44 protein-coding genes and 4 tRNA genes are annotated in these 49,811 nt (G+C 43.2%); 28 read left to right on the top strand and 20 right to left on the bottom strand.

The window, feature by feature from the left end; all coding sequences use genetic code 11:
* Positions 1–146 precede the first annotated feature (146 nt).
* Positions 147–1,109: an RluA family pseudouridine synthase gene (locus FTT87_RS01550; protein WP_180080072.1), complete on the bottom strand. Its 963-nt coding sequence runs from the start codon at positions 1,107–1,109 to the stop codon at positions 147–149.
* Positions 1,110–1,870: 761 nt separating this feature from the next.
* On the opposite strand from FTT87_RS01550, the gene FTT87_RS01545 reads away from it, so the two are divergent.
* The 6 genes from FTT87_RS01545 (at position 1,871) to FTT87_RS01520 (ending at position 8,073) form a co-directional block, all read left to right on the top strand.
* The gene (locus FTT87_RS01545) at positions 1,871–5,233 is read left to right on the top strand and encodes an Rne/Rng family ribonuclease (RefSeq protein WP_180174206.1); all 3,363 of its coding nucleotides are present in this window, start codon (positions 1,871–1,873) and stop codon (positions 5,231–5,233) included.
* Between the two features lie 196 nt (positions 5,234–5,429).
* Positions 5,430–7,271: a long-chain-acyl-CoA synthetase gene (locus FTT87_RS01540; protein WP_180174205.1), complete on the top strand. Its 1,842-nt coding sequence runs from the start codon at positions 5,430–5,432 to the stop codon at positions 7,269–7,271.
* Positions 7,272–7,465: 194 nt separating this feature from the next.
* Positions 7,466–7,541: transfer RNA gene (locus FTT87_RS01535), tRNA-Lys, on the top strand.
* Between the two features lie 23 nt (positions 7,542–7,564).
* Positions 7,565–7,640: transfer RNA gene (locus FTT87_RS01530), tRNA-Lys, on the top strand.
* A 58-nt stretch (positions 7,641–7,698) separates the two neighbouring features.
* Positions 7,699–7,774 (top strand) — tRNA-Lys (locus tag FTT87_RS01525).
* A 223-nt stretch (positions 7,775–7,997) separates the two neighbouring features.
* Positions 7,998–8,073 (top strand) — tRNA-Lys (locus FTT87_RS01520).
* A gap of 122 nt (positions 8,074–8,195) precedes the next feature.
* On the opposite strand, the gene FTT87_RS01515 is transcribed toward FTT87_RS01520, so the two are convergent.
* Entirely contained in the window at positions 8,196–8,801 is a 606-nt protein-coding gene (locus tag FTT87_RS01515) for a hypothetical protein (protein ID WP_180174204.1), read from the bottom strand.
* Positions 8,802–9,114: 313 nt separating this feature from the next.
* Here FTT87_RS01515 and FTT87_RS01510 point away from each other — a divergent pair, with 313 nt between their 5' ends.
* Complete coding sequence (locus FTT87_RS01510; RefSeq protein ID WP_180174203.1) at positions 9,115–9,378, top strand: PspC domain-containing protein; 264 nt, start codon at positions 9,115–9,117, stop codon at positions 9,376–9,378.
* Positions 9,379–9,467: 89 nt separating this feature from the next.
* Here FTT87_RS01510 and FTT87_RS01505 read toward each other — a convergent pair whose 3' ends face one another.
* A complete protein-coding gene (locus FTT87_RS01505) occupies positions 9,468–10,568 on the bottom strand; it encodes an HPP family protein (RefSeq protein WP_180174202.1) in 1,101 nt (366 codons plus the stop codon).
* Positions 10,569–10,772: 204 nt separating this feature from the next.
* Here FTT87_RS01505 and glyQ point away from each other — a divergent pair, with 204 nt between their 5' ends.
* The 6 genes from glyQ (at position 10,773) to FTT87_RS01475 (ending at position 16,489) form a co-directional block, all read left to right on the top strand.
* A complete protein-coding gene (gene glyQ, locus FTT87_RS01500) occupies positions 10,773–11,762 on the top strand; it encodes a glycine--tRNA ligase subunit alpha (RefSeq protein WP_086195269.1) in 990 nt (329 codons plus the stop codon).
* Entirely contained in the window at positions 11,762–13,831 is a 2,070-nt protein-coding gene (gene glyS / locus FTT87_RS01495) for a glycine--tRNA ligase subunit beta (RefSeq protein WP_086195268.1), read from the top strand. Before glyQ ends, glyS begins: the two co-directional genes overlap by 1 nt.
* Positions 13,832–13,899: 68 nt before the next feature.
* Positions 13,900–14,736: an OST-HTH/LOTUS domain-containing protein gene (locus tag FTT87_RS01490; protein WP_086195267.1), complete on the top strand. Its 837-nt coding sequence runs from the start codon at positions 13,900–13,902 to the stop codon at positions 14,734–14,736.
* A gap of 67 nt (positions 14,737–14,803) precedes the next feature.
* Positions 14,804–15,193, top strand: a complete 390-nt coding sequence (locus FTT87_RS01485) for a hypothetical protein (RefSeq protein ID WP_180174201.1) — start codon at positions 14,804–14,806, stop codon at positions 15,191–15,193.
* Between the two features lie 309 nt (positions 15,194–15,502).
* A complete protein-coding gene (locus tag FTT87_RS01480; protein ID WP_180174200.1) occupies positions 15,503–15,850 on the top strand; it encodes a hypothetical protein in 348 nt (115 codons plus the stop codon).
* 207 nt (positions 15,851–16,057) lie between these two features.
* The gene (locus FTT87_RS01475) at positions 16,058–16,489 is read left to right on the top strand and encodes a hypothetical protein (RefSeq protein ID WP_180174199.1); all 432 of its coding nucleotides are present in this window, start codon (positions 16,058–16,060) and stop codon (positions 16,487–16,489) included.
* Between the two features lie 122 nt (positions 16,490–16,611).
* Here the strand turns inward: FTT87_RS01475 and FTT87_RS01470 are convergent, their stop codons facing one another.
* Together FTT87_RS01470 and FTT87_RS01465 are read right to left on the bottom strand one after the other, a co-directional pair.
* Positions 16,612–17,565, bottom strand: coding sequence for a 2-hydroxyacid dehydrogenase (locus FTT87_RS01470; protein ID WP_180174198.1), 954 nt, complete (start codon positions 17,563–17,565; stop codon positions 16,612–16,614).
* A 450-nt stretch (positions 17,566–18,015) separates the two neighbouring features.
* Positions 18,016–19,296 carry a hypothetical protein gene (locus FTT87_RS01465; RefSeq protein ID WP_180174197.1) on the bottom strand — a complete coding sequence of 427 codons (1,281 nt, stop codon included), beginning with the start codon at positions 19,294–19,296 and terminating at the stop codon, positions 18,016–18,018.
* 120 nt (positions 19,297–19,416) lie between these two features.
* On the opposite strand from FTT87_RS01465, the gene FTT87_RS01460 reads away from it, so the two are divergent.
* Positions 19,417–20,199, top strand: coding sequence for a class I SAM-dependent methyltransferase (locus FTT87_RS01460; RefSeq protein WP_180174196.1), 783 nt, complete (start codon positions 19,417–19,419; stop codon positions 20,197–20,199).
* 10 nt (positions 20,200–20,209) lie between these two features.
* Positions 20,210–20,824: a hypothetical protein gene (locus FTT87_RS01455; RefSeq protein WP_257230554.1), complete on the top strand. Its 615-nt coding sequence runs from the start codon at positions 20,210–20,212 to the stop codon at positions 20,822–20,824.
* Between the two features lie 64 nt (positions 20,825–20,888).
* On the opposite strand, the gene FTT87_RS01450 is transcribed toward FTT87_RS01455, so the two are convergent.
* The 3 genes from FTT87_RS01450 to FTT87_RS01440 form a co-directional block, all read right to left on the bottom strand.
* The gene (locus FTT87_RS01450; protein WP_180174195.1) at positions 20,889–21,299 is read right to left on the bottom strand and encodes a GFA family protein; all 411 of its coding nucleotides are present in this window, start codon (positions 21,297–21,299) and stop codon (positions 20,889–20,891) included.
* 83 nt (positions 21,300–21,382) lie between these two features.
* The gene (locus tag FTT87_RS01445) at positions 21,383–22,585 is read right to left on the bottom strand and encodes a TIGR03862 family flavoprotein (RefSeq protein ID WP_180174194.1); all 1,203 of its coding nucleotides are present in this window, start codon (positions 22,583–22,585) and stop codon (positions 21,383–21,385) included.
* Positions 22,586–22,592: 7 nt separating this feature from the next.
* A complete protein-coding gene (locus FTT87_RS01440; RefSeq protein ID WP_180174211.1) occupies positions 22,593–23,267 on the bottom strand; it encodes an rRNA adenine N-6-methyltransferase family protein in 675 nt (224 codons plus the stop codon).
* Between the two features lie 84 nt (positions 23,268–23,351).
* Here FTT87_RS01440 and FTT87_RS01435 point away from each other — a divergent pair, with 84 nt between their 5' ends.
* Positions 23,352–23,537: a DNA gyrase inhibitor YacG gene (locus FTT87_RS01435; protein ID WP_086195257.1), complete on the top strand. Its 186-nt coding sequence runs from the start codon at positions 23,352–23,354 to the stop codon at positions 23,535–23,537.
* Positions 23,538–24,135: 598 nt separating this feature from the next.
* The gene (locus FTT87_RS01430) at positions 24,136–24,321 is read left to right on the top strand and encodes a hypothetical protein (protein ID WP_180174193.1); all 186 of its coding nucleotides are present in this window, start codon (positions 24,136–24,138) and stop codon (positions 24,319–24,321) included.
* Between the two features lie 43 nt (positions 24,322–24,364).
* Here FTT87_RS01430 and FTT87_RS01425 read toward each other — a convergent pair whose 3' ends face one another.
* The 5 genes from FTT87_RS01425 to FTT87_RS01405 form a co-directional block, all read right to left on the bottom strand.
* Positions 24,365–25,009 carry an MBL fold metallo-hydrolase gene (locus tag FTT87_RS01425; RefSeq protein ID WP_180174192.1) on the bottom strand — a complete coding sequence of 215 codons (645 nt, stop codon included), beginning with the start codon at positions 25,007–25,009 and terminating at the stop codon, positions 24,365–24,367.
* A 21-nt stretch (positions 25,010–25,030) separates the two neighbouring features.
* Entirely contained in the window at positions 25,031–26,044 is a 1,014-nt protein-coding gene (gene hemH, locus FTT87_RS01420) for a ferrochelatase (protein WP_180174191.1), read from the bottom strand.
* 66 nt (positions 26,045–26,110) lie between these two features.
* Positions 26,111–27,139 carry a DUF4062 domain-containing protein gene (locus FTT87_RS01415; protein WP_180174190.1) on the bottom strand — a complete coding sequence of 343 codons (1,029 nt, stop codon included), beginning with the start codon at positions 27,137–27,139 and terminating at the stop codon, positions 26,111–26,113.
* A gap of 127 nt (positions 27,140–27,266) precedes the next feature.
* Complete coding sequence (gene murI, locus FTT87_RS01410) at positions 27,267–28,139, bottom strand: glutamate racemase (protein ID WP_180174189.1); 873 nt, start codon at positions 28,137–28,139, stop codon at positions 27,267–27,269.
* Positions 28,140–28,187: 48 nt separating this feature from the next.
* The gene (locus FTT87_RS01405) at positions 28,188–28,799 is read right to left on the bottom strand and encodes a DUF1285 domain-containing protein (protein ID WP_180174188.1); all 612 of its coding nucleotides are present in this window, start codon (positions 28,797–28,799) and stop codon (positions 28,188–28,190) included.
* 184 nt (positions 28,800–28,983) lie between these two features.
* On the opposite strand from FTT87_RS01405, the gene FTT87_RS01400 reads away from it, so the two are divergent.
* Positions 28,984–30,696: an electron transfer flavoprotein-ubiquinone oxidoreductase gene (locus FTT87_RS01400; RefSeq protein ID WP_180043064.1), complete on the top strand. Its 1,713-nt coding sequence runs from the start codon at positions 28,984–28,986 to the stop codon at positions 30,694–30,696.
* A gap of 140 nt (positions 30,697–30,836) precedes the next feature.
* Here the strand turns inward: FTT87_RS01400 and tusA are convergent, their stop codons facing one another.
* Positions 30,837–31,094, bottom strand: coding sequence for a sulfurtransferase TusA (gene tusA, locus FTT87_RS01395; RefSeq protein ID WP_086195249.1), 258 nt, complete (start codon positions 31,092–31,094; stop codon positions 30,837–30,839).
* Positions 31,095–31,294: 200 nt separating this feature from the next.
* On the opposite strand from tusA, the gene FTT87_RS01390 reads away from it, so the two are divergent.
* Together FTT87_RS01390 and lnt are read left to right on the top strand one after the other, a co-directional pair.
* Entirely contained in the window at positions 31,295–32,134 is an 840-nt protein-coding gene (locus FTT87_RS01390; RefSeq protein ID WP_086195248.1) for an HlyC/CorC family transporter, read from the top strand.
* Complete coding sequence (gene lnt, locus FTT87_RS01385) at positions 32,131–33,690, top strand: apolipoprotein N-acyltransferase (protein ID WP_180174187.1); 1,560 nt, start codon at positions 32,131–32,133, stop codon at positions 33,688–33,690. The genes FTT87_RS01390 and lnt overlap by 4 nt, the downstream gene beginning before the upstream one ends.
* Positions 33,691–33,854: 164 nt before the next feature.
* Here lnt and FTT87_RS01380 read toward each other — a convergent pair whose 3' ends face one another.
* From FTT87_RS01380 to gspF, 3 genes are all read right to left on the bottom strand, one after another.
* Positions 33,855–34,190 (bottom strand): hypothetical protein, encoded by a 336-nt coding sequence (locus FTT87_RS01380; protein WP_180174186.1) that lies wholly within the window; start codon positions 34,188–34,190, stop codon positions 33,855–33,857.
* Positions 34,191–34,470: 280 nt separating this feature from the next.
* On the bottom strand, positions 34,471–34,908 hold the full coding sequence (gene gspG, locus FTT87_RS01375) for a type II secretion system major pseudopilin GspG (RefSeq protein WP_180174185.1): 438 nt from the start codon (positions 34,906–34,908) through the stop codon (positions 34,471–34,473).
* 45 nt (positions 34,909–34,953) lie between these two features.
* Positions 34,954–36,159, bottom strand: a complete 1,206-nt coding sequence (gene gspF, locus FTT87_RS01370; protein WP_180043259.1) for a type II secretion system inner membrane protein GspF — start codon at positions 36,157–36,159, stop codon at positions 34,954–34,956.
* Positions 36,160–36,311: 152 nt separating this feature from the next.
* Between gspF and FTT87_RS01365 the strand changes: the two genes are divergently transcribed.
* The 8 genes from FTT87_RS01365 (at position 36,312) to FTT87_RS01330 (ending at position 44,744) form a co-directional block, all read left to right on the top strand.
* Positions 36,312–38,534 (top strand): primosomal protein N', encoded by a 2,223-nt coding sequence (locus FTT87_RS01365; protein ID WP_180174184.1) that lies wholly within the window; start codon positions 36,312–36,314, stop codon positions 38,532–38,534.
* Between the two features lie 59 nt (positions 38,535–38,593).
* Positions 38,594–40,435, top strand: coding sequence for a monovalent cation:proton antiporter-2 (CPA2) family protein (locus FTT87_RS01360; RefSeq protein ID WP_180080143.1), 1,842 nt, complete (start codon positions 38,594–38,596; stop codon positions 40,433–40,435).
* Between the two features lie 50 nt (positions 40,436–40,485).
* Positions 40,486–41,361, top strand: coding sequence for an Hsp33 family molecular chaperone HslO (locus tag FTT87_RS01355; RefSeq protein ID WP_086195241.1), 876 nt, complete (start codon positions 40,486–40,488; stop codon positions 41,359–41,361).
* Between the two features lie 225 nt (positions 41,362–41,586).
* Positions 41,587–42,042, top strand: coding sequence for a DUF2147 domain-containing protein (locus FTT87_RS01350; RefSeq protein WP_086195240.1), 456 nt, complete (start codon positions 41,587–41,589; stop codon positions 42,040–42,042).
* A gap of 429 nt (positions 42,043–42,471) precedes the next feature.
* A complete protein-coding gene (locus FTT87_RS01345) occupies positions 42,472–42,933 on the top strand; it encodes a DUF2147 domain-containing protein (protein WP_180043262.1) in 462 nt (153 codons plus the stop codon).
* Positions 42,934–43,075: 142 nt separating this feature from the next.
* A complete protein-coding gene (locus tag FTT87_RS01340) occupies positions 43,076–44,041 on the top strand; it encodes a DnaJ C-terminal domain-containing protein (RefSeq protein ID WP_180174183.1) in 966 nt (321 codons plus the stop codon).
* Between the two features lie 10 nt (positions 44,042–44,051).
* The gene (locus FTT87_RS01335; protein WP_086195237.1) at positions 44,052–44,390 is read left to right on the top strand and encodes a chaperone modulator CbpM; all 339 of its coding nucleotides are present in this window, start codon (positions 44,052–44,054) and stop codon (positions 44,388–44,390) included.
* A 96-nt stretch (positions 44,391–44,486) separates the two neighbouring features.
* On the top strand, positions 44,487–44,744 hold the full coding sequence (locus tag FTT87_RS01330; RefSeq protein WP_086195236.1) for a YdcH family protein: 258 nt from the start codon (positions 44,487–44,489) through the stop codon (positions 44,742–44,744).
* A 110-nt stretch (positions 44,745–44,854) separates the two neighbouring features.
* On the opposite strand, the gene FTT87_RS01325 is transcribed toward FTT87_RS01330, so the two are convergent.
* The 3 genes from FTT87_RS01325 to rpsO all read right to left on the bottom strand — a co-directional run bounded on the left by FTT87_RS01325 (position 44,855) and on the right by rpsO (position 48,975).
* Positions 44,855–46,090: a magnesium transporter CorA family protein gene (locus tag FTT87_RS01325; RefSeq protein ID WP_180174182.1), complete on the bottom strand. Its 1,236-nt coding sequence runs from the start codon at positions 46,088–46,090 to the stop codon at positions 44,855–44,857.
* A 259-nt stretch (positions 46,091–46,349) separates the two neighbouring features.
* The gene (pnp, locus tag FTT87_RS01320; RefSeq protein ID WP_180174210.1) at positions 46,350–48,437 is read right to left on the bottom strand and encodes a polyribonucleotide nucleotidyltransferase; all 2,088 of its coding nucleotides are present in this window, start codon (positions 48,435–48,437) and stop codon (positions 46,350–46,352) included.
* 268 nt (positions 48,438–48,705) lie between these two features.
* On the bottom strand, positions 48,706–48,975 hold the full coding sequence (gene rpsO, locus FTT87_RS01315; protein ID WP_005007057.1) for a 30S ribosomal protein S15: 270 nt from the start codon (positions 48,973–48,975) through the stop codon (positions 48,706–48,708).
* Positions 48,976–49,811: the final 836 nt, after the last annotated feature.

Raw genomic sequence — 49,811 nt, 5'->3', positions numbered from 1 at the left:
AGGTGCTGCAATGCGCAAGCTTATACATCTGTGTTATGGCGTTTTAAAACATCAGACTGCCTATCAAAGAGATTATTTATTGGTCGAATAATCTCAAAACCTGATTGACTACTAAGACGGTATCTCAGGGAGAGGATTAAAACTTACTAGTCATCAAAAGTAACGACCGGCTTATCCTTCTTCTGCGCTCTGAGCTGCGCCACCAGACTCTGCATATCTTCAGGCAAAGGTGCTTCAATGATCGGATAACCCGGAATTTCCAGACGCATGGCATGTAAACATAAACGACGCGGCTTTGGCCCCTTATATTCAGTCTCATGACCGTATTTATCATCACCAATTAAAGGATGACCAATACTCAAACCATGTACACGAATCTGATGGGTACGGCCAGACAGTGGTGAAGCGTAAACCAGTGTGCCATGCATGAAACGCTCTGCTACCTTCCACTGGGTTTTACTGTCTTTACCTTCTTTAGAGACACGAACCCGGCGCTCACCATTGGCCAGCTCATAACGGTGCAAAGGGGCATCAATCAGCTGTTGATCCAGGCTCACCTGCCCTTTGACAATCGCGGCATAGGTTTTTTTGATTTTGTGTTCACGCAATAAATCTTGCAGCGTTTTTAAAGTACTGCGTTTTTTACTGATCATCACCAGTCCCGAAGTATCGCGGTCAATACGGTGAATCAGTTCCAGATATTTCTTGCCGGTGGCTGCACGCAGTCCTTCAATCAGCCCATACGCCACACCACTACCGCCATGCACGGCAATCCCTGAAGGTTTGTTTATTACCATCAGGCCTTCATCTTCATACACCACTCGACTAAGCAGGCTTTGCGCCACTTTATCCGATACTGGTGCCGCCGTTTCATCTTTAGGCTCAAAACGAATTGGTGCAACGCGAATCTGGTCACCAATATTCAGTTTGGTTTCCGCCTTAACGCGCTTTTTATTGACCCGAACCTGTCCTTCACGGATTAAACGATAAATCCGACTTTTTGGTACACCTTTAAGTCTGGAAAATAAAAAATTGTCGATGCGTTGACCCAATTGATGCTCGTCCACTTCAAACCAGGTGACACTTTGCCATTCTTGCGTAGAATTCATACAGTTACGATGACCCAAAAAATACTAAAATTGATTAAAAACTGATCACTTGGGCTATGCTTTACACAAGAAAGATAAGCTTAGCCCATAGGCAGATGATGCAAGGTTTGATATAGTCAGCGCACGGATACCACCGTTAGTGTGAAAAAATTTAATCACTTCAATCTTTTTTGAAGCTCAATATTAAATTTCACCATTCACATTAAATACGGAAAGGTCCCTAAAGAATATGCCGACGCCGAAGGCTTATTATATCGGCAAAAAAGCAAACTGTTGCGTTTAATTGTACTTCGTACATAAATCAGTTTGCCCTAAAAAATATGTCGCCAACCTAGTTGGTTTTTAAACGTAAACTGATACACATCAGATTAATCGCACCCTGAAGTCGCATTCAGGCTACAACGTTGATGCATTGGATCTGCACATAAAGCAAAGATACGATGATAATTCCGTATCAAGACGCCCGATCATGAATTAATGAAGGGACGATCTTCAAGCTACGTGACAGTGAAAGTTACTCACATCTAATGCACCGTTTGTCCGCCAGTGAATCGTTCAGGTGACTTTAATCGTTTATAAGATTGAAGCCGTATTGCCATCTTCAATACGTGAATCAAAAAACCGCAGCCCAAAAAAAGGCCGGTAAAAAAGCTCAGACCACAATTGCGTCATTTTGAGATCTGGGTGTTGATCCGTAATGTGTGATGTTCGCTACGTGTATAGCGATGTCCTGCTGTGTATCACTATTAGGTGTTACACCCATGAAACGTATGTTGATTAATGCAACACATGCCGAAGAGATTCGCGTTGCACTTGTCACTGGTCAGCGTCTTTACGATTTCGATCTAGAAAATCGTACCCGTGAACAAAAAAAATCCAATATCTATAAAGGTCACGTCACTCGCGTTGAACCTTCTTTAGAAGCTGTTTTTGTAGAGTATGGTGCAGGCCGTCAAGGCTTCCTGTCCATGCGTGAAATCGCAAACTCGTATTACAAGGCAGATCCTCGCCAAACTTCAAATATCCGCGAATTGATCACTGAAGGTACCGAACTTTTAGTCCAGGTGGAAAAAGAAGAACGTGGCAATAAAGGTGCTGCCCTTTCTACCTTCATTTCGCTTGCTGGCCGTTATTTGGTGCTTATGCCAAACAACCCGAAAGGTGGCGGTATCAGCCGTCAAATTTCCGGTTCAGTGCGTGAAGAACTGAAAGAAATGTTGGCCTCACTGAATATTCCGCGTGGCATGAGCGTGATTGTGCGTACTGCAGGTATTGGCCGCTCGCAAGAAGAATTGCAACTTGACTTGCAACACTTGATGGATCTTTGGGCCCAAATCCAAAACACCGCAAGTTCTGGTCCATCACCAATGCTGGTCCATCAAGAAGCCGGTGTGGTAACACGCGCAATTCGTGACTATTTACGTGATGATGTTGCAGAAATCCTGATTGACTCGGAACAAGCCTATAACGAAGCCTATAACTTCGTGAAAGCAGTAATGCCACGTCAAATCGACAAGCTCAAAACCTATACTTTAAATGAGCCTTTATTTGCCCATTTCGGTATTGAAAGCCAGATTCAGACGGCTTATGAACGTGAAGTAAAACTTCCTTCTGGCGGTTCAATCGTGATTGACCAGACCGAAGCTTTGGTATCGATAGATATTAACTCGGCTAAATCGACTCGTGGTCACGACGTTGAAGACACTGCTTTAAACACTAACTTAGAAGCAGCAGAAGAAATTGCGCGTCAACTGCGTTTACGCGATATCGGTGGCTTGGTGGTGATCGATTTCATCGACATGACCAAAGACCGCAACCAGCGCATGGTTGAAGCGAAACTGCGTGAAGCGACCCAAAGCGACCGTGCCCGCATCCAGTTCGGTCAATTGTCGCGTTTTGGCTTAATGGAAATGAGCCGTCAACGCTTGCGTCCATCGCTGGAAGAAGCAACCGGTTACGTTTGCCCACGCTGTCATGGTACAGGCATGGTACGTGACTTACGCTCTTTATCATTGTCGATTATGCGTAAAGTGGAAGAAATTGCACTGCGTGAACGCCACGGTGAAGTTCAGGTTGAAGTTCCGGTTGAAATTGCCGCATTCTTATTGAATGAAAAGCGTCACAGCCTGGTTTACCTGGAACAAACATCGAACGTCCGTGTAACCGTATTGCCTCACCCGCACCTGGAAACACCACATTACGAAATTTCCTATAATCCTGAAGGTTTTGCCCCAACCAGCTATGAACGTACCGAAGCAACCCGTTCAAGTGAAAAAGAGTTGGGTTATGAAGCATCTGAATGGCATTTAGGTGAAGAGCAACAAGTCCAGCAAGCTGCTCAACAAGCCTCAAGCCAGCCAGAGCGCAACAACAAGAAAAAACAGCAGCAACCTGCTATTCAACAACAAACTCAAGCCGCTGCCCCTGCTGCACCGTCTACAAGTCCATGTGCCTGGTTAGAAAACCTGTTTGTACAAAAACAGGCAACCACTGTAGATCAAGCACGCACTGCTAACAACGCCGCTGCTGCCATCGAGCAAATGGTCAATGCTGGTGCCGTGAGCCGCGGTCAATTCGGTCAGATGGCAACAGCTGTCGAGACCGCACCTGTTGCGGCAACAAGCAGCAATGCTTACTTAACGCCAAATGTTCCTGCCAGTAACAAACAGGAACAGCGTGAAGTTGCAGATAAATATTCTGACAAGGAAGAAAAATCGCAACGTCACAATAAAAAGCGTAACAAGCCTAAAGAGCAACGTGAACAAGTTCAGTACGACAATCAGCAAAATCAAGTGCATGAAGAAATTGTTCAGGTTTCCCGTCATGAGCAACGTCAAGAACAACGTCCGGAACAGCGCCAGGATTCACGTGAAAACAAGCGCCCTTCTCGTCGTCAACACGCTGAACAACAACATGCTGATCAGCAAACCGAGCAAAATGCTGTGCCACGCCGTGACCGTCGTAACCAGCAACGTCCGGAACGCCCAAATCGCCACCGCGATCAGAGCGTATTAAACGAACAGCCAGCGCAACAAACTGCAGCTGCTGTAGTCGTAAATGAACGGGAACCTAAGGTCGAAGTGATTGATACACCTCGTCAGGAAGTTCTGCCAACTGCATTGTTGGTCAATGTTGATCAGGCAAAAACCGAAATTGTTGCATTAAATTCGGCACCTGCTGCAGTTGAAGCACCAATTATTCAGGCTGCTCCTGTAACAGTTGAAGCACAAGTGCCGGTCATCGAGAAACCAGTGGTCGCGCAGGAAGAAAAACCTGCTGCAGCTGAAACTCATGAACCACACAAGCCACGTCCTGCAGAAAAACGTGCCAGCAACGATCCGCGTATGCGTCGTCGCCAAAAGCGTGAAGCTCAGGCAAGACAGGCTCAGGCGCCGAAGTTAAGCCCTTCTCAGGTTCCAACTTTGGGTCAATACACCGTGATCAGTCTCATTCGCCATGTCTATGGTGAAGATTGTTCAGTGCTGATTGAACAGTTTGGTTTAATTCCAACATTCAACCGTGCCCTGGTGAAATTTACCGAGCAATATGCTGCAACACTCGCGACTCAGACAACTGAAGCACCAGCACAGCCGGTAACACGCGATGTAGCAGTCACCAAAGCCGCACCTGAAGCAGAACCTGCACCAGTGCTGGACTTGACACCACCAAAACCGGTGTCTGACAAACGTGTAGCAAATGATCCACGTGAACGTCGCCGTCTGGCAAAACAGGCTGCTGAACAAGCTTTAGAGCAAGCAAAGCAGGCGCATAGTCAACCTGAAACTGCTCCGGCTGAAGCAATGCCGGCCGGAACTGTTGCTGTAACAGAAGCAGAAACAGCGCCAGCCGAAGTGGCCGAGCCTGTTGTGACTGAAGTAGTTGCTGAACCTGTTGCAGAAACTGTTGTTGCTGCTGAAACGGTAATTGCTACCGAGGAAACCGAACAGGCTGCTGAACCAGTACAGGCTGAATTGGCGGTAGAAGCTGCTCAGGACGTACAAACTCAGGTCGAGCCAACCGCAGAAGCTGAAAAAACCGAAGGGGAAGATGGAGACAAACCTGTCCGTCCTCGTCGTCCTCGCGGTCGTCCACCAAAGAAAGCAACACCTGCAAATGAGTCGTAATTTGTTTTAAATTAGCTCTCATGCAGTGAAATAAAAAAACCTAGTCATTCCGGTGACTAGGTTTTTTTTGATACTTTTGTCAGATTAGGTTGATTGCACTAGATTGAAACGATTAAAAGACAAGTGTACAAATCACAGCAAGCGTATTGCGAACAAATAGACTGTATTGGATTATGAAAAAATAAATAGGATTCATATGAACCACACTACACCGAGCGATCTTATTGATATTGCGGATGTTGCAGCAAAAATACCTAAATTCATCAGCAAAGTCCCTCATTTATTGAGTGGTCTCAGACAAGCCTATTTGCGCACATCCAATACTCCAGCAGGCTTGGGTATTGCCTTTGAAAAAGCGGTAAAACATAATCCGCACGGCATGGCTTTATTATTTGAAGATCAGAAATTCAGTTATCAGGAACTGAATGAATGGGCCAATCAGATTGGACACTTCTATTTATCGCTCGGTGCACAAAAAGGCGATGTGATTGCGGTGATGGTAGAAAACCGTCCGGAACTGATTGCTACAGTTATCGCCATGGCAAAAATTGGCGTCACCTCTGCTTTGGTCAACACCTCACAAAGCGGTAAAGCACTGACCCACAGCATCAATCTGGTCAAGCCGATTGCCGTAATTGCCGGTGAAGAATGCCGTGCAGCTGTAGAAGATATTCGTCAGGACCTAGAACTGGCAGCAGACCGTTTTCACTGGTTTGCCGATCAAGCTACACAGGTGGATGCCGGTAAAGCCCCTCAGGGCTGGACCAACCTTGCGGAAAAAGCCGACCAATTTCCAAAATTTAATACTCCGACCACGCACACCATTCAAGGTAAAGATGGCTTATTTTACATCTATACCTCAGGCACGACCGGCCTGCCTAAAGCGGTCATTTTCACACATAGCCGCTGGACTTTGGCTTATGGCACCTATGGTCACGTGCTGGATTTAAAACCTGATGATGTCATGTACTGTACCCTGCCGCTGTATCATGCCACCGGTATTGTAGTGTGCTGGTGTGGCGTGATTGCAAGCAGTGCAACATTTGCATTACGCCGTAAATACTCAACCTCTGCTTTCTGGAAGGATGTCAAAAAATTTGATGCTTCAGCCATTGGTTATGTCGGTGAACTCTGCCGTTATTTAATGGATGCTCCCCCATCTGAACTGGAAAAAGGTCACCGTGTCACCAAAATGATCGGTAATGGCATGCGCCCGAATATCTGGGATAAATTCAAGGAACGCTTCGGGATTGAAGAGGTACTTGAGCTGTATGCATCCAGTGAAGGTAATGTAGGCTTTAGTAACGTGTTTAACTTTGACAACACAGTCGGCTTCTCTCCAACACCTTATGCGATTATTGAATTTGATAAGGAAACTAATCAGCCGGTGAGAGATGCCAAAGGCTGGTGTAAAAAAGTGAAAAAAGGCGAGGTCGGCTTACTGGTGGGAAAAATTACCCGCCGCTCACCTTTTGACGGCTATACCGATCCGGAAAAAAATAAATCAGTGATTATAAAAGATGTGTTTAAACATGGAGATGCTTTCTTTAATACCGGTGATCTGGTACGCGATATCGGTTTCCGTCATGCCCAGTTTGTAGACCGCCTCGGGGATACTTTCCGCTGGAAAGGAGAAAATGTGTCTACCACTGAAGTTGAAAATGTAGTCAGTGAATATGAAAAAATTGCTGAGGCAGTGGTTTACGGCGTTGAAATTCCCCATACCAATGGTCGTGCCGGCATGGCAGCCATTACCTTGAATGAGGGTGCAGAATTAACTGCACAAGACTTAAAGCAAATGGCAAGCGAGTTCAAAAAATGTTTGCCGGCTTATGCTGTTCCGGTATTTTTACGTGTTCAGTCTCAAGTAGAAACGACAGGCACATTTAAATATCAAAAGAATACCCTCAAAGAACAGGCTTTCGCCCCCAACAAGACCGATGAGCGTTTACTGGTCCTTCTGCCAAATGCGACAGAATATTGTGATTTAACTGCGGAGATATTCAACAATATTCAAGCCTATCAATACCGTTTCTAATTGCAGAACCGCTATTTTTTTATAAGATTAGGCAAATTTGTTGTATTTATAATCAAACATCAACAAGTTTGCTAATTTTTACTTGCGCTCGTTTGATAACTTGCTACAATACGCTCCATCAAAACGAAGTGGTGTTGAGAAAACTCTTTCTTTTCTTGCACTGCACATTCGGACAAGTTCTGAATGTTGGTTCAGGGTCGTTAGCTCAGCTGGTAGAGCAGCGGACTTTTAATCCGTTGGTCCCGCGTTCGAATCGCGGACGACCCACCACTTATTTTGATTGATCTAGAGATGGGTCGTTAGCTCAGCTGGTAGAGCAGCGGACTTTTAATCCGTTGGTCCCGCGTTCGAATCGCGGACGACCCACCATCTTCTCAAAGGCTTCTGACATGAAGCTTTTTTAGCTTTTAAAGCACCTTTTCTGAATGGGTCGTTAGCTCAGCTGGTAGAGCAGCGGACTTTTAATCCGTTGGTCCCGCGTTCGAATCGCGGACGACCCACCATTCTTTCTTAGGGCTTCTTTCTGTACTACAATAGAAACGAAACCTGCAATATTCCGACCAAGACAAACCACACCGTTTCGGTTGATTCGCCATTCTCGAAATTTTGCTAGACCGATGTTGCAAAACACAATGCTTCAATGCATCTGTAAAAAATCTTCGATTTTTTTTCTTGCACTCGGGTGAACCCTTAAAGCGATGCTTTAAGTTCACTAATCCTTGCTCAGGGTTGTTAGCTCAGTTGGTAGAGCAGTAGACTCTTAATCTATTGGTCGAGGGTTCGAGCCCCTCACAACCCACCAGATTTTTTATTATTCATCTTATATCCACACGCCCATATAATAAAAAGTGCTCCACATTTACAGCATTTCTCCCCCTCTTGAATTGCAAGTCTGGTTAAATGAAAACACCATCCAATTTTTCTTTAACTGACTTTCTCTTTAACCAAACGATATGCCTGTTGTGGAAAGGGATTGCCTTCGGCAAAATATTGCTCGTTTAAGACAGAAGCATGCGCAATCTTGTCCAAATCCATGACCAGATTTTGATCTTTATCAATATCATAGAAAAATTCCACCCCATTTGAGCGATGCAAAATCACCTGATGATTTTGCCTATCATAAGACCAGCGATCTTGCCGGTGATACAGATTTGAAGCGAAGCTGATTTGCCCCGAATGGATCAGGGTGCGATGGGCAATTCCATCCTCCTGTAAATTAATAATATAATCTGCTGTACCATCTTTACATCTGACAAAAGGATCATCACAACTGATCGTGGCTTGATAACGGCCAATATAAGGCTCAGCACAGTCTGGAATGGCTTTTTTGATTCTAGATTCTGCCTGTTCCACCGGAACAGTCGCCCGCCCTGCAACATCAGTCAGGCTTCTAGCCTGCTCATCGCTATTCGTTGGAGTTTCTTTTTTTATTTGTTGCGCGACAGAGTCTTCTAAAGGCTTATTGCAACCCAGCAAAGCTGCACAAATCACCCCCAAGAAAAAACCACCATAATTCGCTTTTCGAAACACCGCTCTCCCTCCTGAGAGTTAAATTTTGTTTGGCTTTCCATAGCCATATTTGCCGATGTACACAATAAAGACTAAAGCACGGATCATCATTTTACCCTCACACATATGGGAATATTTTGTTGATTTTTATTCATATAAATCAACTTATTCAACAAAACATATCTTAAATGACGACCTCGCAATTAAGCCCTTAGCTTTACATAAATTAACTATTTTTTATGGCATGCCCCTTTAAAAAGAAGGGTTCATCTCCATTTTTTTATTACAGGCATGTTGTTTTAACTGCTTTGTTATTTTTATTAAGGAGACCTAGATGGCCAATGTTGGTTTATATCGCTCTAAGCGTCAGAACATGATTGCAGGTGTAATGGGCGGTATTGCTGAACGTTTTGGTTGGAATGCGACTTTACTGCGCATTATTTTCGTTCTGGTTTCTGGCATGAGCGCAGCATTCCCGGGAATCTTGGTGTATTTAATTTTGTGGCTGGTGATCCCTAAACAGCCCAATACCATGTTTGGTCAGGCATCAGCCTATAACAACCCGATCCGCACGGTAAATCCGGATCAAAATCGCTAACATCCCGTTGAACCCCATGAGTTGAGTTCGTTTTATGCTACGACTTTTCCCCCAATCAGTCGTAGCTTTTTTTTTGCTTCATTTCTGCTTTATGCCGCTACATTCAACTGCTGGTTCAATGCCGCAATTATATCGGCACGGCTAATAATGCCGACCATTTTCTGTTTTTCCACCACAGGAATATAGTTAAATGAACGCTCGACAAAATAAGGCACCAGGTCCTGAATCGGTTGCTCCGGCTTTACCGTCACCACCTGGCGCACCATAATATCCTTGACCTGACGCTGCCAGGTGGTTCGTAAATCGGTTGCACGCTTAAACCATTCCACTACTTCATATAAAGCCAGCGTACCAACCAGTTGCTGCTGGGCATTGATCACAGGCAGACTCATTAAATTCATGTGTTTGAATTTATCCAGTGCAGAATGGATATCATCATTTTCATTCAAGCTAATCACATCTTTGGTCATGATGTCCTGACACTTAAACTGGCTCATGCCCCGAGCATTGGCTTTTTCTTGGGCTGCTAAAATAATTTTTTGCAGGTCATATTCACTAATATCCAGCAGCTCGGTCTGCTGATCCAATGTGGCCTGAATATCTTGCGGTTGAATGGTGACTTTTTGCGTGGGTGTCGGGTCTTGAGAACGCTGGTTGATCTGGGCGACTTGCGGATACTGTTTTCCTAAAAGACGGTTAAAGATAATCGCTACAAACATCAACAGGACCGAATTTAATAAAACCGGATAAAAAATAAAATAATATCCCAGCTGATGTACCGCTTCGCCACCCAAAACGGCAGTAATCGCCACCGCCCCACTCGGTGGATGTAAGGAATCCGTGGTCATCATCAGAAAAATAGACAATGCCACCGCCACACTAAAGGCTTCGGTCAGGTTCGGAATATAGGCCGCGCAAGTCACCCCAATGACTCCTGCAATGATATTTCCAATCACCATATTCCACGGCTGTGCCAAAGGACTGGCAGGCACGGCAAACAGTAATACTGAAGATGCACCCATCGGCGCGATATACCATGCGTTGATATCTCCCAGCACCCACCAGCTTATGAAAGATGAAAGTGTCAGTCCAAGTAATGCACCCAAACCGCACAGCAGGCGGTCTTTCAGAGGAAGAATCTTGAAATTGGGTTTTAGGGTATTTAGCCATTCGAGTCGGGAATGAAACACAGCACGCCTTTTATTGTTTTGGGGAAGAAGTTGCAAATTATAGAATGCTAACGATTAAAGATGTATTTATTTTATATCTTATATTTATCAATAAATCTGTGAATCATTTTTAAACAGCTGATTTCTTGTCCTGAAACCTTTGCCACACCTTTGCAAAATCCTTATACTTAGAGCCAATTTTTCTCTAATTTTAATGGATGCTACATGAGTCGCGCCATATCGCATATTGATACATTTCAAGGCTTAATTCTTGCCTTACAAAACTACTGGGCTGAACAAGGTTGTGTAGTGTTACAACCTTACGATATGGAAATGGGTGCAGGGACATTCCACACTGCAACTTTCCTTCGTGCGTTAGGACCAGAAACATGGAACGCGGCTTACGTACAACCTTCACGCCGTCCGAAAGATGGCCGTTATGGTGAAAACCCGAACCGTTTACAACATTATTATCAGTTCCAGGTGGTGCTTAAGCCCAACCCGGACAATATCCAGCAGCTTTATCTCGATTCGTTAAAAGCCATTGGTATTGATACCCTGACCCACGACATCCGTTTTGTGGAAGATAACTGGGAATCACCAACTCTCGGTGCTTGGGGCTTGGGCTGGGAAGTTTGGCTGAACGGTATGGAAGTGACCCAGTTCACTTACTTCCAGCAAGTCGGTGGTGTTGAATGTTACCCGGTGACAGGCGAAATCACTTACGGTCTGGAACGTCTGGCGATGTACCTGCAAGGTGTAGACTCGGTTTACGATCTGGTCTGGACCAAAGGCCAGTTCGGTACGGTAACTTACGGTGATGTATTCCATCAAAATGAAGTGGAACAATCCACTTACAACTTTGAATATGCACCAGTCGACAAAATGTTCGAGCTGTTCGACTTCTACGAAGCTGAAGCAACGCGCTTAATGGAAGCTGAACTGCCATTGCCTGCATATGAACAGGTGATTAAAGCATCACACAGCTTTAATCTGCTGGATGCTCGCGGTGCGATTTCGGTGACTGAACGTCAGCGTTATATTTTACGTGTCCGTACATTGGCGCGTGCCATTGCGCAAAGTTACGTGGCAGCACGTGCGAAACTGGGTTTCCCAATGGCAGAACCACATTTACGTGACGAAGTATTGGCGCAGTTAAAAGCACAAGTTGAAGCAGAAGCAGCTCAAGCAGAAAAAGCAGCGGAGAACAAATAATGTCTAAACATACTGTTTTATTTGAACTTGGCTGTGAAGAACTCCCACCAAAAAGCTTAAAAAAATTACGTGATGCCCTTCAGGCCGAAACCGAAAAAGGCTTAAAAGATGCTGGTCTGGCTTTCGACTCAATTGAAGCTTATGCAGCACCACGCCGCCTGGCATTGAAAATTGTCAATGTAGAAGGCGCACAAGCAGATACACAAAAACGTTTTGACGGCCCTGCTAAACAAGCAGCGTTTGATGCTGAAGGCAAACCAACCAAAGCACTTGAAGGCTTTATGCGTGGTCAAGGCATTACGGTTGATCAAGTATCGACTTTCCAGGCCGGTAAAGTTGAAAAAGTGTGCTATTTAAAAGACGTGAAAGGTCAAAGCCTTGACGTTTTACTGCCACAAATTTTACAAACTGCTTTAGACAACCTACCAATTGCTAAACGCATGCGTTCTGCGGCTAGCCGTACCGAATTCGTACGTCCAGTTAAATGGGTAGTGTTACTTAAAGACAACGACGTGATTGATGCAACTATTCAGGATCACAAAGCAGGCAACGTGACTTATGGTCACCGTTTCCATGCGCCTGAAGCCATTAGCTTAGCCAATGCAGATGAATATCTACCTAAATTAAAAGCAGCGCACGTTGTAGCGTCGTTTGAAGAACGCCAAGCCATCATTGATCAGCAAGTCAAAGCATTGGCTGATGAAGTGAATGCTATTGCCATTGTTCCAGCTGACCTTCGTGATGAAGTGACTGCATTGGTTGAATGGCCTGTTGCGTTACGTGCAAGCTTCGAAGAACGTTTCCTTGCTGTTCCGCAAGAAGCATTAATCACGACGATGCAGGACAACCAGAAGTACTTCTGTTTGGTAAATGCTGACAACAAACTGCAACCTTACTTCATTACTGTGTCAAACATTGAGTCGAAAGATCCGACACAAATTATTGAAGGTAACGAGAAAGTGGTTCGTCCACGTTTGTCAGATGCTGAGTTCTTCTTCCTGCAAGATCAAAAGCAACCGCTGGCATCGCGTAAAGAAAAACTGGCCAACATGGTGTTCCAAGCTGAATTGGGTACACTTTGGGATAAATCGACTCGTATTGCAAAATTGGCTGTAGCGTTAGCGCCGATCACAGGTGCGAACCCTGCTGACGCTGAAAAAGCCGCCCTGCTTGCGAAATGTGACTTAACTTCTGAGCTTGTTGGGGAATTCCCGGAACTTCAAGGGATTGCGGGTACTTACTACGCACGTCTTGAAGGTGAAAATGCTGAAGTTGCTGAATCTTTGGGTGAGCAATACTTGCCTAAATTCGCAGGTGACGTGTTACCGAAAACCAAGACTGGTACAACCATTGCCCTTGCCGACCGTTTGGATACCTTGACCGGTATTTTCGGTATTGGTCAAGCGCCTACAGGTTCTAAAGACCCGTTTGCACTGCGTCGTTCTGCAATTGGTATCTTACGTCTTGTGACTGAAAATGAGCTGGATGTGTCGATTGAAGACCTAATCAAACTTGCTTTAGCTTCATATGGCGATGTATTGAAAGACCATGACAAGACTTTGGCAGATGCTGTTGCATTCCTGGAAGGTCGTTACCGTGCGAAATACGAAGACCAGGGCGTGGCTGTTGATGTGATTCAAGCTGTTCAAGCATTGTCGCCAAAATCTCCACTTGATTTTGACAAACGCGTAACTGCGGTAAATCACTTCCGTGCATTGCCTGAAGCGGCTGCGCTTGCTGCTGCCAACAAGCGTGTTGCCAACATTTTGGCTAAAGAAGCAACACCTGAGGGTGCTGTGGTTGAAGCGAATCTGGTTGAAGATGCTGAGAAAGCATTATTCGCTGAACTTGCGAAAATCACGCCTGTGGTTGAGCCGTTATTTGCTGCCAAGGACTACACTGCTGCATTGTCAGCTTTAGCTGCGCTTCGTGCACCAGTGGATGCATTTTTTGATGGCGTAATGGTGATGGCTGATGATGCTGACCTGAAAGCTAACCGTTTACGTATGCTCGCTCAGCTTCGTGGTTTATTTACTGCGGTTGCGGATATTTCGGTGCTTCAGCACTAAGCTATAATTGGTTGTAAATCATAAAAAACCCCGCTATAAATGAGTGGGGTTTTTTATGATTTTTTAGAATGCAAAATATTGAAGAAATTAGAGAGAGAATTTATTCCTTACTTGGAAAACATCTTATTCGTTTTCAAACAATAGAAATGAGGCTAAAAACCCTCATGAAGATAAATAAAACTATTATTTCTAAGCCCAATAATTCACCTCTGGTTATAGAACCATCTGTTCAAAATCAAACTTTAGGTGGCTTAAGTACAAAAGCCTTAAATTCATTATTTCTCGTGAATCCCCTAGAAGAAGATACAATCATTACTGAACCTAACAATACTCTTCGTCTAGATATGAAAATATCTTTTAATTTATGCGAACATAACCATCAAAGACTAAACAGTCAATTTCAAGAATTTGTTACTGATCGAAATTTTATAGCACATCACTTTCAAGAAAAATATAATTTATCTAATCTCGATGAATCTAAAGAAGCTGTCGATTTTCTATTAAATCTGGAGAAAAAACATAAACCTTTTTTAGATCAATTTGAGCAATATTGTTTGAATGCTCAAAAAAGCTTAGAGACTCAAATTGATTTTTTAAAATCTGATTTGTTCAAAGCACGTTTCATCTTTCCTTCAGATGAGATTTACAAAGAGATTGAAAAATTAATCATTAACAATAAAAAAAATGACGGTTGGATTTCACTTACAACAGTAGGCGTATCAATTAACAAAAAATTTCCTAATGCTAATAAGAAAATCAAAACAGAGTATGGCTTCAAAAATCTTAATGACTTATTACTGAATAGTGGATTGTTTTTACTTAAGATTGAGCCGACCTCAAAAGGTGAAAAAATGTTAATCCAAATAAATTATGATGAAGCTATATTCGAAGTAATTGAAAACTAGTTTTTATAGCCAATTTTCATCCGATTCCCTATACTCAAACTAACAACACTCAACAAGAAAGAATCATATGAAATTTAAAATGCTTATTTTGACTGGTCTTGCGGGTATTGCTGTTACGTCGTGTACAACTGCGCCTAAAATCCCACAACTTGAAACCGGCGTATTACAAGAAGTTCAGAATCTGGAAGTCTATCCAGACACAGTGGATAACAAAGCCAAACTGACTAAATTTATTGATAAATGCGTGATTGAATTTACCGGCAACCTCAAAGCAGGAAAATCCATAGAACACTGGTCATTTAAAGGCAATACCCTAATTTCGGGTGGTGCAACCACCTTTGCCCAAGATGGCTCAAGCACCGCCAATAATTTTGACCTGCATAGCCCAGAAGTACAAAAAAACTTCCTTGCCCTGCGCCATCATTTCCATAAAGATGCCTTGGCCCAATGTAACTAATTCCCCCATCAGAATCACTGAATCTATTGGGACTTAGTGATTCTTTGTTTTACATTCAAAGAGATAGAGAAACTAAACTTCCAAGTGCATGGCTTAAAGCAGTACAACTCTTATAAAATATTAAAAATCAAAAACTTATATATTTTAGTTTGTAAATTATTTTCACATATTGCGGCAGATTGTTATTCGGTGTTGCGAAAACGTGTGAATTTAATCTCTGATTCCGAACTCATCCATTAAACTGGTTATGATGGTGCTCTTATAACTCGGTAAACACTCGAGTTTTATCATGCAAGGATAAATCGGGCTATGAAAACAATCAGAACAATAGTGATGAGCACAGCACTTTTAGCTTGTACTTCCCTTTTTGCTAACCCAGACACCAAAGCAACTTCAGAGCTAAAAGCTAAACACAGTGATCAAAATACTGCTGACATCGTTCATAGCAGTAAAGAAGAGATGAGTAAAACTCGAACTGCAAAGCCAGACTCCCCAGAAAACACCCAGAACTTTGCCGCTAAAAATGCTATCCCAAGTAAAAATAGCAACCATTCACATCCCAGCAATATGGATATTAACGGTCAAACCCATGCGGAACTGAATCCGTATTCTGAAAAAGCAGCTTCAGCCGATCCCACTCAGGAAATTGAAAAATAAGGTATCTTTTTAAATGACTGTATAAAAAGCTCATTTTCACGAGCTTTTTTTCTTGGATAAAACAATCGGAAGATTGAGCTTAAATGTAATGAATCTGTATTAATTTCGCCACATTCCACATTTTCCCCATCATTCACTCTTAGAATAAAATCCAACAGAAAATTGAATTAGATTGCAGCCATTACTCGCACAGGAATTATCCTTACAATGAAAATGATGAAAACGGTATTGATTACAAGTGCCATTTTGGTATCCACCTCTGTTTTGGCTCAAACCAGTACCAAAGTTACAGCACCGACACCCGCGCACAGCCATCCTGCACCTTATGGAGATAATCCCAATATCTTTAAAGTGCTCGGTCATAAGGCCCAGCAGAAGGTTCAGAACACAGCGGAAAAGGTGGATACAGCGGCACAAAAAGGAATCGCTAAGGTAAAACCAAAAGTCGAAAATGCGTGGGAAGGCACCAAGGACTTTGCCACTGAAAAATCTGCCGTTGCCAAAGAAAAGTCACAACACGCAGCAGCCACGGTCAATCAAAAAATAACTGAAACTAAAGATCATATTATTGGCAGTCCAAATGATCAGCCTGCACCGATTATTTCGCATCCGCTCAGTGAATCTTCAACCAGTAATTAATTTGCACCTACATATGACTGGCTGCTCAAGTACAAGCTGTATAGGAAAACCAACGCCGATTTATAAATCAAGTTGATTATAAGCAATCAGCCTCTGTGTGAGAGGCTGATTGAAAAGATAAATTAATTGACCTGTCGAATCGGTTGTCCTGCTTTAAAGGCCACTACATTCTGCTGCATTTGTTGCACAATCCGTTGCCGTGCATCGACACTGCCCCATGCACTATGCGGAGTAATGATCAGGTTGGGAATATCATCAGCCAACAGTACATTACCTTGTCTAGGCGGCTCAACCGTGAGCACATCGGTGGCAGCTCCGGCAATTTTGCCCTGACGTAAAGCATCAGCAAGAGCTGCTTCATTGACGATTCCACCGCGTGCGCAGTTAATTAAAAATGCGCTTGGTTTCATGGCATCGAAAGCCTGGGCATCAATTAAATCACGGGTATCGTCAGTTAAGGGACAATGCAGACTCAGGAAATCCACTTGCGGCAACAGTTCTGCAAAAGGCACACGGCTCGCATCACCAGGACGGTTTGCTAAGGATGCAACCAGCACTTTCATACCAAAAGCTTCAGCCAGCTTTGCCACAGCCTGTCCCAATTCACCATAACCGACAATACCCAGTGTTTTGCCAGACAACTCAATAATCGGGAAATCCAGCAGGCAGAACTGTGAAGCCTTATTCCACTCGCCTTGCTTTACGGCACGGTCGTATTTGAGTAATGATGTTGCTAAGGCCAGCATCAAGCTTAAAGTATGCTGTGCCACTGCCGCAGTGCCATACCCCTGACAGTTGCACACCACAATGCCTTGTTTACGTGCCTGAACCAGATCAATATTATTGGTGCCCGTTGCCGAAATTAAAATCAGTTTTAACTGTGGACATTGTTGCAAGGTAGCAGCATCGACCACGACTTTATTACTGATAATGACCTCTGCCTCTTGTACACGTTCGAGCAGCTGTGCCTGGGTCGTCGTTGGAAAAAGTTTCAGCTCATCAAATACAGTTTCAAGCTGACTGAAATCCAGATCATTTTTATCCAGCGATTCATAATCTAAAAATACGGCTTTCATACTGCTTCCCTTGGCTGATTTTGATGAATATCTAAAAATTATTGCCCAGACATTAAAAGCCAGTTTTACATTCTTTTTCAACAAAATTTAGAGATGAAAAATACAAAACCCACTATTTAGTGGGTTTGTTGATATGCAGCTGAATCGACTTGTAGATTTCATAAAATACATAAATTGCCAGGGCAAACACCACAAGCATTCCCCCGCCCATAATGATATAAGTCGGATCTAGACTGTCTGCGAAAGCATAGCAAGGTATGAATATAGAGATGATGGTTAAAAGTACAGCCAGTATAAAATCACGTTTCATCCTGAAGCACCCGTTATTTGTTGTTTAATTTTGAGTCATGGAAACTTGCCTTACCGTTCTATCTTAGACCGATTTAAAGATAAAGCAAGTGATCAAAATTAAAACAAATTGGGGTGCATGCTCAACCCTGAATCTATAGGCTATAGCGCAGATAACGGGTCAGGCTGGGTCACAAATTGCGCAGTTTCAGGAGCATCTTCCACAAACTCATGACTGCCATATTCGTTATTGCTAAGGTTTAAATGCTTATAACTAAGCAGATAAAAATCACTATATTTTTTAATGACCAAGGGATGCATCCCAGCGGCTAAAGCTTCCTGTTCCCTGAACAGTTTCATCACTTGCCGGTCATTCATGGCCACGATAAAACGTTCGTCATTCATTGAAATGTGTACCAGTCCACTGCCCTTGGCAAAGATCGGCATTAGAAATTTATGATTCAGGGCGATAGCGCTGGCCGCATAGCTTTCAATCTTCTGGCTAATCACATTAAATACCAGACCATGACCAAAACAGTCCAGTAACTGACTCCGATTTTCCTGCGGCAAATTGACCTGTATGCCCAATTTCAGTAAATCTTGCTGACTGACCTCTTTATTGCGCAGCAATTCCCTGAGTAAATTGTTCTTTAACTTGGCATCAAAAAACTGGCTGTCCAGCTGCAAATCATTATTCACCAAAATCGAACCCAAGGCATTACGGTGTCGGGGCAACAGGTTTTCAATGACTTTACGATAGTAAAACTTACTGTTCTTTTTCACCTGACGGATTTTGCGATAAAAATAGCTGGCATCAAACTCATGCAATAAAAAGTCATGCAGCAGTTCTGAACTGGCCAGTACCGCAATGGCATCGTGTCCGGTAAAAGGCAGGTTCAGGGTCTGAATTTTTGGCAGCACCTGTTCAAGTTTTAAATAATGCGCACGGTCTTCCGGACAGTAAGGGTCATAGACCACAATATATTCACGTTCCGCTGCAACATCCTGAGGCTGAATGCGCATATGGGCATTCTGTTCAGGATGAAAGAACATGTTATAGCGCGGGTCTTCGACTTCTTCAGGATTGATGGAATACTGCGGCACCAGCGCCACTACGCGCTTTAAATCCAGCAGGTTGGAATACTTGATGACCGCATACCCGCCCATGGAACCACCATAGCCAATCCGGGTTTTAAACGGTGCAATCAGTTCCTGAATCTGGGCAAACATCTCGCGCATCGAACTTTCAGGAAACCAGGATTTCTGCTTCGGCATAATGCCAATCACGTTAAAGTTATACTTATGCAGTGATTTTTCCGCATTAATCGACAGTCCTTTGGCGCGGGTAATTAAATCGCCAAAAGAAAAAATCAATTCATCCGATGAGCCTTTCAGAAAGATTGCACGAATTTGTTCGTCTTCAAAAATAATGTGTTTATCCATTTCCACACCGAAGCAAATCGGCCCTTTATCAGAATCAATGCTACAAATAGACACCTTGCCTATTTACGAAAAGCGACTATGGTATTTTATAGATGCCATGAAGATTAAAAAGCGCAAAATATGACACAATCACTTCATCCTGCTGCTCAAAAAGGCTTCAGTTCTGCCGCTGAACTTTATCAACAAGTTCGTCCGAGTTATCCACAAGACATCGTCAATTGGCTACGTGATCAGCTCCAACTGGGTGAACAGTCGCAGGTGGTTGATCTGGGTGCAGGTACTGGCAAATTCTTACCTTACTTAAAACAGCTGACCTCACACATCATTGCCATTGAGCCTATTCAGGCCATGCTGACACAATTGCAACTCGCCTATCCCGACATTAAAACGCTACAGGCGTCGAGTGAATCTCTGCCTTTAACCGCCCATAGTATAGATGCTGTGGTCTGTGCACAATCCTTTCACTGGTTTGCCAATCTTGAATCATTAACACAAATTCATCAAGCGCTCAAACCGTCCGGACATTTGGCCCTAATCTGGAATCAGCGCGATGTTCAGGTCGACTGGGTCAAAGCACTGGCAGACCGTATTGAGCCTTTGGAAGGCAATACGCCACGTTATCATAGCGGTCAATGGAAAAAGGTCTTTGAACGGCAAGCGCTGTTTCAATTACAAAATACCACAACGTTTCAGCAGCAACATGTCGGCACTGTGGAACAGGTGGTGTCCAAACGCCTGCTCTCTACCAGTTTTATTGCCGCCATGTCAGCACATGAACAGCAGCAGTTAAAAGCTGAATTTGAACAGATCGTTTTAGAGTATACAGGCAAGCATCCTCAAGATGAAATCGCATTCCCCTATGTGACCTATGCCTATGACTTTAAAACACTCGATCAGAAATAAAGGAACCATCATGATGCAACGTCAATTCAAACATTTTGCTCTTCCTGTTTTACTGTGCTCAAGTGTACTGATGACGGCCTGTAATGACCGTGACGGTACTCCATCTCCAAATGATAAAGTTCAATCCGAAGATAAAGTGATGCAGGAGCTGATTACCGAACCGGTGAAAGCCTTTGAAAAAACCCCGGATGATCCGCATGATATCGCCCTGCTGACTGACTTTGACACGCGTTTTACCCAAATGAGCGATGAAATGGAAGATGAACTGGTGAAAATGCAGGAGAACGGTTCACTAACAGAGGAATTTGCCTACAATCGTAAACGTGACAATATCCAGTCTGCCCTGAACATGCTCAAACAATTGAATTTAAAAACGCAACAGGGACGCTATATTCAGGGGCTGATGGCGGAGTACTGGCAAGCTCAAGCCAAGCTTTATGATGAGCACAAAGATAAAAAAGCAGAACCCATTAAAAACTCAGCAGATCAAGCCAAAGGCTTGGGTGAATTTTTACACGCTCAGGAACAGCTGGAACACTGGCAATCACAATATCCGGACATGAAACAAGCCGAAACAAAAAAAGCTGAAGTAGCCAAATCCGGGACAACTGAATCTGGCTATTAAAATTTTGTGTGTAAAAAAGGGATACTGTAATCCCTTGGTCTTTTAATCACTAGTTTCAGCATGACTACGGCCGTTCATCATATTGTGGCAGACCATCACAGATGGTATCCCACTCTGCCTTGGAGGCCACAAAAATATGTTGCGTCGGCTTTTGCTGCAACGGTGTATCGAGCGTGCCTATTCTCAGGCGATACAGATCAGGCGTATCGGTTTTAATGCTGATAATCGGCGAGCCACAATCGCTACAGAAACAGCGCTGGGTCGTTTCGGTGGACTGGAACTTTTTCAGTAAATGTTCACCTTGCACAATGTGAAAATCGGCTTTTCGAATTGGAGCGTTGGTGGCAAAGGCCGTCCCATTGGCCTTACGGCAACGTTGGCAATGACATTGCACGATGTCGCCAATTTCGCCTCGAATTTCATAGCGCAAACCGCCACACAAACAACTTCCTGTATATTGCTTTTGTTCTGACATAACTGCTGCATTTTTTATAAAGATTGAATCTGCAACTTAGCATGCTTTAAATCACAGTTCAAAACCGGCCACATAATGCACTGTTATTTTTGTGCAGCCAGATAGGCATGCACACCCTCGCCTGCAGCACGACCTGTGGCAAAACAGGCAGTAAGCAAATAGCCTCCGGTCGGTGCATCCCAGTCCAGCATTTCGCCGCAACAAAACACATGCGGATTGGACTTTAATTGCAACTGTTCCGATAGAACATCGCGTTTTACCCCACCCGCACAGCTAATCGCTTCTTCGATCGGACGGAATCCCGCTAAAAAAACAGGCAAATGCTTGATCTGCTGGGCTAAAGCCAGCGGATCGTTCCATACGTCTTTTTTAACCAGTTCACGTACCAGATTGGCTTTGGCTGCATCCAGTCCGGCCTTACGCCATACATTGCTTAAGGACTGCTTTTTACTTGGCTGTAATTTTTTCGCCAATTGCTCCATGCTTTGCTCGGGAAGCAAATCCAGATACAGCTGCATGGTCTGGCCCCGTTTAAGCTGCTGACGCAGTGCACGCCCTTGCTTATAGATCAGCCCGCTTTCCAGGCCATAATGGGTAATCACAATATCACCCATACTTTTGGTTTGACCCTCTACCCAGGCTTCTACACGTTTTAAAGGCTGGCCAAAGACCGGCTGCATAAACTTGGACCAGGTACGCTCCACACCGGCATTACTGGCCTGAAAGGCTTCAATGTCCTGCGCGAGCAGCCATTGCTGCCATGCCCCATCACTGCCCAGTTGCGACCAGGATACAGCCCCACAAGCCATAATGATGGCATCAAAGCCCTGCTGGCTGTCTTGCTGGGTGGTTAAATCCCGGATACGCAATTGCTGAGCCTTTAAATTCAAGACCTGATGGCGATAATGAAAGATCACACCCTGTTCAGCCAGACGTTTTAGCCAGGCACGAAGTAAAGGTGCCGCCTTCATTTCTACCGGAAACACCCGTCCTGAGGAGCCGATATAGGATTCAATCCCCAAACCCTTCATCCATTGCTGAATCCAGTTTGCATCCCATTTTTTTACCCAAGAGGCGAGCCATTCTGCCTGATCGTAGCGCTGAATAAATTGCTCGATTGGCTCGGCATGGGAAATATTCAACCCAGTTTTACCCGCCATCAAAAACTTACGTGCAGCAGACGGCTTTTGTTCATAAACATGAATTTCGTAATCATATTGGCTTAACAGTTCCGCGGCCATTAAACCGGCGGGACCCGCTCCAATAATTGCAACACGCTTTTTCATAACCAACTCATTCAGCGTTTTTAATATCAGCTTCTGCTGCTACCGCTTGAACCGAATTTTGTCCTTGTAAAGGCATAAACTCATCAAAACGTGTCGGGTAGCTTTCAGGTTTGCTGATGATCAGTTGCTGGCACAACTCACCGCGCTCCAGATACTTAATTTCAAAATGAGTGCGTGCCGATGTAGCTGGAATCACTTCTTTGACAAAAGGCAATTTCCAGACTTCAATCAACTGCTGCTGTGCTTCTGCGATATATTCAGGAATATTACTGGCCAATGTGACTGTTCCACCCGGCTGTAAGCGTGACAGCAGAAACTCAAAAAATGGCATGTTTAACCAGCGTTGCGCCGGATTATGCGGTTCCGGATTCGGATAGAGAATAAAAAACTGCTGCACTTGAGCAGGCAATAATGCATGCACAATCCACGGCATGGCATCAGCATGAATCACCTGTAAATTCTTTTGTCCTTCCAGAGCATGCTGTTTTTGCATGGCCAGATATTTTTCACGTGTGCGCTCAATGGCAATCAATTTTTTTTCAGGATTTTGAGCTGAAAACAGCAAGGCATGTTTACCTTTACCGGCACCAATTTCCACACAAACTGGATCTGGGCGAATCATTTGAAAATCACGAGGCGCATGCATACGCTGTGCTTGAAATTGACGAATTGGCATAATCAGATCAAACTAACAAAAATCCGCTCAAGTCTAGCAAGAGCGACTGTATTTGCCTAATTGAATCCTTATTTTTCTTCGGAGAATAACATGCCACGTACTTTTCCGTGTCCACGCTGTGGCAAACCATCCACTTGGGAAGGCAATGAATTTCGTCCTTTTTGTTCAGAACGTTGCAAAATGATTGATCTGGGAGCCTGGGCCAGTGATGAATATAAACTGCCGACTCAGGATGCACCGCAAGCAGATAATAGTGGCGAACAAGATGAATTTTAATCGTCTTGCGTGATCCGCAGGAAAACTCGTCTAAAGGTGGATAAAATGGATTGATCCACCTTAGTCAAATGGATTGGAAAGCATGTTCTTATATTCTAAAACCAAAAGAATAATACAAAAAATCAGAAGGATACCAATCGCAGTGATGAGTAAATCCTGACTATAAATCCCCAAACCCAAACATGCCAACATGAGAATAGTAAATATAAACAGGGCTATTTTTATCAATAGTCGCTTCACAATTCATCCCTCAAAATAATAAACTATAAATCACGTGATACAAGTCAGCCTTTTATAGAGAAATGTTCATGTGCCTATAAATTTGTTTCTTATTTTCTTCATTACGTAATTCAAATTTACCCACAAAAACAACTTAAAAACAGTTTTTTACAACTGTTAAATTCATATCGTTTACCGATAAAAAGAATAACCTGTACTCACTTTTTAAACTATAATCCTTCTACAAGAATAGCAATAAAATTTTTCTTAATTGAACACTTAAAACTAAACTTAAAAACAGTACAGTTGGGCTATAACAGCCTCATCACGATAAAAACGAACAACAATAAATTTTAAAAGCTATAAAAAGGAGAGCCCCATGGGTCTTTGGTGCTTAAAAATTCTATTTTTTCTGTTTGTCAGCTTCAGTGTTGTGGGGCTGATTTTTGGAATTTATACCTATGATGGCATTATTATTGCGATTGGCATTTTATTCATGCTTGCAGCCATTATTATTGCCCTGGAATTAAAACAGCTGCGCAGTGGACCCTTTCATCGAGATTAATGAAATGAATTCATCAATCTTTTACAGGAAAAAACAGGCAAAATTAACCTGCTTTACCTGCTACAAAAGGATTATGCTGTTTTTCAAAACCAATGGTACTTAAGGGACCATGACCGGAAATAAATTGGGTTTCATCAGGCAAACTAAAACATTCACGTTGAATGGAATCGAGAAGCTGCTGATGATTGCCACGAGGGAAATCAGTCCGTCCAATAGAGCCTTTAAACAATACATCCCCTGTCCATAACAGGCCATAGTTTTTGTTATAGAACATCACATGACCCGGCGTATGACCCGGAGCAAAACGAACCTCAAATTCTTCCTCTCCCAACTTTAAAACCTCTCCGCCTTCCAGCCATTGAGTGACTGAAACTTTTTCTGGAATTGGAAAGCCATAACGTTGTGATGCTTCCTGAATCATGTCGAGCCAAAAGGCATCTTCTTTATGCGGGCCAATTACCGGCACATTCCAGACTTTGCTTAAAGCACCCACCGCTCCAGCATGATCCAGATGGCCATGCGTCAACCATAAGGCTTTCACCGTTAAACCCAAAGCTTCCACCTCGGCTTTTAATTTTTCAGCCTCACCCCCTGCATCAATCAAAATGGCTTCTTTGCTTTCTGCATCCCAAACAATTGAACAGTTTTGCTGAAATGCCGTGACCGGAACAATTTTGAGTTGCAGCATGATATGAAACCTCAGGGAAATTTAGTGAGCGAATGTTTGCTTTAATCCATCAAGATTAGCCTGAAGCAGTGTGCTGAGCAAGGCGATATGATCTGGACGAGAGTTTAACGCAGGAATATAAGCATATTCTCCACCACCTGCCGACTGGAACATTTCAGCATTTTGCAGCGCTAATTCTTCCAGGGTTTCCAGACAATCTGCGGAGAAAGCCGGACTCATCACCTGAACCGATTTCACTCCCTGCTTGCCCCATTCTTCCAGCAAGGCATCAGTATAGGGTTTTACCCACTCCTGTTTTCCAAAACGCGATTGGAAACTGATGGCCCATTGCTCCTCAGATAAGCCCAATGCATCTGCCAATAATTGTGCCGTGATACGGCAACGATCGGCATAAGGATCGCCTTTATCCGCATAAGGCTGAGGGATGCCGTGGAATGACATCAACAGTTTTTCTGGCTGGCCGTGTACGGCCTGATAGTCCCGGACACTTTGTGCCAGTGCCTGAATAAATGCGGGATGCTGATAATAATCACGAATAATGGACAGACCTGGCAAATTGCGCTGCGTCAAAATCCATTTTGCGAGGGCGTCATATAAAGGTGCTGTTGAGGTGGCCGAATACTGCGGAAATAAAGGCAATAAAATAATGTGATCTGGAATATCCTGTAACAAGCGATTCAAGGCAGAATCAATGCCTGGATTGCCATAGGTCATGGCTGGAATGACATTGAGTTCAAATTCAGGATATTGTTCGGTTAATGTTTTTTTTACCTCAATGACTTGGTCCAACAAAATTTCACGCATGGGAGAATCGTTCTGCCACACCATTTCATAGGCATGGGCCACACGCTTGGGACGAAAAGGTAAAATAAACAGCCGTAAAATGATTTGCCAAATTGGCTTGGGGATTTCAATGACACGCTGATCGGACAGAAACTGCTTCAAAAAACGACGAACTGCAGGGACCGTGGGTTGATCCGGCGTACCCAAATTGGCCAAAATAATCGTGACTTTTGTTTTAGCTGCAGAAGACATCAGACCTTTTTCCAATATAAATGAACTGCTTTACTTTAACAGCTTTCTGCACTTTCTTTATATGGATTAAAATGCAGATTTAAATTGAAAAACACGATCATTATCAAGCAAATTACTTTCAAGTAGCTTTTGTCCCTTGAGGGTCAGCTGCCAGAGCATCCGTTGACGGTCATCACGGCCTGACGGGACAATCCAGTCATTTTGACGCATTTGCAGTTTAATACTGTGTAAGGCACGAATATTAATTTGTGCACGGGCAACGGCATGGGCACGTGGCATTTCCCCCCGGGCATCAGCCAGACCCGTATCATTCAAGTAATCATTGATACATTTGGAAAAATATTCTTCGGGTGTTGGATTGACAAACATGCTGCCCAAAATAGACAGGAGCTGAGCCCAAGTGAGCTTCTTCTGAATTTTCAGTTCCTTAAAATTACCATCTTGATAGGCATGCATACGATATTCAAAAGAAAATACTTCTTGCATGGACACTTTAGGCAAAGACAGGAACGGGTCGACTTCCCGTTTTCCGAATTCGGTTTCAAGCTGCTCAATTTTAGCTTTCAGTTGATCAATTTCATCATGTAAAGCCTGGGTGTTTTGCGGTCTAACCCATCCCGATACCGGATAGCGCTCCAGCATTTGTGGCATGTTCAAACGCACGGCCATTTCCAGATCACGCAGGCTACGGTAAGTAAAAACCTGATCCACTTCTTGCTGTAATAATTTGCGGAACTCTAAAAATTTTTCACGCAATTCAGGTTTTTGGTCATGCAAGGACTCATCACGTGAGGCAGGATCTTCATGCATAAACACAATAATCGGTTTCTGTTTGGTGACTGCATAAATATATTCCAGATGCATATAACCTACACCTGACACAGACTGTTCACCATATTGACTGCCCAGCAGCAGGATCACATAGTCACAATCATCAATCTGACGCCGTGCAAACGCGGTGCTTAAAGGTGTCCGTTGTTCTAAGCCCCAGGAAAAGAACCCCATGCCTACTAAAGTTTGAGCTAAAACAATTCGTTCCGGCTGCATTTCACTGCCAGAAGTGGTAATAAAAACCTGATAACGCTTATCGAGCATTGGTTATCCTCTTCCAATTGCTTATTATATCCTGACAGACTCATCTCTGAGCAATCACAATATAATTCAACACCCCAATATAAATATTTTTCTAATATATTTCAGAACACTAGCTGTATTTCTTTACTTATTCAACACCCATATTGCTCAAATTCCAGGTTAAATCTTCTGGAATGAGGACCTGCAACACGGTTTTTAAATGTTCTGCATTATTGCCACTCACATAGCACTCAATAGCTAAGCCATTATTTCGATCTTGCTCAAATAACAATTGATTTTTAATCAAAATACGGGCGGTTTGTCGCGCAACTGCCAGCCCAGAGTCAATTAATGTCAGTTTCTGACCAAATATAGACTGAATTGCAGGTTTTAGGAAGGGATAATGTGTACAACCCAAAACTAAATAGTCGGCCCCCTGATCGACCACCGGTTGCAAAATTTCTTTTAAGGTGGTTAAACATGCCTGGCTCATCTGTGCACCACTTTCCACAAAAGGCACCAAATCCAGACAGGTGACAGGAATAACCTTCACATTAGCGGGAATTGCGAAACGCTGGATGACGTCTTTAATCAGCTGACCACGAAAGGTTGCAGGCGTGGCAAGCACCGCCACGGTTTTGGATTTAGTTTGCAAAACGGCCGGTTTCAGTGCTGGTACCAGACCGATAATTGGAAAATTTTCTCCATAATGATCACGTAAATAATCCAGACTGAATGCAGAAGCAGTATTACAGGCTACCACCGCGACTTTACATCCTTTCCGATACAGCCATTCAATCGCATGTGCCGTAAGCTCACGAATTTCCTGATCTTTTCGCGGCCCATACGGCACATGTGCAGTATCGGCATAATAAACAATACGTTCTTTGGGTAAATGTCTGGCAATTTCTTGTGCTACAGACAAGCCACCTATTCCAGAATCAAAAATCCCGATGGGTGCATCAGCTTGTGCCTTGGGCATTGGATCGATTAAAGGATAAACAGGATGAATGGCTGTCATGGTTTCACTTTCAGCAGTTCAAGAAATCGGAAGATCAAAGCTTAAACCTCAGGTGCCTAATTGCAAGTAAAAATCGCCACTTTGTAAGCTTAAAATGGTTTCATTTTTGTCATTTTCAAGCAGCTCTCCCATTTCAATTAAATGAAAAAAAACCGAGCGTTGAATTAAGGCGTTAATCCCGAAACGCACGTGTACATAAGGACGTAATTCACTTTCATATTCACGCATAAAAACTGCATGCTCCTGATCGACAATCACTATATCCTGGGTGGTCGTAGTGAATTGAATATAAGTCTTTCCATCAATCTCGACCTGGTCGACCTGATTGACAAATAAAGGCTCATCTTCCACCTCAATCTCAACCTGCTCAACCGGGGTTTTTAAGTAGAATTTTCCCTGTTCTTTCCAGAGCACGGTTGAGAACAGGTCAATCAGGGCTTGTCGTTTGATCAATTGACCTTCGTGCCACCATTCTCCATTGGCTTTTACCTTTAAATCCATTGCCCCACAATGCTTTGGGTTAAATTGATCCAGAGGCGGGATTGACCTTTTGTGACCGGCCTGTGCATCTTTTAAGTATTGTGCAATGTCTTTTAAATTTTTATCATCGCCAATAGCTACTTTTTTCGTCGGATTTGGTGAATTATTTTGATTAATCATGACTAAAGACCCTGCTGACGGAAAAATAATATGATTCAGCCAATTGGCTAGATCAAGGTTTAAAACTATACTAGCCTACAATATAAAAGGCACGATACTGAAATTGTGTCTGGGCATACAGAACACTCATGGCAGCACCGGAATAATGACGGTCGCCACCTTCTAATGATATGAGGAATCCTACATGGAACACATCGAACGTGAATCGATGGAGTTTGACGTCGTCATCGTAGGTGCAGGACCGGCCGGTCTTTCTGCAGCGATCAAGATCCGTCAACTTGCAATTGAAAACAACCTGAACGATCTGTCGGTTTGTGTGGTGGAAAAAGGCTCTGAAGTCGGTGCGCACATCTTGTCCGGTGCGGTACTGGAACCACGTGCCATGAATGAGCTGTTCCCGAACTGGAAGGAAGAAGGTGCACCTTTAAATGTTCCAGTGACCGAAGACAAGACCTATTTCCTGCTCTCGGATGAAAAATCACAAGAAGCGCCACACTGGATGGTGCCTAAAACCATGCATAACGATGGCAACTATGTCATCTCGCTCGGCAACGTGGTGCGCTGGTTGGGTCAAAAAGCGGAAGAGCTGGAAGTGTCGATCTTCCCAGGCTTTGCCGCTGCTGAAATTCTGTACCATGCAGATGGTTCGGTGAAAGGCATTCAAACTGGTGACATGGGCATTGGCAAGGATGGCGAACCGACCCATAACTTTACCCCGGGTTATGAACTGCATGCCAAATATACTTTATTTGCTGAAGGCTGCCGTGGTCACCTCGGCAAGCGTTTAATTGCCAAATACAACCTCGATCAAAATTCAGATCCGCAACACTACGGTATCGGGATTAAAGAGCTGTGGGAAATCGACCCGGCGAAACACAAGCCAGGTCTGGTGATGCACGGTGCCGGCTGGCCATTGTCTGAAACCGGTTCTTCAGGCGGCTGGTGGTTGTATCATGCGGAAAACAATCAGGTGACTTTGGGCATGATTGTCGATCTGTCCTATACCAACCCGCATATGTATCCGTTTATGGAAATGCAGCGCTGGAAAACCCATCCTTTAATCAAGCAGTACCTGGAAGGTGGCAAACGTATTTCTTATGGTGCACGTGCCGTGACCAAAGGTGGCTTTAACTCGCTACCGAAATTTACCTTCCCGGGCGGATCGCTGATTGGTGACGATGCCGGCTTCCTGAACTTTGCCAAAATCAAGGGCTCACATACCGCGATGAAATCCGGCATGCTCTGCGGTGAAGCGGTATTTGAAGCAATTGCTGCCGGTGTAGCAAAAGGTGGTGATCTGGCGGTTGCGCGTGTGACTGAAGGTGAAGACTTATTTGCCAAAGAACTGACTGCTTATACCGATAAGTTCAACAACAGCTGGCTGAAAGAAGAGCTGTATAACTCGCGTAACTTTGGTCCAGCGATGCACAAGTTTGGCCAGTGGATCGGTGGTGCGTTTAACTTTGTCGACCAGAACGTATTTAAAGTACCGTTTACCCTGCACGACCTGGTGACAGACTTCAGTGCCTTGAAAACCGTGGATGCGGTGAACTTTAAACCGAACTATCCAAAACCGGATGGCAAGCTGACCTTTGACCGTTTGTCTTCGGTGTTTGTATCCAACACTGTGCATGAAGAAAACCAGCCTGCTCACCTGAAACTGACTGATGCTTCAATTCCAGTCAATGTGAACCTGCCAAAATGGGATGAACCGGCGCAGCGCTACTGCCCCGCGGGTGTATACGAAATCATGGAAAATGATGACGGTTCTAAACGCTTCCAGATCAATGCAGCCAACTGTGTGCACTGCAAGACCTGTGACATCAAGGATCCTTCACAGAACATCACTTGGGTAACACCAGAAGGTGGCGGTGGTCCTAATTACCCGAATATGTAATCCTCATATGAGATAAAAATAAACCCGCTAAAAAGCGGGTTTATTTTTTAGAGATTAAAACAACTTAAAATTTAAGTCGTAAGTGATGAATCAATCTTTCAATCACACATCTCTAATCACGTGTTTTAAATAAAAAATCATTAACCCTTCTGTACCAGATAATGAAACTCTTTATTGCCATTTTCATCTAAACGTTCTTCTTGTAATAACAACTCATGTCCCAAATGCATACAGAATTTTGGAATATCCCAAGAAGTTGAATTATCCGTTGCGAATACTTCCACCACATCGCCAGACTTGGATTTACGAATGGCCTGATGCAGCATCATCACCGGTTCCGGGCAACGTAGTCCACGGGTATTTAATTGAATGCTTGGCGTAACAGAGGGTTCAGACATCAGAAAACTCAGGTTTAAAAGCTGCGGTTATTTTAGCATAAACATACAGGTCCGGTGATATACAGTAAAATGAAGGAGATAGCCTGGTTTTCTGACTCAATTGCCTGTGATTTAGATGAAGATTAGCGATAGACAACTGTATTTTCTACGGTATGATTAAAATTACATTTTTTAGATATTAAGCGTCTTTAGGAAAGATCATGCACGAGGAATCAGGCCCGTCGTGGGGCATGCGCGGCTTACGAAAATGGCTGGGTACAGCACCCGAAACTCGCGACGAACTGTTAAAATTAGTACAAGATTCACGTCGTTTTTTAGAACCCGATACTGTTGCCATGCTTGAAGGCGTACTTGACCTTCCGGCAACCAAAATTCGCGAGGTCATGACCCCACGAACCGCCATGATCAGCTTGCAAGAAGATGATCAGCTGCTCGATATTCTGCATGTTCTGGTGGAATCTGCACATTCACGTTTTCCTGTTTTTTCATCTGATCAGCCGGATAATGTGGTCGGCATTTTATTGGCCAAAGACCTGCTGCCTTTTTTGACCGAACCCACCTCTAAAGTAGATATCCGCGCACTCATGCGGCAACCGCTGTTTGTGCCGGAAAGTGCGCGTTCCGATCAGGTTATGCGGATGTTGAAAAACACCCAGACCCATATTGCAGTAGTGATTGATGAATATGGCACCACTTCAGGTCTGGTCACTTTAGAAGACATTCTGGAAGAAATTGTCGGTGAAATTGAAGATGAACACGACAAGGTCGATGAAGAAGCCCAGTACATTATTCCCGATAACGATCCACACACGGCGAATACCTGGCTCGTTCAAGCACTTACACCAATTGAACACTTTAACAATGTTTTAGATGCTGATTTTTCCGATGATGAAGTAGAAACTGTCGGCGGTTTATTGCTTCAAGAAATGGGTCTAGTCAGCGATTTACAAGGTCAAGTGATTGAACTTGAGAATTGGGAATTTACCATTCTAGAAGCAGATGCACGTACTATTCATCTGATTCGAGCTGTCCGTAAATGAGAACTTACTTTGATAAGCTGTTAAATTCATCTCAACAACACAAGCAGCTCCCTTTTATTTATCCCTTTTTCATTTCGCTTTTTTCAGGTGCCTTATTCAGTTTTGCACTGGCACCTTATTATTACTGGTGGCTGGCAATATTGTCTCCAGCCTTACTCTACGCATCATTGCGTAAACGCTCTGCTCCACAATCCTTTTTCATTGGTTGGGCTTATGGCTTTGGCTTATGGTTTGTCGGTGCCTTCTGGTTATATACCTCCATCCATGTCTATGGTGATACCAGTGCTTTTCTAAGCGTACTGATGATTGCCTTTATGGCCTTGGTGATGGGACTATTTACCGCGCTGCAAACCTGGATCTATCGCCGCTTCTTCCCGGAAACACCCCTGACTTTTGCACCGCTGTGGGTATTCTTTGAATGGGCCAAAACCTGGGTATTTACCGGTTTCCCATGGCTATTTGTCGGTTATGCCTTTACCGAACGTTTCCTGGATAGCTATGCGCCTTTATTCGGGATTTTCGGTGTTTCGTTTGTGGTGATTATACTGGCCTGTGCGCTGGTGGAAATCCTGAATAAGCGTATATTCTGGGTCGTGCCTTCGGCGGTCTTACTGCTGGGTGCATGGGGTGCTTCTTATCTTCAATTTGTTGAAAAAAAAGATGAGAAACCACTTTCCGTTTCCCTGATTCAGGGCAATATTCCGCAAGACCTGAAATGGCTGACTGAATACCAGGTCAAAACCTTGATGATCTACGCCAGTTTAAGCCGGACTGAATGGGGACGGGATCTAATCGTCTGGCCGGAATCATCCATTCCAATGTTCCAGACTGATATTGAACCGTTTTTAGATGCTATGAAAGTTCAGGCCAATAAAACTGGGACAGCCTGGGTGACGGGTATCCCCTACTGGGATTTAAAAGAATCACAAGTTGAACAACACCCCATGTACTACAACAGCATTATGGCAAGTGGTGATGAGTCGCATGGTCTGTATAAAAAACAGCGTCTGGTTCCATTTGGCGAATATGTACCTTTATCTGGCTGGCTCAGCTGGGTACTGCCTGCATTACAGAATGACCCGTCTATGAGCGGTTTTTCTCGCGGAGCACGCGACCAGAAACCGTTAAATGTGAAAAATCATGCGCTGGGTGCGGCCATTTGCTATGAAGTCGCTTATCCCAATCTGACCCGCCGTAATGCCAGTCAAAGCGATTATTTGGTTACGGTGTCCAATGATGCCTGGTTTACCGGTACGGCGGGACCTTGGCAGCATTTGCAGATGGTACAGATGCGCGCCAAAGAAAATGGCCGCTGGTTTATTCGTGCCACCAATACCGGTGTCACTGCCTTTATTGATCACAACGGGCATATTGTAAAACAGGCACCCACCGATCAAACCGCGATTCTTCGTGGCGAACTGCCTGCGATGCAAGGAGAAACCTTGTATATGCGCTTAAGTGATTGGCCAGTATTGATTGTGTCATTATTGCTATTACTACTGGGTTGGCGCTTCCGTCCACGTAAGGTAGATGTTTCATTTAAATCACGGCGTTAGCTTTAAGTGTTCCCTCTCCTTCTAGGAGAGGGCTAGGGAGAGGTAAATTGTCTATGATTAATCGCCCTCATCCTCTTGCGGAATATATTCCTCATCCCAGAGGGAGAAGAAATAAAAAGGCACTAAAAACCGAGGTCAATACCTCGGTTTTTAGTGCCTTTAATTTATAGCTGAGTCACCAAATAAGACATCATGCCCGTTAGAAATAGCATGGGAATATAACGATAAACTTTCATGACACCTAGTTCTAAAGCTGAAGACTGTTGTTGTTTTAAGTTGAGTAAGGTCGCTTTCAATGCAGACCAAAAGCACAATACAAACAGGGCACTGAATAAACTGACGGCAAAAAAACCGACCATAATCTGGCTGCTGCCTTCCGTCGCATTCCATAAACTTAGAATACCTTGACTGATGGGAAGTAAGCTCAAAATTAAAAGAACAGACTTGAGCATTGCCCAATGAAACTGGTTAATTTCATCCGATATTATGAATGCTTTCATTCCATTCTCCTTGGCTAAAAATACCTTAAAGAATATTATGCTCTGTTTTAATTAAATAAAAAGACGATATTTATTCATATTTTACAATTATTGTAATGAATAAAAATGGGGATGATTTTTATTATAAACACCAAAGAGTCATTATTATATAATTTTGTTAAAATTCAAAAAATTAACACTTAATTTATAATTAAGATTTATTATCACTTCAGCTTCTATTGAATATTCAGATGAAGTGAAGTGATATATTCGATAAATTAAAATAAATAGTGCTTTCTAATTAAGGCTGATAATAAAGATCGGCATCCGTATCTTCACCACCCTCTTTGCCATCAGCACCAAAAGAATATAAATCAAATGGGCGGCCTTCAGCGCCTGGAATCACATATTGAATATCATTGTCCCAGCTGTCTTTGGGATAGCCACCTTTAACATATCCGCCCGGCATCCAGTTTTTAGCCGAAGCAGGCTGATTCACCAGTGCATCCAAGCCGCCATCTTGCATAGACGGATATTTACCATTATCCAGTTTATATTGATCTAAAGCACCAGCAACGCCTTTTAAGGTAATGGAAGTGGTATCAACCTTGGCCTTTTCACCACGCCCCATCACATTAGGAACAATCAGTGCAGCCAATACACCTAAAATTACAATCACCACCATCACTTCAATGAGGGTAAAGCCAGACTGCTTCACTTGATATCGTTTCCCTTGCATCTCACTCTCTCGCACAATCATTATCTTTATAAAATGTAAAATCAGTTAAATCATATTGTTCATATTCACAATTGGCATCATCACAGCAATCACGATTACCAGCACGATACTTGCCATCAAGACCAGCATTAAAGGCTCAAGTAATGCCAGTAAAGTGGAAATCAGTGTAGTCACTTCCCGATCCTGCATGGTCGAGGCGCGCTGCAGCATACGATCCAGCTCGCCGGATGCTTCACCACTTTTAATCATTTGTACCATCATCGCTGGAAAATAACCACTGCGTTCCAGTTGTGTCGCCAGGTTGCCACCTTCAGTGACACGCTCGGCTGCCTGGTTAACAGAGTCGCGGATCACCCAGTTATTACTTACCGCGGCGCCAATTTTAAGTGCATCGACCAAAGGTACACCAGACTGGGTCAAAATCGATAAGGTGCTGGCAAAACGTGCTGCATTTATACCACGCGATAATTTACCAAATAATGGCAATTTGAGCGTTAAACGATCAAAGGCATAATGCCCGGCAGACGTTCTTAAAAAACGTGCCAAAGTGATGAAACCCAGTACACTGGCGATCAGTAAAAATGGCCAGGCCACACGAATGAAATCACTGGCTTTCATCAGCACAACCGTAATCCACGGTAATGCCTCCTTGCTCTGGTCAAAAGTTTTGACAATATCCGGAACCACATAGGTCATCAGCCCCATCACAATCGCAAAAGACATCAGCATGAGAATAATCGGATAAATCATCGCGCCCTGCACTTTCTTTTGCATGGCAAAGCGGTTTTCGGTGTAATCGGCCAATTGATCCAGAATTAAATCCAGATGTCCCGAGCGTTCACCCGCTGCAATGGTGGCAATATATAAATCCGGTAAGCGTCCGGCCTGCTGCAAGGCATTGGCCAGTGAATAACCTTCCATCACTTTGGAACGTACTGACATCAACAGGTTTTGCACATGAGCCTTTTCATTTTGCTTACCTACCGCCCGCAGCGCTTCTTCCAAAGGAATTCCGGCTGCCACCAGAACTGAAAGTTGACGGGTAAACAGGGCCAAATCATAGGCAGTGATTTTTTTCTGAAACCAGCGTTTTGAGTTATGCTTGTCTTTTTGCTCAACAGGATCAACCGTCACAGGAATAAGCGCTTTGTCTCTGAGCTGTTGACGGATTTGACGTGCCGAATCACCCTCTAACACGCCTTTTTGCTGCTTCCCTGAAGCATCAATGGCAGTAAATTGATATGCAGGCATTGTGATGCTCTAATTTTCTAAAATTTGCTTCAGCGCGGTTGCGTCTGACCACCAAAATCATTCATATTCTTAGCTATAAATGATTTGCTCACTCTAACATAACTCTATCCTTAGCACGACGAAATTTGATCAGGACCATTTGACCTTTATTTATGCCAAATACACCACCGACTCTAGCCGACATTTATCGCATTCGTGTTGCCGTACCTGTACATCTCTATGACTGTTTTGACTACACCTTAACGGCTAAACAATATCAGCAAGCTGAAGTTGGGGCACGTGTGGCCGTGTCGTTTGGACGGCAAAATCTGGTGGGCATTATTGTTGAAAAATTAACGGCCGATACCCCGATTGATCCGCGCTTTAAGCTCAAAGCCATCACTGAACTGCTGGATGAACAAGCACTTTTAGATCAAAAAATTTTAAGCTTGCTCACTTGGTCCGCGCAATATTATCAATTTCCGATTGGTGAAGTATTTCAGAGTGCCCTGCCGACATTTCTGCGTCAGGGCAAACCCTATAATTTATTGGCCCGGCTGTGGAAAGTTCTGGATTTACATGCTGAAGACAAGCTAACGCGCTCTGAAAAACAACAACAGGCTTATAAAGTGCTGAAATTACATCCTCAAGGCACTACAGAAAATATTTTAAATTTAGCCGGAATTGAAACGGCGACACTCAAGGCACTGGAAAAGAAGGCGATTGTGCAATGTATTCTGGAACATCAGGACTTTAGTCCTCAACCGGTCACCCTGGCACAAATGCCCTTAACCGCCAATGACGATCAGAAAAAAGCCATTCAACAGGTGTTGAAAGCCCAGAAAAAATATCAGGCTTTTTTACTGGATGGCTTGACCGGAAGCGGTAAAACTGAAGTGTATTTGCAAATCATGCAAGAGGTGCTGAAACAGGGCAAACAGGTCTTGGTTTTAGTGCCTGAAATTGGCCTGACCCCGCAGACCATCAGCCGGTTCCAGTCACGTTTTCATGGCAACATTGTACTGCTGCATTCAGGACTGAACGATTCAAAGCGCCTGCAAGCCTGGCAGGCTGCACAAACTGGCAAAGCTTCGATTATTTTAGGGACCCGTTCAGCCATTTATACACCGCTGCCCAATCTGGGCCTGATCATTCTGGATGAGGAACACGACCTGTCTTTCAAACAGCAGGAAGGCTTTCGCTACCATGCCCGTGATGTGGCAATGTACCGTGCCCATCTGGAAAATTGTCCGATTATTTTAGGCTCAGCCACCCCGAGTATTGACAGCTATGCACTGGTTGAAATGGGGAAAATGACCCGTTTAGAACTGAATCAGCGTGCCGGTGCAGCCGTGATGCCAAAAATTCATCTGATTGACCTGAAAATTGCACAAAAACAGAATGGCATGAGCCAAAGCCTGATTGATGAAATTCAAAAACGTCTAGATAAAAAAGAACAGGTATTGGTGTTTTTAAACCGTCGCGGTTATGCCCCAGTGCTGATTTGTGAAAACTGTGCCTGGCAAGCCAAATGTCCGCATTGTGATGCCAACTTTACCGTGCATCGCCAGCCTTATCAGCATTTGCATTGTCACCACTGTGGCAGTATTCACCGTATGCCCGAGCAATGCCCGCAGTGCAAGCATAGTGAATTAAAACCGATTGGCCTAGGCACCGCCAAAGTGGAAGAAAACCTGCAACAACTGTTCCCCCATTTTGACGTGATTCGGGTCGACCGCGATTCCACCAGCCGGGTCGGCAGCTGGCAAAAAATTTATGACAAAATCCAGAAAAGTGAACCGGTGATTTTGCTCGGCACCCAGATGCTGGCCAAAGGACATCATTTTCCCTATGTCACTTTAGTGGCTATTTTAGATATTGATTCCGGCCTGCTCAGTGTCGATTTCCGTGCCACCGAACGCACGGCACAACTGATTGTACAGGTCGCTGGTCGTGCTGGACGCGGTGAACGCAAAGGTGAAGTCTATTTACAAACCCTACGGCCGGATCACCCTTTGCTGAATACCTTAATTGACAAGGATTACCGGCATTTTGCCAAACAGACCTTAAAAGAACGTCAGGCCGCCGCTTTACCACCTTTTCGTTATGCAGCCTTAATACGCTGCGAATCGAAAAGTCAGGAACAGAACCAGGAATTTTTACAGCAGCATGCACAGGCGTTAAGACAGGTTTCGGAAAACCTGATTGATATCTGGGGACCGATTCCTGCCCCGATGGAACGTAAGGCCGGGCGTTATCAGGCGCATATGGTGCTGCTGTCACAAGATCGGGCCCGATTACATTTTTATATCCGTACCTGGTGGCAAAATATGTTGCATGAAAAGCCCTCAAACATGAAACTGACACTCGATATAGATCCTCAAGAATTAAGCTAAATCAACATTTATGCTGTGCTTAAATTCCTTGAAATTAAAATAAATTCCAGGACAAACTAATGTCGCTACTGTTACAAATTACGATTTTTCTGGGTGCTTCGCTGCTCTTGGTGCCGCTCGCCAAGCGTTTTGGCATTGCCACGGTACTCGGCTATTTGTTTACAGGCATTCTGCTCGGTCCCAGCGTATTGAATATGGCCAGCGATCCGGACGCGATTCAGGAACTGGCCGAATTTGGCGTCATCTTGCTGATGTTCATTATTGGTCTGGAGCTGCGTCCACAACGACTGTGGGAAATGCGCAAATCCATCTTTCTGATGGGCAGCTTACAAGTCGGCATTACCGGAGTTATTCTGGCAGTCGTGACTTTTTTTGCCTTACAGCAGAATCTGGCCGCCAGTTTTGTGATTGGTATGGCGCTGGCGCTATCCTCCACTGCCTTTGTGTTACAGCTGCTCTCAGAAAAGCAGCAACTCAACACCACCTTCGGGCAACAATCTTTTTCTATTTTACTGTTTCAGGACATTGCGGCCATTCCCCTGCTGGCGATTATTCCCTTACTGGCAGGTACTGAATCGACCCACCATGGAGTGGCCTACTTTGCCGCCATTATTGCCACCTTTAGCGGTTTGTTCCTGTTTAGCCGCTATATGATGCGGCCATTTTTCCGCTTTGTGGCCAAAAGTGGCGCGCATGAACTGATTACCGCAGTCGGCTTGTTTATTGTACTGGGTGTCGTGGTACTAATGGATGTACTCGGCATCAGTACCACCCTGGGCGCTTTCTTAACCGGGGTGTTGCTGGCCGACTCCGAATTCAGGCATGAACTGGAAGCAAGTATTGCACCGTTTAAGGGACTGCTGCTGGGCTTATTCTTCATGACGGTGGGCATGACCACACAATTATCCCTGCTGGTAGATATGCCCTGGTTGATTATTGGCGGTGCCCTCATTTTAATGCTGGTCAAAAGCATCACCCTGATGGCGATTGCCCGTTATTTAAACTATTCATGGCGTAACAGTTTGCTGCTGGCCACCTGTCTGGCCCAAGGCGGTGAATTTGCCTTTGTGGTGCTGAAAGTCGCGACGAGTGAAAAAGTTCTTACTCAAGCCATGCTTGAACCTTTGACCCTGATTGTGACCCTTTCCATGGTGCTCACCCCAATGTTTTACTGGTTGATCAGTCGCTGGATTATTCCTTTAATAGATAAAGAAAAAACGCCAGTTTATGATGAAATTCCAGACATCCATAACCCGATGATCATTGCCGGTTTTGGCCGTTTCGGACAGATTATTGCTCGTATTGCCCATTTACAACACCAGTCTTTTACCGCGATTGACAGTAACCTGGAAAAAGTCGATTTCGTACGCAACTATGGCGGCACGGTATACTATGGGGACGCGACACAACCCGATATTTTACGTTCCGCAGGCATTGAACACGCCAAAGTTTTTGTTCTGGCGATTGATGATATTGAAGACTCCATGAATGTGGCACGTCATATTCGTTTAAACTATCCCAATCTGAAACTTTTGGTGCGTGCCCGAGACCGTCATCATGTGCATTTACTGCGCGATTTAGGTGTCGAACAGATCTGGCGTGAAACTTATTTATCATCGCTAGGTATGGCTTATCGCGCTTTACGCGAATTAGAGATTAGCGAAGAAGATGCGTATAAGAGTATTGAACTGTTTCGTGATTACGATGAGAAATTATTGCTTCAACAGCAACGGGTTTATACTGATGAACAGAAAATTTATGAGACCCATCGTAATGCACTGGCAGAACTTGAGCATTTATTTGAAAGTGATGCTCAAATTCGTCAAGAACCCACTGGCGTCAATTTACAACGCGGCTTAGCACATCAGCGTATTGATGTCACAAGAGATGATAGTAACTAGCTTGTGTTTTACAATATAGACACCATTAACACGGGCTATTGGAGAAATTTATGTCTGAATTACGTCAACGCTTTTATATTGAAAATTGCCCGATTCGTGGTGAAGTGGTTCATCTGGAAAGCGTTCTGCAAACGATTCTCGCGCAACGTGACTATCCGCAAGCCATTCAAATCCTTTTGGGGGAAATGCTCAGCGCTACCGCATTGTTAGCCAGTACCCTGAAAATTAAAGGCCGGATCAGCCTACAAATTCAGGCAGCTGGCACTTTTAAATGGGCTATGGCTGAATGTAACCATCTAGGCCAGCTACGTGCATCAGCCGATTATGAAGAAGATCCACGCTTTTTTCAGGCAGAAAACAGCAGCACGGTATTTAATGCCCTGGTCAATCCGATACTGTTTATTAATATTGAGCCTGAATTCGGTGAACGCTATCAGGGTATTATTGCGCTTGAGCATGATACTTTGGCTGGCTGTTTGATGCAGTACTATGATTTATCTGCACAAATTCCAACAAAAATCGTTTTATCCAGCACAGCTGAACGTTCTGGCGGTCTGCTGATTCAGCTCTTGCCACGCAATAGTGAAGAAGAGCAGCAACGTGTGGATGAAGACCTCTGGCCACGCCTGACCATACTGACCGAGACATTGAAAGCGGAGGAACTCACAGATCTGGAACCGACTGAAATTCTTTACCGTCTGTACAATGAAGAAGATGTGCGTTTACCTGAAGCTGAACAATTAAGCTTTGGTTGTACCTGTTCTAAAGAGCGTTGCGCCAATGCCTTGATTCAAATTGGTGTGGAAGCAGTACGTGAAACTTTAGAGTTCCAGAATCCCATTACCATGGATTGCCAGTTCTGTAGTACCCGCTACACATTTACTGCGGAAGAAGCCTTTGGTTTATTTGGCAAACACTTAAGTTAATTTGATCAAGTAAACAAAATCAGAGCAGCAATAATAATTACTGCTCTTTTTTTATCTTTCCAAAATAAAATACATCATTTTTTACTTTATTTTATAGCGTTTTTTTACACTTGTATTTTAAATATTTTAGCGTAAAATCCGCTTTTAAAATAAAGCAAAACTATCTCAAATAATGCTTTATTTCTAATGCATAAAAATAAATTAATAATTGGAAATATTGACCACATGAACACAAAAATAATGCTTAGTCTATTATTACTGCTGACCTGTCCTTTTATTCATGCAAAAGCTCCTGACTTGGTGGGAACATGGAAAACGATTGATGATAAAACAGGATATGCCCGTGCTGAAGTTCTCATCACTAAGCAAGAAAATGGAGCTTATCGGGGAACAATTATCCAAGTCCATGCCATTCCAAACCGTAGTGCTATTGATCATTGTGAAAAATGCAAAGGAGCACTCAAAAATGCGCCTCTGATTGGCTTACCGATCTTGTCAGGCTTTAAGCAAAACCCTAAAAAGACAGATGAATTTATTGATGGTCAAGTACTTGATCCCCTTTCAGGTCATGTCTATCAAGGTAAGGGACGTCTCAATACACGAGGCAATGTCCTAACCTTACGTGGCTTTATTGGTACTAGCCTGCTGGGCCGCACCGTGTCCTGGATTAGAGTGAATTAACATGCTTTTCATTCAGCACAAGTTTTTATCTCCATCCTGTTAAAAACTTGTGCATCCTCCAGATTTATAATCTTAAGAGTCAGTTCAAGTCTCATTTATGAACTATGAAATAAATTATTTTTTATTAATAACTTGGATATACTAAAAGATAAACTCCCTTACTAAAAATTATAAGAATAATAATTTCTTCATAAAAAACTGTATTTTGGCATTCAGCTAAAATATTAATTAAATAAAAATTTAAATTTTTAATATCTAAATCGAATACTTTTTAATCAAAAAGAAATTAAAAAATAACTCCCTTAGCACTATTAATTATTTATGTGACTTACTCATCAATTTAATCATTTGATTTTATAGATACTTATCGCTATAAATTAGGCGTTTTACTCTAAAATTAAAAAATAGTTCATTCAACAGGGGAAATTAGTGAAGAATTTATATAAAGGGATTTTGACCGGGGTAATTTTAGCTGCTGTTTCATCTTTCAGTTTTGCTGAAAATGATCCATTGGTGGGCAAATGGAAAACCATTGATGACCGGACCGGCTATTCTCGTGCGGATGTAGAAATCAGTAAAAAGCCAGATGGCACTTATGAAGGAATCATCGTTGCCACCCGGAGTGTACCGGGTACAGAAAAAATGGTCATCTGTTCCAGTTGCCCGGGCAACTTAAAAAATAAGCCGTTTATTGGCTTACCTTTTATTTGGGGCTTTACCCAAAATTCGGACAATCCTCGTGAATTTAACAATGGCCGTGTACTTGATCCGGTTGGCGGCAAAATCTATAAAGGCAAGGCACGTCTTAGTGCCAGTGGCAAGCATTTGAATCTGCGCGGTTATGTCGGAATTTCCGTGATTGGGCGTAGTGTGACCTGGATTAAATATTAATCGCATTCAGCATTTTTCAAGGTTCCGGTTACGGAGCCTTTTTTGTCATAATTTGAAACAATAAGGCACAGATCAATACTGTTTCAGAACTATGAAAAGCATAATAATGATTAAAACATGATCAAACCCAGATTCCCATTATATGCCTCAAAATCATTATGAAGTTCTTGGCATTAACCGAAATGCCACCCAAGATCAAATCAAGAAAGCCTACCGGAAATTGGCTCGAAAATATCATCCCGATGTCAGCAAAGAAACCGATGCTGAAACAAAAATGCAAAGTATTAATGTCGCTTATGACACGCTAAGCAATGAAGAGAAAAAAGCTGAATACGATTTCCAGCTGGATCATCCTGAAGCTTTTTATCAATCTGGAGCACAGACTGGCACAGGAGGTTTTGACCATAACCAATTTTACCGTCAGGGTTTTAACCAGCAGCAGTCCGATTTTAGTGGTTTTGAAGACCTTTTTGGACGTTTTGGTTCTGGTTTTGGCGGAGCAAACTACCAATATCAAAAGCAACAGCGCCAACAACAACGCAGTTATCAGGGTGAAGATCAACATGCCAGCATAGAGGTTGATCCGACAATTGCTTATCAGGGAGCCACTCAGCAGATTACCTTGCAGATTCCGACCTTAAATGCCTATGGCGAGCCGGAGGTTCAACGCAAAACTTTGCAGGTCAAAATTCCTAAAGGCATGAAAGAAGGACAAAATATCCGTCTCTCTGGACAAGGACAAAGTGGCATCAATGGCGGTAAAAATGGTGATTTGTACATTGAAATTCACTATAAGGATACTGCACGGATACGGGTTGAAGGTGCCGATATTTATTACAATGTGAATATTGCCCCTTGGGAAGCCGCCTTAGGTCAAAGCATTGAAATATCTACGCCTGAAGGTAAAAAAATTCAGGTAAACGTGCCTAAAAATGCCAAAACCGGTCAACAGCTACGACTCAAGGACCAAGGGGTTCCAAGCAAAGTACCCGGTCATCTCTATCTGGTTTTAAATATTGTTTACCCAACTGCGCAAACTGAACATGAACAGCAGGCTTACCAGGCTTTTTCCGAAGCCTTTACCAAATTTAAGCCTCGCAATGATTAAGGAGAGCATCATGACGACCATTCATTATCGTGAAATTATATCTGATGAATTTAATCCTGCAGATATCATTGATGAACATTACAGTTTTGATTTAAAGCACTTCGCGGATGCATGCGGACAAAGTCCGGAGTGGGTTTTACAGCTACTTGAATACGATATTTTAGACACGCGCCCAGAAGAAAGAATTCATCAATTTTTCGGTCACGATGTTTCGCGTGCACGTCGGGCCTACCGTTTGCAGCGCGACTTTGATGCCAGTTTTTCTGCGGTGGCAATGATGCTGGATTTAATTGATGAGGTACAGCAATTACGTAAACAGGTCAGACACTTGAATGTCAAAAATGCTTAAAGGTACTTTTCAGTCTCCCTGCTATCTTTTATAGATAGGTAGGTGATGACTGACTATTTTGTTCTGAAATTCAATGCTGGAGAATAATCTAGGCTTATGAAAACCAAAGAATGTAATAAAAAAGTGAAGCGCATGTTTCCTGAGCATCAGGAACTCATCCACAAATTGCGTCATGATGATCCTCATTTCGCAAAAATATTTGAGAGTCATCAGGAACTGGATAAAGAAATCGCTCAACTTGAGCTTAATCCGGTTAATTTAGTTAATGAGGATATTGATTTATTGAAGCGCAAGAAGCTGAAAATGAAAGATGAAATTTATAGAATATTGACTCAAAATGCTCAGGTCAGTTGATCTGGCAGCATACAGAAAATGGCCGAGAGCATTTTTTGAATTTAATTGAACTGTGCTGATTGTGCATCGAACACAGTGAATATGGATAAAAATTTGCTGAAAACTGACCTTTATTTAAACTTGGTCAGTTTTTCAACTTCTTTCATGGTTTCTTTGACCGAGTGCTTAATCGGCTCATAGTTTAAAAACCAGAACAGGTTCACGCGTTGATCCTGATGCTGTTGGGCCAGTAAATCAATGACGCTCTTTTCCCCACGACCCACCAGATGGCGACGATAAAAATAATAAACCAGCAGTATCGTCGTGATCAGCATCACGATCAGCATGCTCCAGAACCCGGTCGGAGATTTTAAGCCTGGAATAAACTCAAAATTCATTCCGTAAACCCCGGTCAATAAGGTTAAAGGGGCAAATATCGCGGTAATAATGGCCAGAATCCGCATGTTTTCATTGGTCTGGTTGGCGATTGCAGAAAAATGTAAATCAATGGCTGCCTGAATGGAAGCACGAAGACGAACCGTATGTTTTTGAATTCGACCCACATGGCTAACCAGATCGTCCATCCGTACCAGCATAATATCCTGCCGTTCAGACTTCTTCTTGCCTTTTAAATGAGGGTAATTATCGACAATTTCGTCCCGCAGTTCTTGTAAGACATCTATTTGTTCTTCGCAAAGATTCTCCACTTGTTGAAAAGACATACTTTCCTGTAATAACTGATTCCATTTGGCAAATCTGCGATGGCCTTGCAGTAATTCTTGCTGCCAGAACTCGACACGTCGGGTCAGAGGTACACGCAAATCTAAATAACCATCGATCATGCTATTTAGCAAGCGTAAAGCTAAATCTAAAGGTGTGGTAGAAGCCTTACGCGATTTGTTCTGATCTTGCACAGAACGGGTGAAATTCATTTCAATCCGGGAAATATAATTTTCAACTGCTCTATTGCCTTGTTCACGCACCGTAATCAGCGCCTGAGGTGTAATGATAAAACTCACCGGTGTGGTGGCTAAACCAAACATATTTTCATGCTGTTCCAGCGCTTGTGCTCCGGTTTTTATATCATCATCCGGGCTAATCAGTTTACGGAAAATCAGCAGGTCATAATCTTCCAGGGTATCGAAACTACAAGGATGCTCCAGATTTAAAATATCTTTCACATGAAATTCATTTAATATCAGCTGAGTATATTGATAGATTTCTTTTTGCCACTCATCCGCACGATTCACGACATCTTCCCGAGTACAATCAATCCACAAAAAGACCGGTTCAGCTGTAACATTTTGGGTTTTCTGTACAAAAATATGCTGTTCAGTGGGATGTTGGTAGAAATAATAAACCTGCATATCAACAATTCTCTAGGGTACTTTTTTATTGTTTAATTAATGGAAATTTCAATAATTTAATCATACTATCTGCGATGAAATTATCAGCTGTGCGAAAGTGTTAAGCAATAACATACAACTGGATTTACATATTTTAAACCGAATTTTTTCGCTGCCCACAAAAAAGCCCCGAGCCAGCCAAAGTGATTGCTTTGACGAAGCTCAAGGCTTTTTTAATCATTTTCATTCACATGAGCTTAGTCATGTGAAATTCAAACCATTAAGCTTGTTCGATGTCTTTCATGGTCAGTTTGATACGACCACGGTTGTCAACATCGGCCACTTGAACCTTGATTTCCTGACCTTCAGACAATACGTCTGAAACATTGGCAATACGTTCGTTCGAAATTTGAGAGATGTGAAGCAAACCGTCAGTACCCGGAAGAATGTTCACGAATGCACCGAATTCAACGATACGAATCACTTTACCTGTGTAGATTGTACCTGGTTCGATTTCAGCAGTAAGCGCCTGGATTTTCGCAACTGCAGCCATCGCAGCAGCTTTAGTTTCACCAAATACGCGAACTGTACCGTTGTCTTCAATGTCGATTGCTGCTTTGGTTTCTTCAGTAATTGCGCGGATGGTCGCACCACCTTTACCAATCACGTCACGGATCTTGTCAGGGTTGATGCTGATCACCTGGAATGTCGGCGCGTGCATAGAAATTTCAGGACGGGCACGTGAAATCACCTGGTTCATCGCATTCAGGATGTGCATACGACCTGCATATGCTTGATTTAACGCAACTTCCATGATCTCTTCAGTGATACCTTCAATCTTGATATCCATTTGAAGTGCAGTAATACCGTTTGCAGAACCTGCAACTTTAAAGTCCATGTCGCCAAGGTGGTCTTCGTCACCCAAGATGTCAGAAAGTACTGCGAAACGCTCGCCTTCTTTCACTAGACCCATTGCAATACCGGCAACTGGTGCTTTAAGTGGAACACCTGCATCCATAAGTGATAATGAAGCACCACATACAGAAGCCATTGAAGATGAACCGTTTGATTCTGTGATGTCAGATACAATACGGATCACGTACGGGAAGCGGTCAGCTGCCGGAAGTACGGCTTGAACACCACGACGCGCCAGACGACCGTGACCGATTTCACGACGTTTAGGACCAGATTCACGACCAGTTTCACCTACCGAGTATGCAGGGAAGTTGTAGTGAAGCATGAAGTTATCAGTTTTAGTACCCGCTAATGTATCTACCATTAACGCATCACGTGTATTACCCAAAGTCGTTGTTACCAAGGCCTGAGTTTCACCACGTGTGAATAATGCAGAACCGTGAGCACGGTCTAGAACGCCAACTTGTACGTCAAGTGCACGAACTGTTTTGGTGTCGCGACCGTCAATACGTGGTTTACCTGACAAAATGTTGTCACGTACGGTACGGTATTTAAGGTCTTCAAAGAGTTCGTTCAAGTCATCTGCAATGCCAGTTTCGTCATTTTCAGGAACGAATTGAGCAACTGCTTCAGCTTGAAGTGCATCCAATGCCGCATAACGGTCTTGTTTCACCGCAATGGTATAGGCTTCAGAAATTTTCGCTTCAAATGCTTCTTTTAATTTTGCACGAAGGTCTTCATTTTTCGCTGGAGCAACCCAAGTTGATTCTTTCACACCCGCAGCTGCAGCGAATTCTTTAATGGCCTGGATTGCAATTTGCATTTCGTCATGACCGAAAAGCACAGCACCTAACATTTGGTCTTCAGAAAGTTCTTTCGCTTCAGATTCAACCATCAATACTGCAGATTCCGTACCTGCAACAACGAGGTCAAGGTCAGATTCTTTTAACTGTTCATTGTTCGGGTTAAGAACGTATTCACCGTTGATTAAACCAACACGCGCACCACCGATTGGACCACGGAAAGGCGTACCTGCAATAGCAAGTGCTGCTGAAGTACCGAGCATTGCTGCAATATCGGCTTCCATAGTTTTATCAGAAGATACCACAGTCGCAGTGACCTGAATTTCGTTGTAATAACCTTCTGGGAACAATGGACGGATTGGACGGTCGATTAAGCGTGAAATTAAAGTTTCAGCTTCAGACGCACGGCCTTCACGTTTACCGTAACCACCCGGGATACGACCAGCAGCATATTGTTTTTCTTGATAGTTAACAGTCAGTGGGAAGAAGTCCTGACCTGCTTTAGCAGTCGGTTGAGCAACCACGGCAACCAGTACGGTTACACCGCCCATAGTAATCAGAACGGTGTTGGCTTGACGCGCAACACGACCTGTTTCTAGTACAACTTGATGTTGACCAAATTGAAATTCTTTACGAACAATATTAAACATTGACATGTATTTTTCTTTCCTAGTTCTTTTGAACAGTTATTCTAGTGGAGACCCCTAAGGTTTGGCATTCACATCAACTGCATAAATGACAAAGCTTAGAAGCCGACCTCACTAGACTATAAAATGTATGAATACACTATTTTTAAACACAAAGAAGGAGCGAAACAATCGCCCCTTCCCCATTACCTAACCAAAGCCAGGTATATTCTTAATTTTCAGCAATACAGCATTTAACATGCAATAGTCCGAAAAAATAAGTTTAATCGAATTAACGACGTAAACCTAAAGCAGCGATCAAAGCGCTGTAACGAGTAGCGTCTTTACCTTTAAGGTAGTCAAGAAGCTTACGACGTTGGTTAACCATACGGATAAGACCGCGACGGCTATGGTGGTCGTGTTTGTGTTCTTTAAAGTGACCTTGCAAATCATTGATTTGGGCAGTTAAAAGAGCTACTTGAACTTCAGGTGAACCAGTGTCGTTTTCAGCGCGAGCAAATTTAGCAACGATCTCTGCGCGATCTGCGTTTGTTAAAGCCATTCGATTTCTCCGAGATGCTTAAAAATTACATTTGATAGAAATCAATTGATTTCTCAATTGACTGCCGTGCATCACTACAGCAAGTGCGTTATTTTAAGGGAAAATCCGGGGGATTGCAAAAAGAGAAACCACTTTTCATTTTTTTATATCAATTCATTGAAAATTATTCATTTTTTATTTTATCCCTTCCACTTTGAATTGATACCTTAACGCTTAACGTTCATTCTAAAAAACTGGGGAAACTGTGTTACCCATGAAAGCGCCTCTTTTTATTTTCCCGTTACGGATTGAAGATAAAAAAAAAAAAAAGCCCAAGCTAGGCTTGGGCTTTTTTTGCGCTGTAGTTTCTTATGTTTTAATTATTATTCTTTTATTTATAGTCATAATTTACGCTTTTCGCGTTTATCGTTATAAACATTCCTTGTGTGAAGCTTTACTTCCTTATGTGGTAGATTCTGCCACAAAACATTGTGTAAAAAAGTCGACTTTCTCGTATCTACTTGTAAGTCTTTTCGTACATTAATTATTATTTCTTATATTTCATGTAACCAAAAAAATCAAATATATCCAATAAAATCAAACACATTAACACAAACCAAAGATGTAATTTATACAAAAGCACCTCTATCTACCGTATTTGATTTTTAGCGCTACAACTAGGACTTAATAGTGGTCATTTCAGCCAATCATTTTTGTAATAAATCGCCTAATTGTGCATATAAAAAAGCCCTGTAGTCTCTCCCAAAACTACAAGGCTTAGCGGCTGTAAGTTTCCTCTTTATACTTACTTCATTGTAAGTTCGCTGTCTTTCGGCATTATTATTATGTTATGGCGA

This window comes from Acinetobacter sp. YH01022, from assembly GCF_013420235.1.
Taxonomy (GTDB): Bacteria; Pseudomonadota; Gammaproteobacteria; order Pseudomonadales; family Moraxellaceae; genus Acinetobacter.
The sequence above is the reverse complement of the archived record's forward strand: the minus strand, read 5'-3'. Positions and strand labels throughout refer to the sequence as shown.

What these genes read in the sequence shown, in the direction of transcription:
- FTT87_RS01540 (WP_180174205.1), top strand. Translation starts at nt 5,430, where the DNA reads ATGAACCACACTACACCGAGCGATCTTATTGATATTGCGGATGTTGCA.
- FTT87_RS01475 (WP_180174199.1), top strand. Translation starts at nt 16,058, where the DNA reads ATGAAAATGATGAAAACGGTATTGATTACAAGTGCCATTTTGGTATCC.
- FTT87_RS01455 (WP_257230554.1), top strand. Translation starts at nt 20,210, where the DNA reads ATGATGCAACGTCAATTCAAACATTTTGCTCTTCCTGTTTTACTGTGC.
- FTT87_RS01470 (WP_180174198.1), bottom strand. Translation starts at nt 17,565, where the DNA reads ATGAAAGCCGTATTTTTAGATTATGAATCGCTGGATAAAAATGATCTG.
- FTT87_RS01390 (WP_086195248.1), top strand. Translation starts at nt 31,295, where the DNA reads ATGCACGAGGAATCAGGCCCGTCGTGGGGCATGCGCGGCTTACGAAAA.
- FTT87_RS01450 (WP_180174195.1), bottom strand. Translation starts at nt 21,299, where the DNA reads ATGTCAGAACAAAAGCAATATACAGGAAGTTGTTTGTGTGGCGGTTTG.
- FTT87_RS01425 (WP_180174192.1), bottom strand. Translation starts at nt 25,009, where the DNA reads ATGCTGCAACTCAAAATTGTTCCGGTCACGGCATTTCAGCAAAACTGT.
- FTT87_RS01405 (WP_180174188.1), bottom strand. Translation starts at nt 28,799, where the DNA reads ATGATTAATCAAAATAATTCACCAAATCCGACGAAAAAAGTAGCTATT.
- FTT87_RS01325 (WP_180174182.1), bottom strand. Translation starts at nt 46,090, where the DNA reads ATGCAGGTTTATTATTTCTACCAACATCCCACTGAACAGCATATTTTT.
- murI (WP_180174189.1), bottom strand. Translation starts at nt 28,139, where the DNA reads ATGACAGCCATTCATCCTGTTTATCCTTTAATCGATCCAATGCCCAAG.
- FTT87_RS01415 (WP_180174190.1), bottom strand. Translation starts at nt 27,139, where the DNA reads ATGCTCGATAAGCGTTATCAGGTTTTTATTACCACTTCTGGCAGTGAA.
- FTT87_RS01330 (WP_086195236.1), top strand. Translation starts at nt 44,487, where the DNA reads ATGAAAACCAAAGAATGTAATAAAAAAGTGAAGCGCATGTTTCCTGAG.
- FTT87_RS01480 (WP_180174200.1), top strand. Translation starts at nt 15,503, where the DNA reads ATGAAAACAATCAGAACAATAGTGATGAGCACAGCACTTTTAGCTTGT.
- FTT87_RS01400 (WP_180043064.1), top strand. Translation starts at nt 28,984, where the DNA reads ATGGAACACATCGAACGTGAATCGATGGAGTTTGACGTCGTCATCGTA.
- FTT87_RS01340 (WP_180174183.1), top strand. Translation starts at nt 43,076, where the DNA reads ATGCCTCAAAATCATTATGAAGTTCTTGGCATTAACCGAAATGCCACC.
- glyS (WP_086195268.1), top strand. Translation starts at nt 11,762, where the DNA reads ATGTCTAAACATACTGTTTTATTTGAACTTGGCTGTGAAGAACTCCCA.
- FTT87_RS01510 (WP_180174203.1), top strand. Translation starts at nt 9,115, where the DNA reads ATGGCCAATGTTGGTTTATATCGCTCTAAGCGTCAGAACATGATTGCA.
- FTT87_RS01350 (WP_086195240.1), top strand. Translation starts at nt 41,587, where the DNA reads ATGAACACAAAAATAATGCTTAGTCTATTATTACTGCTGACCTGTCCT.
- FTT87_RS01380 (WP_180174186.1), bottom strand. Translation starts at nt 34,190, where the DNA reads ATGAAAGCATTCATAATATCGGATGAAATTAACCAGTTTCATTGGGCA.
- FTT87_RS01550 (WP_180080072.1), bottom strand. Translation starts at nt 1,109, where the DNA reads ATGAATTCTACGCAAGAATGGCAAAGTGTCACCTGGTTTGAAGTGGAC.
- gspF (WP_180043259.1), bottom strand. Translation starts at nt 36,159, where the DNA reads ATGCCTGCATATCAATTTACTGCCATTGATGCTTCAGGGAAGCAGCAA.
- FTT87_RS01490 (WP_086195267.1), top strand. Translation starts at nt 13,900, where the DNA reads ATGCAAAATATTGAAGAAATTAGAGAGAGAATTTATTCCTTACTTGGA.
- gspG (WP_180174185.1), bottom strand. Translation starts at nt 34,908, where the DNA reads ATGCAAGGGAAACGATATCAAGTGAAGCAGTCTGGCTTTACCCTCATT.
- FTT87_RS01365 (WP_180174184.1), top strand. Translation starts at nt 36,312, where the DNA reads ATGCCAAATACACCACCGACTCTAGCCGACATTTATCGCATTCGTGTT.
- tusA (WP_086195249.1), bottom strand. Translation starts at nt 31,094, where the DNA reads ATGTCTGAACCCTCTGTTACGCCAAGCATTCAATTAAATACCCGTGGA.
- FTT87_RS01430 (WP_180174193.1), top strand. Translation starts at nt 24,136, where the DNA reads ATGGGTCTTTGGTGCTTAAAAATTCTATTTTTTCTGTTTGTCAGCTTC.
- FTT87_RS01460 (WP_180174196.1), top strand. Translation starts at nt 19,417, where the DNA reads ATGACACAATCACTTCATCCTGCTGCTCAAAAAGGCTTCAGTTCTGCC.
- hemH (WP_180174191.1), bottom strand. Translation starts at nt 26,044, where the DNA reads ATGTCTTCTGCAGCTAAAACAAAAGTCACGATTATTTTGGCCAATTTG.
- FTT87_RS01355 (WP_086195241.1), top strand. Translation starts at nt 40,486, where the DNA reads ATGTCTGAATTACGTCAACGCTTTTATATTGAAAATTGCCCGATTCGT.
- rpsO (WP_005007057.1), bottom strand. Translation starts at nt 48,975, where the DNA reads ATGGCTTTAACAAACGCAGATCGCGCAGAGATCGTTGCTAAATTTGCT.
- pnp (WP_180174210.1), bottom strand. Translation starts at nt 48,437, where the DNA reads ATGTTTAATATTGTTCGTAAAGAATTTCAATTTGGTCAACATCAAGTT.
- lnt (WP_180174187.1), top strand. Translation starts at nt 32,131, where the DNA reads ATGAGAACTTACTTTGATAAGCTGTTAAATTCATCTCAACAACACAAG.
- glyQ (WP_086195269.1), top strand. Translation starts at nt 10,773, where the DNA reads ATGAGTCGCGCCATATCGCATATTGATACATTTCAAGGCTTAATTCTT.
- FTT87_RS01485 (WP_180174201.1), top strand. Translation starts at nt 14,804, where the DNA reads ATGAAATTTAAAATGCTTATTTTGACTGGTCTTGCGGGTATTGCTGTT.
- FTT87_RS01335 (WP_086195237.1), top strand. Translation starts at nt 44,052, where the DNA reads ATGACGACCATTCATTATCGTGAAATTATATCTGATGAATTTAATCCT.
- FTT87_RS01360 (WP_180080143.1), top strand. Translation starts at nt 38,594, where the DNA reads ATGTCGCTACTGTTACAAATTACGATTTTTCTGGGTGCTTCGCTGCTC.
- FTT87_RS01445 (WP_180174194.1), bottom strand. Translation starts at nt 22,585, where the DNA reads ATGAAAAAGCGTGTTGCAATTATTGGAGCGGGTCCCGCCGGTTTAATG.
- FTT87_RS01465 (WP_180174197.1), bottom strand. Translation starts at nt 19,296, where the DNA reads ATGGATAAACACATTATTTTTGAAGACGAACAAATTCGTGCAATCTTT.
- FTT87_RS01545 (WP_180174206.1), top strand. Translation starts at nt 1,871, where the DNA reads ATGAAACGTATGTTGATTAATGCAACACATGCCGAAGAGATTCGCGTT.
- FTT87_RS01435 (WP_086195257.1), top strand. Translation starts at nt 23,352, where the DNA reads ATGCCACGTACTTTTCCGTGTCCACGCTGTGGCAAACCATCCACTTGG.